This window comes from Hyphobacterium sp. CCMP332, assembly GCA_014323545.1.
Classification (GTDB): Bacteria; Bacteroidota; Bacteroidia; order Cytophagales; family CCMP332; genus CCMP332.
Genome location: CP058647.1, coordinates 288,358 through 346,028, shown reverse-complemented (window position 1 = coordinate 346,028; position 57,671 = coordinate 288,358). Strand labels below are relative to the sequence as shown.

Sequence of the window (57,671 nt, the reverse complement as noted above, 5' to 3'; positions counted from 1 at the left end):
TTCTTAAACTTTATAGAAATAAATTCAGAGAGCTGGTTCAGCTTGATTTTACCTTGGGAATTGAACAAAACAGCGGAAAAAAGTACGATTTATTTCAAAGAAAAATTTCAACGATAAATTCATTCTCAAATCTTTCGACTTCATTCGATGACAGAGTAGCAAAAACATCTAAGAAAGCAGGAATTTGGGTTTTATCCATTACTTCTCTGGCAATATTACTTTCATTGATATTGAGTATTCTATTGGCCAATCGATTTTCAAAACCCGTAAAAAATCTATCAGAAAATATAAAAAGTTTCCTTTACAAGGATTGGAAGGCCGACCTTTTGTTGGATGAAAATATTGACATACTCGAACTCAAATCGCTAACCCAATCCTACAAAAAATTGGTTAGTCAGTTAAAAGATCAATTTGAAGAGACAATGGCTAAATCTGAAGAGCTTGATTTGCAAAATAGTAAACTCCTCAAACTGGGAGAGGAAATGGATCAGTTTGTAAGTTCCTCATCAAGTAAATTGAGAGCTCCACTTAATTCTCTACAAGGACTTACAGAGTTGATTAAACTTAAAAAACTAGACACTAATGATCCACAAACCATTGCAATGATGGAACAGGCTCTCGGTCAAATTGAAAACTATTTAGCAGAGATCAATGAGTATGTTGAATTGCGCAAAGATGAGATTCAAACCGAGCGTTTTGATTTAAAAAAATCAATTAAAAAGATAATTAGTGATAAAAGAATTAAGTCATCATTACCTGTCAATATCAGAATGGAAATCGAACCAAACCTGATGATAGACAATGATCCAAAACGTTTTTCTTTGATCATGAATCATATCATAGACAATGCATTTCAATATTATGATCGCGATTTGAATAAATTGAATTTGTTTATTTCAGCAAGGGTAGAAGGGAAGCAAGTCAGCATAGAAATACACGATGATGGACTCGGCATTGAACCTGATCAAATGGACAAGGTTTTCAAAATGTATTACAGGGCCTCACATTATTCAAAAGGATCAGGTTTGGGCCTTTATATAGCTAAAGCGAGTCTTAAAACTATGGGTGGTAAAATCGATCTTCAATCTAACATAGGAGAGGGTACAAAGGTATTTATTGTCCTGCCTCTGGAAGTCAGTTAATACTTGAGTCATATCATATCTTCTGTTGACTTTTCTTATTCTTTAAGTATTAATATTAAAATACCTTGTTTTCATTATAATGATGATAAAAAACGAAAGCAATGCCCGAGGAATCTAATATATCGAAATTGGGAAGCAGAGGTAAATCAGTTAAGCAAAAGATTCAGGAATTCTTTACTGAAGAATTGGAGAATAAGAGAAGGAAAATTATTAGAGAAAGTGAATTGATTTCTCCTAAATCAATCCTTCAAAGTAGGTCTTAACAAATGCTGATAAAACTCTCTAATGCAGGCATCACCTCCATTTTTGGATAGCTGATAATGGCTAATGTCAGCTATGGCTTCGTCTGCATCTGCCGGGCACACAGCAAGTCCACAATTTTTCATAATCGTCAGATCATTGATATCATCACCGATAAAACAGACGTTTTCTTCTTTTAAACCAAGATCTTCCAACCAACGTTGCAAAACAACTTCTTTGGGTTCTTCTCCCACATAACAAAACTCAATTCCCAGCATATTAGCCCTGGTCATGACCATTCCTGAGCTTTTGCTATGACTAATTATACCAACTTTTAAACCATCTTTTATCATTTGCTGAATAGCAATGCCATCGCGGGCATTAAACTTTTTCATTTGACTTCCATCTTCCCCTATATAAACACCACCGTCAGTCATAGTTCCATCTACATCCAGGATGATCATCTTTATTTTTTCAAGTTTTTCTCGCATTAGATTAGGTTTCTTCCTACAGCTTTTCCAATAGGATCCAAAGTCTTGTAAAGGGCCTCAAACTCATCAAAATTCAGTTGTTGAGCCGCGTCTGACTTAGCCACTTTTGGATTTGGATGGCTTTCAATAAGAAGTCCGTCTACTCCCATAGCCATACAAGCTCTTGTAAGATCGGGCACACCATAGCTATAACCCATCGCGTGACTTGTATCCAGTATTACCGGTAAATTGACATTTTCTTTAAGATAAGAAACACCGCAAAGATCCAGTGTAAATCGCGTTTTCGTTTCAAAGGTTCGTATTCCTCTTTCACAGAGCATGACGTTTTCATTTCCTCCGGAAAGTATGAATTCAGCTGCTTGTACAAATTCCTGTATTGTAGAGCCAAAACCTCTTTTAAGTAACACGGGTTTATTTGCGGTTCCACATCGTTTTAATATACCCTGATCGTACATGGCTTTTGCACCAATCTGAATTATATCCGCATATTCAATTACCTCCTCAATGTGAGAGGCATCTCTTACTTCAGTAATGATATTGAATCCGTATTCTTCTCTGATTTTAGCCAACATTTTTAAACCTTCCAGTCCCAATCCCTGAAATGAATAAGGAGAAGTCCTTGGTTTATAACAACCCGCTCTGAGCGTGGTGATATTATGTTTTTTTAATAATTCTGCACTTTGCTTTATTTGTTCCCAGCTTTCAATTGAGCAAGGTCCTGTAATCATCAGTGTATTATTGGTTTTTCCACCAATTATTACACCGTTAATATCTACTTCTCTCAGTTCATTCTGATAGTCCCTGCTTGCCAGTTGTATATCGGACTCCAAAACGAAGAATTTATCCGCTGCTTCCTCCAATATAGGAGGAATCACCTTGGTTTTGGATGAACTTACAAGTACAAAACTTTTATGATTCTTAAATATTATTGACGATGTCTGTTGCGCCAATTTATTGGCAATTTTTTCGTCGATCCCTGGTTTGAGATGAATTATCATGATTCGCTACGAATTAAATTTATAAATGTAACTGCTCCTTTTAATTTATTATCGGAGTCTACTACAGGTAAAAAAGAAATGAGAAAATTGTTTTGATTAATCAAATTTAATAATTCAGAAGTAGAGGAATCTTCATTTATTGTTACGGGTGCAAAATTAACAATATCTTCTGCTTGAAGTGCATTAAAATTATCAATATGTTTTAAGAGTCCGCGTCTGACATCTGCATTACTGGATAATCCAATCAGCTTTTCCTCGTTATTTTCAATAATTGTAAAGCCAAGTTTGTGCTGATCAATACTTTGAATGATATCCCGCACCTTCATTCTGTTTTCATTAAGCACTGGTGCATCTTCCCGATCTATCATAAAATCTTTCAATTTATAATCAGAATGTACGATAGATGATTTCAAATGAAGCAAAGCCGTTCCTATGGACTTATGATTGACAAGATAAGAGCCGGAAACTACCGAATGAACACCTAAAATTCTTAAAATGAAGGCCACTTCGTGATTTACGCCGCCGTCGACATGTATTTCTTTCCCGGGAAATGTATTTCTGAATTTCCTTATTTTCTTAAAATTATCTTTTCTGAACTTCCCACCGCTTTGACCGGGAGTGGTGGTCATGATTAAGATAAAATCACATTCATCTTTATAATCATCAAAAACTTCTACCGGCGTATCCGAAATAATGGCAAGGCCATATCTGGTTTTATTAGTTTTGGGAAAGGTTAATTTTTTAGAAAGGTTTTCAAATTGAAAGGTGACGTATTCCAATTCCAGTGATTCAAGTTCGCCGTAATACTTTTCGGGTTGGTCAGAAATAATGTGAATATCAATGGGCGTATTGCTGAATTTTCGTATTTCCCTTATATCATCAAAAACTTTGGGGTCATCATTGCAATCGATATGAAGCAAATCAATGTGACATTCATCAAGCTCCTGTACAAGGGCCTTTATTGATCTTTCTTTACTGGAATATACTGAGGCTGAGATTTTCATTTCGAGCCGCAAAGATAAAATAAAAAGAAAGAGAGTACTCTATGAATTGCAGAAAGACCTATATGAGAAAATATTGTTAAATGTCCTAATTAATAGTGATTTGGATCATTGTTTTAAAAAGTGACTATTTAAACATTTGCATTGTAGTTTTCATCCAACAGAATGAAAGTTTCGTAGTATAGTATTAGCATTTGGTTTACAGAAGGCCTGGTTTTTAATCAGGCCTTCTTTTTTAGTTTAATTCTGTAGCCGAAAGTCAGTCGCGCATATCCAAAATTGTAATTCAAGCTTTGCCCCAATCTGTTATTATCGGCAATTAAGGATAAGGAACTGAAGAAAATGTCATTGGAATAGCCCAAAGCAGCGCGCAGGTGAAATTTTCCATTAATATTTTGCTGATCCTCATTGTTATACAACTCATTATCTGTGGTGATATTGGACCCCTGGATTGCTACACCTAAAGCTCCGGTAAGAGAAATGAAGAAATAATCCTCAATGATAAAAGTATGTGAGTAACCAATAAATGCACCTAAATTGGCATAATTGGCTTCCCGAATATCGAGGGCATATTCTGCGGCTGTATCCGGCGCAAAGGGGATAAATGAAGTATCTGTGCTCAGTGAAAAAATATTAAAATAGGAACCGAGTATGGCTGAACCCGCACTTTCCAATTGTCTTTCATTTAAAATAAAATTAGATCTAAGAGAGTATTTATCAGCATCATAGACATAAAGAAAATTGGCCCCAAGACTCTCAAAATTAAGTCCTGAATTATGGGGATAAATTTGTTCCGGTGTCCAGCCCGGATTCCAGGTCTCGGGACTTTCCAAATAAAAACCTCTGGTGCTTTGTAGAAATAAATCCAGGCCTATTTTTTTAGTGTATATATTCCCAATCAAATTAAAACTTGTTGTATTCCCATATATTTCATCGTCGTTATTTAATGCCGGTATGTTGAATAAGAGGTTTAATCCAAACCATTTATAATTGCCGCCAATTCCAATGTTATTGTTATCATTGGTTTTCCAATGAATCCTTCCCGGAAGAATTTCATTATCAATTATGAAATCATTGTACTTAGTATTTAAAATGAATTTCAAATTCAGGTCATCGTGATAAGTGACAATATTTGATGCTGTATCTTCTTCCTGAATAATAATTGAATAGGACTTCTCCAGGTTTATTAAAAGTAATAAGAACACAATGACAATTGAATTAATATTCATATTGCGGAGTTAATCCCAAAATACTTTCAGCAAATTTATAAGTTTCCTTTTCAATTGATTTTAAGTCTTTGGATTGATGCCTGGATGCAATGACATGATGTCCTGCCAAAGGAAATGGAATTTTTACTTTGTTTTCTTTAGCAGATCCCAGCTCATCAAACATCCTGAGTGCGGCATCCACGCTCACCACATTATCCTGTTCTTTTTGGGATTTATAATAATAGCCCATAAATACAGGTTGCTTTACTTGTTTAAAAACCTCTGATGTCATTGTATTTTCAAGAAGGTGTTGCATAGTGACCAAGGCTTTTACCGGGTAGGTGGTACTCCAATAAGCTTGAATGCTATCATTGCCCTTCCAGTGATAAGTGTCGCTCCCCAAAATCATTTTTGCAATTTGTTCTCCCCAGGGATTATTTAATAAAAATGCACTGGGATCATTGACTCTGATATTAGGAGAGTAGCAGATCAAACCTTTAATTTCCGGATTATGTGCTGCCAGATAAAGGGCAAGGCTGCTTCCTGTAGAAGTTGACATAATAATGACTGAATCGCCAAGCGCTCTGGCAATATTGACCGCTTTTTTTGCTGATTCAATATAGTTTTCTACCGTCAATCCTTTTAAAGCATGTTCTGCTTTTAATCCATGTCTATGTAGTCTTGCTAAAAACAGGTTAGCACCATATCTCCTTGCAAACTTTCTGTGAATGGGGTCTCCTTCCTGCTGACTTGCAGAAAAGCCGTGCAAATAAAGAATTGAATATTTTGTTTTTCGACCTGCTTCTTTTGCCCATATTATTTTGGCCTCATTGCCTGCCTTCATATGATTATTTTCTGCTTCGTGTTTATTAACGTAAGATTCGATGTCTTTGATAGGAACCTGAAGTTCTTTGAGTTTGGGATCGAGCTTGGGGCTTTCAGGTTTCGGGCCTGCAAAATAAAACAGGACAAAAAAAAGGAGGAAAGCACCTCCGAATTTAAAAATCTTATTCATTGGACTTGCTTTCCTCCAAAAATGCTTAAAAAAATGATTTATGGCATCACAAAATTAATTGTTATGTTATTTACGGTTAAAGTTGCATTCGGATCGCAGTTTCCATTGCCAAAATCAAATACCCTTACAGCCAGTCCATCGGGTCTTAATTCAAAAGTACCGGCCGTAATCCATCTGCACAATAAATTAATCTCAAGGGCTTTGGTTATTTCCACTTCGTAATCTCTCCCGGTGGAGCTTGTTCCGCTTGCAGTTCCCGTAATTTCGTATTCATCATCAATCCAACCTAAAAGTGGACCTTGAGTTGATTCGCCCGCAGTCCAGGTTCTAACCCTGTTAGAAACATACTCCACTTCACCGCCATTGGGTTTAATAACTTTACCTTCTACATCAATGGTAAAAAATGTCTGATTATTTTCATTTTTTCCACCATTGGTAACAGTTCTATTTCCCAATAATTGGTGATCATCGACATAGTAGTCTTCAAAAGTGGTTAGGATCACTGTTCCCGAATCGCGGTATTGACCGGACCATTCTACAAAAACTTTACCTTTTCGAACCCTTCCATCTCTTCCTGTACAACCGGATTTATCAAAGTCTATTGTTAACTTATTACTTCCTGAACCAAGCGCTGAATCCAGAGTAATGGTCACACAAGTTCCCAGATAGGAGCCGGACTTACCACCTTCCAGATATTCTTCATTTTCTTGTTCTGCCTGATCTGCAACGTCGGATACATTTTCAAATAAATTATCGGCCAGGCTATAATCTTCAGAAGCCGATGTATCTTCTTGTTGGTTTGGAACATCTTCATCTTCGCTGCATGCTATTGTAATTGTTATGAAGGAGATAAGAATTAGAAGTGTTTTAAAATTTTTCATGGTATGGATTTGTTTTAAAATTTAAAATACGGAAAAATTGAGATTCCGTTTCTTTATAATACAAGCATTTCTATTTTTGCCCTCCCCGAAAGTTGAATTCCTTTCAGGATCACACTTCCGGGAAGGCCAAAAGAAATCGGGATGTAGCTTCCCTAAGTAGAATCGCTTAGCGCTTCACTTCGGGACAAGCACTTCGCTACATCCGGTTAAAGAGTGAAAGAAGTGCAATTTGTACTGCGGGATGTAGCTTCCCTAAGTAGAATCGCTTAGCGCTTCACTTCGGGACAAGCACTTCGCTACATCCAGTTAAAGAGTGAAAGAAGTGCAATTTGTACTGCGGGATGTAGCTTCCCTAAGTAGAATCGCTTAGCGCTTCACTTCGGGACAAGCACTTCGCTACATCCGGTTAAAGAGTGAAAGAAGTGCATTTTGTACTGCGGGATGTAGCTTCCCTAAGTAGAATCGCTTAGCGCTTCACTTCGGGACAAGCACTTCGCTACATCCGGTTAAAGAGTGAAAGAAGTGCATTTTGTACTGCGGGATGTAGCTTCCTAAGTAGAATCGCTTAGCGCTTCACTTCGGGACAAGCACTTCGCTACATCCGGTTAAAGAGTGAAAGAAGTGCATTTTGTACTGCGGGATGTAGCTCAGTCCGGTTAGAGTACACGTCTGGGGGGCGTGGGGCCCCGGGTTCAAATCCCGGCATCCCGACTACGCCCGCCGAAGCTCGAAGAGCGAAGGCGGGCATATTTTTTAAATTAACTGTTAAAAGAATTAATTTTCACTTAGCTGCGAGCTCCGTCGGGCAAGCCTGACTTAGTTTCAATCAAATCATTTTCAAAATATAATTGAGTTCAGGCTTGGCTTTCGGAATTTTCAAGAGCCTCGGGATCGAAGTAAGTCCATCACGGCACCCTGTCAAGAGAACCAAGCATTTGACCAAACATCAAAGGCTTATTTATTTACTGGTAAATTCAGATAAAAATGATTTTAGATTACTTTGTTTTTCTGTAAAAAACAGACATTACAAAAACATGCGGTAAAGTAATCAGTGCTACTAAAACGAAAAACAAAGTAATTGTTGGTATTTTTAAATCTATGTAAAGAGAAAATACGATTATCAAGACAATACCAAGAATACTAATGAGAGAGTATGGGGAAGCTAGTTTCAACCATTCTTTAAAGTTGAAATTAATTGCATATTTCCGAATTTTTGTGATTTGATCATAAGTGGCATCACGACTATGCCAAAAGGCAAAAAACAGGGCAAAAGCCAATATCAGGGAAGTGAAATTAGCAATTAGGTAAAGTATTATTAGCTCTGTTAATTGCACCAAAAGGGTTTTTATACCTTCACTTATTAGAAAAACAAAACTTCCAATAAGAAATCCGTAAAGCAAATAATAATAATTTGAAATAACCCAATTCATGCTCCCGACATCAAGTAGGTGCGGGGAAATTATGGTTTGAACTTCTGATAAGTGAGGTTCAAAAATGAGAAGCAACAGACTTGAGCCCCAGAAAATATAATTTAAGATTTTAATCCAATTATTACTCTCTAACCGGTGCAGTTGGGTCTCTCCAAAGTGAAAAGCTGATATTACAATAAAGACAAATAGCGAGAAGCCGGGAAAAAAATACCATAAAACGGCATATGATAATATTATCCCCAAATAGTACATTAGAAATGTGGGTTTGGGTTTAGGGTTCATCTTATTTTCGTCGATCAGATTATGCAAAATATGATCTGTGGCTCCATGTGGTATGCCAAAAATGAATATGAGGGCAAAGGCAAGGTATAAGTCGAATTCAGGGAAAATGCGGTAGATAATGATTCCCAGAAAAAGTACAATAATTTTATATAGAAATCGCATTATTTTTATTAAATAATAGAGCCTTTATAAATGGATGCCAGGGTAATTTCCTGAATATCAGCCCTTCCTCAAGCAAATTGGTGTCTTCATCAAGAAATTTCAGGATTCGATTCATTGGTTGGTCTTTAAAAAGTGAAGACATAATTTCCTTGACTTTTTCCGGTTCCTCACTGATAATTTTTAATAATAATTTATCATAAAATTTGTGTCTTAAATTGTCCCTTCTAAATGAACCCAGACCTGATAATTCCTTTAATATTCCCTTGACGTGCTCTTGCACAAAGTTAAAGGTGTAGCCGGTTGAACCTTTGGTGTCTCCTCCAGAAGTTCCCAACCTGTATATTCTCGAATCAGGTTTGGGGTCAAATGGAAAATCTGACATGGGAATACTGCCAATTTCTTCCTGTTCAATTTTATAATTCTTAATTGCTAATACAATGCTGATGTAATTCTGCAATTCGTTTCTGAATTTTTTTTCTGAATAATTTTTATGAGGACTAAACTGTGTGTATTCAACCAGGGCTTTTGTTTTTGAAAAAGGCAATAAGTAAATAAAACCGGCGGCACCTTCTTGCTTAACTCTGAAATCCATTAAAATTGGTTTTGAAGGGTCGAATGCTTCGGTTTCACTTTCGATAAACCAACCTGTAAAATGTTGAAAGTTTAAAAAGTATTTACTTTTTGGAATTTGAGGTCTGCTAATGCTATCTATAAGGTATTCTGAGTAATAGGTTTCATTTTCGGTTTTTACAATACATTGATCAACTTCTCGATCGACCATGCAAATTGTTTCGCGTTTAAATTCTATTCCGGGATTTTGACTGATTTCAGAAAAGACTTCATTATAAAAATCAAGGCCTTTAATACTGTAATATCGGTAAGGCTCAATTGTATCAAAACGTATATAATCATCAGTGGCAAAACCGAGTTGATGCCATGATTTTTCACCGACACTATGATATTCGGGCTTATTTGTCGACCAGAAACTCCAGGTTCTGTCGTTTTGTCTTTTTAAGTCAGAATCAAGAATGAGAATTTTACCATTGAAATTGCTGGTTCTCAGCAAATGATGGATAAAACTCAAACCACCCAAGCCGGCTCCCGCTATGATAAACTGATATTTATTTTGATTTATTTTCACTTAATAATAGAAAAACATATATATGATTAACTTGTTTTCAGTGACAAAAAATTAATTGGTATATAACCCAATCATCAAATAGTTTCTATTATTTAACCTGGAAAATGCAAGGAGGGATTATTTAAAAAGATAAAGAAAAGAAGCGATTAGCAAAGTCCATTTAAGTAGATGGAAAAAGCTTTGTTTTACAATTGCCCTTACTCCTGAACCCTTATAAATTTTACGTTCAATTTCATTGTTCAAATGAGGATAAAACCAGTGATGCCCTTCGAAGACATTGCTCATTCCATTGTAAAAAATCATCCAGCTAAGAAAAAGAAATACATTGAAAGCGATGATTATATCATAAGTCCGGTTCAATGCCATAATTGAGAAAAGAATCAGATTGAAAGCAATCAAAATAACCAGCCTAAGAACGATTTTAAATCGCTTAGCAAGCCCAATACTGATTCTTTCGGCTCTGAAATAGGCATCAATTGTGATTAAAATGAAAAGGGAGAAAAAAACAAGAACAGGCCAGTACATAGCTTCTTATTCCTGTTTTTTGTCTTCCGTATTGTCTTTTATTGGTTTGTTTGTGTAATCAGGTGGAATTGTGATCGCATTTCCATCCCTTGCAGCCCGATAATGCGGTGACAATATTTCAATTCCCGCTTCCTTGAAACCATCCTGAATATGACTGTGCAATTCAGAGTAAATTTTGGCGCTTGCACCGGGATAATGTGTATAAGAGTTTATTTGATAGCTCACATAGAAATCATCAAGGCTAGTTTGAAAAACAAAGGGAATAGGTTCTTTTTCTATGCCTGTTGTTTTTAATGCAGCATTAATGAGTAATTCATGCACCTGACGCCATGGCACATCATAGCCTATGGTCACTCCGGTATTTAGAATTAGTCCCATTCGCTCAGCACTTGTACTGAAATTAATTGTGCTTCCATTGAGAATAGCCGAATTGGGAATGGTCACTTCTTCATTTTTAATGGTTCTCAACCTTGTGACCAGCATGGATTTTTCAATGACGTCACCGGTTGTTTCGCCAATTTTCACACGGTCGCCTATTTTGAAAGCACGCATATAGGTAATTACAAGACCTGCGATAATATTGCCTATTGCAGAAGAAGAGCCTAAGGAGAAAAGCACACCAAGAAATACACTAACACCTTGGAATACCGGTGAATCACTTCCCGGCAGATATGGGAATATAACAATAAATGCAAAGGCATAAATTATTATCCTAAGAATATTGAATGTGGATTTGGCCCAATCGGCATAAAAACCAGGAATGATAAGTTTACCGCTTTCAATTTCAGACGCAAGAAAATGCAACAGTCTAACAAGATTGTGAAATACAAAAGATATTACAGCTATGGTTATTAATTCGGGTATGTATTCCACCAATGCAATCACAATTTCCTTTAGCGGATTGATTACATATCCGATAAGAGTAACAGCTATTCCTTTTGTTGTAGGAAATATTGAAAAAAGAATTGGCAGGGCAAGGTAAATAAGAAAGACGATAACAATCCATTTTATCACATTGAGGATAAATATGGCTACCTGCTTCTGTCGGTCCTGGGAAAGGAGTTCATAGTTTCTGATCTTGATGCCGTTGAGATAAGTATCGCTTTTTCTCAGAATCCAAATATTCAACCAATTAAAACCCTTATTCAAATAGCGGATTCCGAGCACAAAACCTATGATTACTAGAATCAGTAGTCCAATTCGCTTGAGTATTTGTAATAGGCTTGTTCTTTTTTTATAGGCTTCAATGGATTCCTTTATTTCTAATACGTGCAGTTCTGCAGCAGAATTTCTACTCATATTGAGCCAGAAAGCATCTCTGTCCGTTACAGAAAGTAGGATCATTTCATCGTGAAATACATCGTTGCTTTCTTCTCCTTTAAATACTCTTATTTTATCAGGATCATAGATTTGTTCATCGACCAAAAATTCAATTTTCTGCTGAATACTTGCTGCCCTGTCACTTGGTTTAAAAGGACCCAGTTTGGAAAAAATATAAAATACGGTATCGTTGAAAATTATAACAGGAATGCCAGGTGTATTGGATTTTAAAGAATCTACTTGTTCCTTAATTCTTTCTTCTCTAGCTGATTGCTCAATTTTTAATGAATCAAGTTTTGCCTGTAACTCGGCCTTTTTTTTAAGATCTCTTTGACGTACCTGACTAAGAGCTTCTAGTAAAGCCGCTTGTTCAATACTGTCATTTATTCGCAATGAATCTGCAGAACTCAATAATAAATTAGTTTTGGCCTGTCTTTCAAACAACAGACTATCACTCTGTCGATTATTAATGCTATCCACCTGGGCTAAGACCAAATTTGGAAAGAGTAACAACCAGAAAAATGCGAATTGAATTAGAATCGTTTTCATATTAAATTTCAGAGTAAAGATCATATAAAATCAGCACATTTATATGAATTAGAAACAAGGCTAAAAAAATATTATTAAATTCCATAGCAAATTGAACAATGTTTATGCGTCATCTTAATTTTTAGTCAATCTCAATAGTATTAAAATTGAATCTATTTTTTAATTTCCTTATAACAATCGTTATAAGTCTTCTAATTGCCTGCACTGATAATCCTAAAAATGGAACCATTGAGGAGGAAAAGCCATCCTTTAAGATTGTTTACAATGTCCATGCTCCTGATTCTATCAATGATGATAATTATGAAATAATTTCGATGGAAATAGACGGTAGTGATAAAATGAACATTACAAATTTACCAGGGGTAGAATGGACCTATATGTGTTGTGCATCAAAGGTTTATTTCATCAGCGATAAAGACACAAGCCACAGAACCTATTTTTTATATAGCATGAATGCTGATGGCTCTGATAAAAAGCAAATAAGCGCTATTTCCTTAAGAGACAGTTGGATGTCAGCAAGAAATAACTGTTCCGAAATAATTGTTTCGCCAAGATGGAGCATTGATACGGCTTTCTATATTATAAACTCCGAAGGAGAACTGATCCGAAAAATTAAACCTGATTTTCCTTATTTCAGCGACCCGGCTTTTTCTCCGGATGGTTCACAGATTGCATTCAGGGCCGGAAAAACAACATCAAAGAAAATTCCGGGTTTTGACGAGGCCATTTATACTCTTGATGATAATGGAAATAATTTAAAAAGATTGACCTCTTACCCCGAATCAGACACAACTGCCCCCTGGTATGCATACAAGACGGGCCCACCAAAATGGCATCCAAATGGAGAATTTATATCCTTTCAATCTTTTCAAAATGGAAAATATCGACTATTTTCTGTGTCTGTCGAGGGCGGTGAACCAAAGGAGCTAATTACAAGTGATAAGTCAATTGGATGGCACGACTGGAGTCCTGATGGCAAATATTTGGCCATAGAAATGTTTGATAATGAGGGTACTCAATTTAACATTGGATTGATGGACTGGGAGACAAAAGAATTGCAATTATTATCCGACAATGAATACAAATACCAACAAGCTCCGGTATTTGTGATGATAAATTAAATATTATGCAAGCAGGTAAAAGATATTCCTTATGGCAAACGCTGCTTTGGCAGATCGACAGCATAATCATTTTTATAATCTGGGCATGCGTTCCTGTATCGCTTTATTATTTCTTCGATTTTACCTGGCTGGCCATTCCATGGCAACCGGTATCATTGATAGGCATTGCGGTTGCATTTTACCTGGGATTTAAAAACAACTCTTCTTATGACCGCTTATGGGAAGCGAGAAAAATATGGGGGAGTATGGTAAACACTTCAAGGTCATTTACAGTTATGATCCGCGATTTCATCACCAACGAATTTACCGCCCACCCTTTTCCGGAAAATGAATTAATCGACATCCGTAAAAGAATGGTTAAAAGACACATTGCATGGCTTTATGCCTTAACATCCCAGCTTCGTGAAGTAAAAGACTGGGAGCATAAGAGTAAAAAAGACCAGGGTTTTCGGGAATCCATCGGTTTGCATGATACCAAAAAAGTGATGGAGGAAGCAGAAGCCTATTTGAATGAAGAAGACTTGAAAAAATTAAAAGATAAAAAGAACAAAGCATCACACATATTGAGTCTTCAGTCGACTGAATTGAAAAATTTAAGAGAAAATGGCCTGATTGATGATTTTCGACATATGGAAATGCAAAACTTAATTACTCAGATGTATACGGAGCAAGGACAATCCGAAAGAATCAAGAACTTCCCTTTCCCAAGACAATACACCACAGCAAATTTTTTCTTTGTAATGATATTTATAACCCTTTTGCCATTTAGCCTTTTGAAAATTTTTGCAGAAATGGGCTCCGTTGAAATGGTTTGGTTGACAGTGGTTTTTTCAACACTTGCTTCCTGGGTATTTTGGGTGATGGAAGTAATAGGCGATTACAGCGAAAATCCATTTGAAGGTTCCTATAATGATGTTCCGATTACATCCATGGCAAGAGGAATAGAAATTGACATTTTACAAATGATTGATGAAAAGGATCTCCCTGAACCAATCGTACCCTTATCGAAGTTTAAGATTTTAGTTTAGAAATGAAAATTGAGTCCTGTTTTGACGGCCAAAACAAACTGGTGATAACCCGTGCCGAAGGCAAAGTAGAATCAGCCACGAATTTGGCTGCATCGAAAAAAGCGATAGAGATTGCCAGAAAAAACAATTGCCATCGATTTATATTCGATATAAGAAATAATCCAGAAGGTCAAACTTTGTTACAGGCATTTTCAGATATGGAGAGCATGAAAGAAACTTTAGGTTTTCAATTTGATGATATTATTGCGATCATTTACAACCCCTCGATATATTCAAAGGAAAGGGCAGAATTTGTTGAAACTATTGTTAAAAACAGGGCAAATCCAAGGTTTAAAATGTTTACGAATATGGACAGTGCATTGAATTGGTTAAATAACCAATGATAATTTAAAAATCGTTTTGAGCCAACATCATTCACACGATCACGACAATAAAAATCTCAAAGTAGCTTTTTCCTGAATTTAGCTTTTTACCATTTTGGAATTGGTCGGTGGATTTTATGTGAACAGTGTTTCTATTCTTTCTGATGCTCTTCATGACCTTGGCGATAGTTTTTCATTGGGTATTTCCTGGTATTTACAAAAGAAATCTAAAAGTGAAGCGGATCGATTTTTTACATTTGGCTATTCCCGTTTTTCCCTGCTTGGTGCGCTAATCAATAGTGTGATACTTATTGCGGGCTCAATTTTTATAATCAATGAAGCAATAGCCCGTTTTTTTGAACCACAAGAAGCGAATGCTCAGGGAATGGTCATTCTGGCTATAATCGGTGTAGCGGTAAATGGCTATGCAGCATGGAAGTTAAGTCATGGCAAGTCGCTTAATGAGAAGGTGGTTAGCTGGCATTTAATTGAAGATGTTTTGGGCTGGACCGCCGTCTTGATCGTCGCCATAGTGTTGAATTTTAAATACATTCCCTATCTCGATCCGGCTCTTTCCATTTTAATCACGCTTTTTGTTTTGATTAATGTGGTAAAACGTCTACGCCAAACGTTTCTCATATTTCTCCAGGGAACACCAAAGGAAATTAATGCGGATGAGATCATACATAAAATAACATCCTTGGAAAAAGTCAAGTCCCTTCATCATACACACATCTGGTCATTGGAAGGAGAGAGTCATGTTATCACCACTCATGTTATGCTTAAGGACATTCATGAATTCAATGAAATGGCTGAAGTGAAAAAGAAGATAAGAGAAATCTTGAAACCCTATAATTTCTCACATTTTACAATTGAATTAGAATTGAGCGATGAGGACTGTAGTTTGAATTATAAATAATCTGCATTCACATAAGCTCCTTGGGATAAACCAACAACCATCATTAATTTACAATCAACTAAATACAATTTGCATTAATTATTTCCCAACAATGCATGCATATTTTTTATTCACTGCGCAAAGAGTCGACAGGATTGCTTAGAGCTGCTCTTACAACTGTATAACTGATACTCAAGGCAGTAACAAGCACGACCGATACCAATGTGATAAGAAACATGTACCATTCCATATCGATGCGGTAAGCGAAGTCGCTGAGCCACCGACTTAGTAGGAGAAATCCAAGCGGAAATGCAATCATGGCTGCAATCAGAATTTCGATCAGTGTTTCTTTACTCAGAATCATGAATAATTGACCGAGCGTAGCACCTAATACTTTCCTGATTCCGATTTCCTTTACTTTCTTTTCCGCCGTAAAGGAGACCTGACTTAATAGTCCAATAACAGCCAGTACGACAGCTATTAGCGTCATCCACTGGAACACCTGAAGAATTTTCTCCTCTGCTTCATACTGCATCCTTAACCCTTCTTCCATCAATACAATTTCCAATGGCCATTCATCGCCGTATTTCATCCATTCTTCCCTAATGAAATCAAGTGTCTTACTCAATTCATCCGGTCCAACTTTTACGGCAAAATTGAAATAGTCATCAGTCAATCGAATCGACATAGGCTTGATTGGTGTATGTAATGATTCAAAGTGAAAATCTTTAACCACGCCAATAACTTTGGTTTTTCTGTTCCCCAGGTAATTGATTTCCTTCCCAATTGCATCACCTTCCCAACCGAATTGCCTGACCAGGGTTTCATTAACCAGAACCGATGTGCTGTCTGATTGTCTCAGATCATCCAGATTTCTTCCTTCAACCAACTCAAGCCCGACCGTAGCCATGTATTTGGAATCACCGTGCATTGCACCGATACCCATCATTTCATCCTTTGGCTGACCTTCGTAATTGATTTTCATGTGATTATAGCCGGTATAAACACCACCGGGAAGCCCCCAACATTTTGAAACGGACTCAATATTTGGGTGCGATTCCAGGTTAGCTATAAAAGCTTTGACACCGGTTTCATTCTCGAACATTTTATCGCTGTAGCGGAATGAGGCAACACGTGTTTTATCATAGCCTAATTCCTTGTCGAGTACAAAATTTATCTGCCGGTTGATTGTAAAAATGCTGAGAAGGAACAGAGCCACAATAGCAAACTGGAAGGTAACCATGATGCGCCGCACCCAGGTATTCTTGATCTGTCCGTGAAATTCTCCCTTAATAATGGAAACTATAGGGAATGAGGATAAGAGGACAGCAGGATAAATCCCTGAAAAAAGAGTCACAAATAAAGTAAAGGCCATCAATTCCAGAACCGGCATAAAATTTTCAAGTGGCCGGAATTGCAGGTCGATATAAGCAAAGCTATTAATTCCCTGCACGTAGAAATAGATCAGAACAATGGATATGATCATTGCCGCAATGGCAATCAACAAAGCTTCAAAAAGGAATTGATAGATAATATCGAGTCTTCTGGCGCCGACCACTTTGCGCATGCCTATTTCCTTAAGTCGATTCAAAGCTCTTGCTGAAGTCAGATTCATGTAATTAACAGCAGCGAGGATGAGTATCAGCATGCCAATTCCGAAAATACCATAGAGATATTCATAACTAGAATTACTGCTTAATTCGATGTAATCGTGGGATTCGAGGTGAATGCTTGTAAGCGGTACTACCGGCAACCAGGCGCCTTTTCCTATATCAGGTGGGAAAAACTTAGCAACAAAAGATTCAAGACGATTGTCAATGAATTCCTGTGCCGATTCCTTGTTTGGAATAGTGACATAGGTCCAGACGACAGGGTTATTCCATTCATTTTCAAAATTGGAAATAAATTCGGCCAGTTTCATATTTCCCAAAATGCCAAACTTCATATGGGAATAAGATGGATATTCCTTAATGATTCCCCTAACTACGACGGGTGCATTATCCACCGCATCGATTCGAATGATCTTGCCAATTGGGTCTTCATTACCAAAAAAACGTTCCGCGAGTTTGTCTGTAATCAGGACATCATTGACCTCTTTAAGTGCTGATCGGTTCTCAGGCCCGACCCATTCCACATCGAATATATCAAGGAAGGTGGAGTCCGCGATCAAAAACTGTTCTATGAATTGGCCCTCACCAACGCGAAGTCGGATTTCTCCGGTCATAAAGCGCACCTGATTGGTGATTTGCGAATACTCATCTACCAATGTTGGCCCAATGGGATAAGAGCAGCGCGCTGTAGTGCCGCCATCATTAAATTTTTGATGTATGCGATAAATCTGATCTGATTTTTCGTGGAATCGGTCATAAGAGAGTTCATGGCGTAAATAAAGAAAAGAGACAAATCCAACACTCAAACCAATCGAGAGTCCTAAAATATTTAAAATAGCGTAAACTCTTTCCTTGATAAAATACCGAAGGGCAATTTTGAAGTAATTCCTAAGCATGCGCGTAATTACAAAATGAACTGAATTAATAACAGTCAATCAATTTGTAAACAGAATATTTATATGTGAAATTCATTTTTTGCATTGCGAAATGCAGGTATAAAAAATTATTTTTAATAATGGATTTAAAATTAAATGATAAGATCATTGTAGTAAGCGGGGCGAGCAAGGGCATTGGCAAAGCATGTACAGAATTATTTTTGGAGGAAGGCGCCAAAGTAATAGCCATTGCCAGAGATACCTCGGCGATTCAGCAAACAGATCGATTAATTCCTTTTTGTATAGATGTTTCCCAAAAAGAAGAAATAGAGAAGTTCAAGTCATTAATCAGCACTAGATTTCCCATAATAGATGTTTTGATCAATAATGTCGGCAGCAATATTCGAAAAGAAACTCTGGCTTATGATGATGAGGATTTTAATCGCCTTATGAATGTAAATATTAAAAGCGCCTATAATTTATCAAGGGTATTGTTTCCAATGATAAAGAATAGTGGGGGTGGAAGTGTTATCAACGTGAGTTCGGTGGCAAGCAAAAGAAGTTTTAAAACTTCTACCTTGGTTTATGCCATGACTAAAGCAGCGATGAATCAAATGACTGAATTTCTTGCCATGGAATGGGGCCAATACAATATCAGGGTCAATGCAATTTTGCCCTGGTATATCAATACAGCTTTGGTTAAATCGGTTTTAGAGGATCCCAAAAAACTCAAAAGCATTGAAGAAAAAACGCCCTTGGGTAGGGTAGGTGAACCGCAAGAAGTAGCTAATGTAATTGCCTTTCTAGCTTCAGAAAAATCATCTTATGTCAGTGGGGCTTTGATTCCGGTGGATGGAGGATTCTTAACTAATTAAAAATTAAAAATGAGCAATTAAAAATGAGCAATTATAAATGATTTACGAATTGAAATTGTGCCATGGTGTTCAAAAATTATGCGCTTATTTATTTCTGAACTTGAATTCTCAATACACCACTTATTTTAACCTTAAAAATATATGAAAAGGCAAAATATAGTCAAGGATAAAAGTTTAGATTTTGCAATACAAATTGTGAATTTGGTAAAATCAATTCGAAAAAAGGAACAGGAATTTGATCTGACTAGGCAATTGGTTAGATCCGGCACTGCTATTGGTGCATTGATTTATGAATCAGAATTTGCTGAAAGTAAAAGGGACTTCAGTCATAAATTATGATTTCATTAAAAGAAGCTCATGAAACAAGATATTGGCTTGAGCTCTTACACAGAACTGATTACATCACTTTGGAGGACTACGGTAGACAAAATCTAAATGTTAGTGAATTGATTAAATTTCTTGTAGCAATTACCAAAACATTAAAAGTAAGGCATGAGTAAAAAACAAAATTGCTCATTTCTCATTTTTACTTGCTAATTATTTAAACTTTCTTCCCTTATTGCCTTAAACTCACTTCCTTCTTTCCACTCGGGATAAATGTCTTCTTGTGCTAGTTTTTTGGTCATCATAAAAAATAGTTGTGCATCTTGCACCATTCCACGCAGATCAATACTGGAGGTATCCACTTCATCCTGTGGCTTATGATATTGATTGGTTAAATAGTCCATTCTTGCTTCCTCAGCATATTCTGCTCCTTTTTCCATATGGTCATAACCTCCTTTGGCATAAAAGGCAGGCACACCAATTTTGGCAAAATTAAAATGGTCTGAACGAAAAAAGTATCCTTTACCCGGTTCGTGATCCGGAGCCATGTATCTTCCCTGCGCTTCCACAAAAGGCAAGGCCAAATCTTCCAACTCGGATTGACCCGAGCCCACTACTGTTAAATCGCTCATGGGGCCATTAGGATTAAGCGCATCCATATTAATATTGGCAATGGTTTTATTTGGTTCTATTACCGGATTGGCTGAATACCAGGCCGATCCCAATAATCCCTGTTCTTCCGCCGTCACTGCCAAAAATGTCACTGAGCGCCTGGTTTCAATTTTTCCTACGCTAAATGCTTTTGCTATTTCCAGCAAACAGGCAGTGCCCGAAGCATTATCTACAGCGCCGTTATAAATGGAATCACCGCTTACAACTTTGCCAATTCCAAGATGATCCCAATGTGCGGTCAAAATAATATGTTCATCTGCTTTTTCAGTACCTGGATAGGTGGCTATAACATTTTTTGAACCTCGATCTTTAATGCTGTTTTTAAATCCCAGACTTGCATTTACGCCCAATGGGATTGCCTTAAATCCTGGTTTTTTTGCTTCGTCAAGCATAGATAATTCTTTGCCTGATAATTCTACTATCTTCTTAAAGCTATCAAAGGAAATCCAGCCTTCTACCGGACAGCGGTCCATATTGCCCTCTTCATTTTCAAGATTTAACTGAGGCCCTGACCAGCCCCCTTCAACTACACCCCAGGGATATCCTGCAGGAATGGTTTGATGAATTACAATAACACCGGCTGCACCTTTTCTGGCGGCTTCTTCATATTTATATGTCCAACGCCCGTAATAGGTCATTGTATTGCCTTTAAAAAACAGACTGTCTTCTGTTCCAAAACCCGGATCATTTACTCTGACGATTACAATTTTACCTTCGACATCCAAGCTTTCATAATCATTCCAATCGTATTCGGGCGCATCAATGCCATACCCCGCAAAGATCAATTCCGCTTCATTGAGTTCAATTTGCTCTTTGACCTGACGGCTCAGTGCGACGTATTCACTTCCGGGACTTAAGGCAATTTCTCCATTTTCCCCTTTGATGACCATTTCGCCATTGAGAGTGGCATTTAATTCCACCATCGGGACTTCCTGAAAATAAGAATCTCCATTTCCGGGTTTTAAGCCCATATTTAGAAATTGGGTTTCAAGATAGTTGAGTGTTTTGGTTTCGCCTTCAGTAAAAGGCATACGTCCCAGAAAATCATCCGAAGCAAGCATTGTGATATGTTCAAGAATGCCTTCGGAATTTATCAAATTGACAGGATCTTGTTTTTCTTCTGCTTTTTGACAGGATGTTAAGAAAATTATTGAAACAAGGACTAATAGAAGATATTTTTGCATAATGAATTATTTGAATTCAAATAAACTAAAAATACCCCTATAAAAACAAAACCCCCGGGTATTTACCAGGGGGCTGATTAGTTTACACGTTAAAAATCATTTGAGCACGACTGTCCTTTCGAGTTTGTTGTCGCCCTTTCTAACCTGAAAAGAATAAACACCTTTGTCCAATTCCGATAGATCGTATCGTTTTGCGAAAACACCGTTTCCGCTTATGGCTTCAGTGTGGATATTTTTACCATTGGCATTGATAAGACTTAATTCAACATCTTCACCACTATTTTCAAAACTTACGACCATCTGATCGATGTTTTGCGGAAGAAAAGCCACTTTCAAAGAGCTTTCCTCTTTTTTCATTTCTTCTACTTTATTACTTGCAAATGTTGAAGAGATTCCCAGACTTAGGATAAAAATTGACGCGATAAATAATTTTAAAGTTTTCATTGTATTAAGTTTTAATTGACCTTGCCTCAATATATGAGAAATGTGTGCCAATAAACGTAACACTTTGATATACAATAAAATATGAATATAAATTAAAAACTTTACTGTCCGATAATGTACATTAATGAACAGTTTTAATCCTATCTGGACACTTTGATATCACCATCTTCGGTATTGAGGTAGACCAAGGCCGATTTATCGCCGAATTCAATTTGTCTTTGTCCTTCCTTGTTTATTAGTTCATTGAAATCTCCTTCAACGCTGATGTTGCCATCCTCACAATTCAAATTCAGTTTTGCACCGCTACCTGAAATATAAAATTTGATATCACCGTCTTCGGTTTCCAATTTATATTCTGAATCTTTGGCCAGGCTGCTCTCAATATTTACATCTCCATCCTCGGTGTCGAGATCAATTTTGCTAAATGAACAGTTATTTGCTTCGATGTCGCCATCTTCTGATTGGAGGGAAAGAAAACCGGATATCTTGTTCATTTCAACATCTCCATCTTCGATATCTATATTTAATTTTCTCGCCGATATATTATTCAGTTCAAGATCGCCGTCTTCGCAATTGATATCCAGATCACCTGAAATATTACTTATGCTCAAATCGCCATCATCTTCAGAAATGACCATTTTTACTGTAGATGGAACTTCGAGTTTAATTCTATAGTCGATGTTTCTATAACCTATCCAATAATTAATTTCTGATTTTCTCAATTCCCTGATGAAGAGGTTGCCATTTCTTTCTTCAATCTTAATTTCAAATTCCTCATCGCTTCCGGCACCAACGGTTTCAACTTTTCTATATATTTCAATATGAACATTTTCACGTTCCGAACCTGTAATGCTAATGTTCGCATCATTGGTATTCAATGTAATCAATCCATTCTTGTTAATGGAATACTCTTCATTCAGCTCATAGGTATTTTGAGCTATTAATTGAATAGTGCTTGATAATACCGCTATTGTTATAAGTTTTAATTTGACCATGATTTTATTTTTTTTTTTGTTGACCCGGCAACTATATTAATAAATTTCTGTCTTTGTTTAAAATTGGAGGTCATTATGAAATACAAAACACTATTCGCATTTTTATTATTATCCACTTTTGCTTCTGCTCGTGATTTAGAAAAAAGAGCTCTGAGTTATTTCGATGAAATAAAAATCAGCGGAAATCTCAGAGTTGAACTCGTTCATTCAGACACCCTTGGTATTGAAATTTATGATATCTGTTGTTCCATGTCTGAAATAAAGATTGATCAGACGGGCAGTTTATTGAAAATCAACAATGACAAGGGTTTGATCAATGACAATGATTTTGATATTGTGATTTACTATACCACGCTTGACAACATTATAGTTCAAAGAGGTGCACAATTGCAATGTCGTGAAGATATCAATGGTAATTCTCTAAATATCGCGGCCTATTCAGGATCAAATATAAATTTGGGAGTATCGCTGGACTATCTCGACATAATGGTTAGCGCAGGAAGTTCGGCTCATATTAACGGTAATGTGGATTACCTCAAAGCCAATGTCAATACGGGTGCTTCTCTTGAAATGGAAAGGACAAATTCCAGAAAGGCCGAGGTCAAGGCGCTCACAGGAGGCATGATGACCTGCAGTGTGAAAGATGAAATAAAAGCAATTGCGGGAACAGGAGGCAGCATTGAGTTTATTGGGAATCCGCGTATTACGGATCTCGATACCCATTTAGGCGGATCGATTTCTTGCAATAAACGATCAGTAAAGTAAATGTATTAAAGAGCGGTTGCGCCAGCCGGCTTGATTTTCATAATCCACAAAATAGATTTTCAGGTCGGCCTGGTTTTCATAATCTACAAAGTAAATGGTCTTATCCGCCTGGTTTTCATAATCTGTAAAAAACCAAAGCCCATGTTCATCGGCCTGATTGGAGTACTTAACCTTGTAGACCTTTAAATCAGCCTGATTTTCATATTTAACCACATAAACCTTAAGATCAGCTTGATTGGAATATTGAACTGAGTAAACTTTTTGGGCGAATAAAGACTGACTAATTAGCAAAAAGATCGAAATGATAAGTATTAAGTTCTTCATGTTATTCAATCTTCAAATATCTTGCCATTAGGAGCTTGGGTGAATTTCAAATTATTGTTTGATGGGATTTTGGCTTTCAGACACTTTATAAAGACATTTTTAAATTTGGAAAATGAATTCTACTGATCTCGATTGGCATTTGGAGACTCCAAGATCTTCTGCTTCGCATTTGTCTTGGAGTGACGCTCTTTTTATTCGTCATTCCAAGATACCGGTTTGGAATTCTTGGAATCTCTATTCTCAGTTTGAGATTCCAAGGACAAGCCTTGGAATGACGACTTCTTTTTGGCATCATAATAAACTTTGCTGTCCATTCCACGATTCCGGTTTGGAATTCTTGGAATCTCGATATTTACATGGGCATTTAAATAGTTCTATTTATTATAGAAGTGTTTTTTGCTATTGGTTTTAATTATTCATATAATTCTGAAAAAGGTCAAATGTTCATTAAATTATCACATGTAATTTTTATTCTTCTCAGTTTGACAAGCACATATCTTTCAGCTCAAATTGCTGATTTTGATGAAGATCAGATAGAGCAGGATTTTTACACAAATATCAATCTGTATTCCGAAAAATATGTCGAGCCGGTGGTATCGGGCTATGGCATTTCATTGGGAACGGGATGGCAATCGCGCTCTAGTATTTTAAAACCTTTTGAATTTTCGGTAGGACTGCATGCTGTATCCACCTTCACGCCAGATAATGAACTAGATTTTGATTTTAATGAGGTGCCTTTTACACCAAATTTTAAACTGGAAAATCCTGAGAACTCCATCATCCCTACAGTTCTTGGCGGGGAAACTGAGAAATACATCATATATGAAACTGAGGGGCAAACATTACTCGGACCTGTTAAATACGAAAACAGATTGCCCGTGCTCTCCGGTATAACTTCCCCTTTTAATGCTACTCCTAATGCTTCAATTAATGCCGATATGGGATTGCCGGCTAAATTTGAATTAAATCTCAGATTATTTCCACCATTTAAAATACTAAACGTCAACCATTATCAATGCGGAATCGGATTGAGACATGAGTTTTCACAGTATTTTTTAGAAGAAGAGCATCCCTTAAAATTATTGGTCTCCGGAAACTATAACTTCTCAAAATTCTCTTATGTGCCCGAAGAGTTTTTTGAAGGTAAAAATAGAAACATCATATTCAAGGCAAATGCGATTAATTTAAATCTACAGACTGCATATACCTATAAATCGTTTTCTGTATTTCTTGTACCTTCTTATTCTATAAATAAATCAAATTTTAAGATTGATGGCACCTATGAATACAAGGTTGAAGAAAACTTACTCGTACAGGAAGCTTTTTCGGTAACCGACCCCGTGGATATTGTAAATCGAGATAATCTTGTTAATCTGACTGTTGGAACGTCAATAGCAATTGCCGATAGAATTGAAATCGCTTTGGCCTATCAATTTTCAGAATATAATTCGCTCTCTCTTAATCTCGGTTATTTGATAAACTCAAGTTCTGAATAGGGAATTTTTTTGGAATTATTATTTGTGTAGAGCTCGTTGTGATCTAGTACTTCAAAAATTTCTTCATTCCAAGATTCTTTTAAGAATTCTTGGAATCTCGATTGGCATATGGAGACTCCAAGAACTACTGCTACGCATTCGTCTTGGAGAGACGCTCTTTTTTTTCGTCATTCCAAGATTACGGTACGGAATTTTTGGAATCTCGATTCTAAGTTGGAGATTCCAAGGACAAGCCTTGGAATGACGATTACTTTTGAAGATGTTTAAAAAATGTTTCGATTTCAGAGCGAAGCGCGGAATCTCAATAATAATCTTGGAGACTCCAAGAACTACTGCTACGCATTCGTCTTGGAGAGACGCTCTTTTTTTTCGTCATTCCAAGATTACGGTACGGAATTCTTGGAATCTCGATTACCCATTGGAGACTCCAAGATCATTTGCTACACATCCTTCTTGGAGTGACGACTCGCAATCGGTCTATCGTGTTTCCATCGCTTATGCGACCAGAGATATAGTTCAGGAGATAATTCTATGTCTTTTTCCAATTGTCTGACAAAAGCTTCTATAACTTCTCCTTCTTTCATATTTCCTGCATTATCGGTAATTTCCCGTACATGCATTTTATAAAAACCTCTTTTTACCCTCTCCACTTTTGCATAGATCACAGGGTATCCCATTTTACGGGCAATTTTTTCAGGCCCCATAAAAAAACCGGCATCCCTGTGCATAAAAGTGGTCCAATAGGCGTATTCAGGCGGCGGCCGCTGATCCATTGGAAATGCCGTACAGGTGATTCTGTTTTTATCCATCAGCATGCTTCTGGGAGCACTTTTCATTTCCAAAAGCTCGGGCCCCAAACGGGAGCGTAACCTAAGGACCAATTTGTCAAAATATGGATTTAAAAGACGTTTATAAATGGCTTGAAATACAAATGGCAAATCAAGTCCGGCGCCCGGCCCTGCCCATTCCCAATTGCCTAAATGGCCTAGCACAAGAATCACCGACTTGCCCTTTTTATAATGTTCTTCCAAAATGCTTTTATCTTCAAAACTGATGTGCTTTTTAAGTTTCTTTGCAGAGATGGAATAGAGTTTAATGATCTCCAATATAAAATCGCTGAAATAGGAGTAAAATTTATCACTTATGACTTTGATTTCCTTTTCTGTTTTTTTTGGAAATGCCATTTTCAGATTTTCAATGACCGTGGATTTCCGATAGGAGATGATATCTTTAATAATAAAACAGAGCAAATCCGAAAGCAGGTATAAAAACCGGAATGGCAAATACGAAATAGTGATCAGCAATGGCAGAAGTAGATAGAAAAGAATTTTTTGCCGCATAGATTTATAGAATCATCCCAAAATAAAGCAATTGTTCTCTTTGACATGCATTTTATATATACTTATAACTTTCAAATTATAATTTTGAATCGAGATCAGTAAAAGATTGAAACTATTTAGACTAAACCGGCCACTAAGTGAATACAGCGATGCAGAGCTGCTTGATAAATTTGCTGAAGATGAGAATATTGAATATTCCGCTGAGTTGTTTCTTCGATACAAGGATCTTATTTACGGTGTAGGTCTCAAATACCTTAAAAATGCCAATGATTCCAGAGACATGAGTATGGAAGTTTTTGAAGAACTTCATAAAAAACTAGCGAATCACAAGGTTCAAAATTTCAAATCCTGGCTTTATGTATTGGTTCGAAACCACTGTCTGATGCAATTGAGATCGAGTCAAAAACATGTAGAAACCAAACTTTCTAAAAAAAATGAAGGAATTCATGTGGAAAAACCATTGGAATTGCATCCTATAGAAGAAAGGGAAATTAAGTACCAGCAATTGGAATCGGCCATTGATGAATTGGAAGATAAACAAGCGCAATGTTTAAAGATGTTCTACTATGAAGAAATGAGCTATCAGGACATTGCAGACAAAACAGGATATGAAATAAAAAAGGTGAAAAGTTATATACAAAACGGAAAAAGAAATTTGAAAGGAAAACTGGAGTGAACAAGTCCAAAAACCATAGTGATAAATTGTTTTCGTGGAAATCGATTTTGGCCTATCTGAAATACGATCGGAAGGGTAAGGATGCGCATAAATTGGAAAAGGCTGCTTCGGAGGATCCTTTTTTATCCGATGCAATGGAAGGCTATGAGGCTTTTAAACATGATCCGATTCATACTTCTAGATTAAAAGAAATTGAAAACTATATCCAATACAGAAAGTCACAGGAAAAAGCAGGAACGGGAAATACAAGAAGAATTTTAGCCATCGCAGCCTCAATTACCGTATTAATATCCGCTTCGCTTTGGGTATGGATCAGTTTAATTAATCCGGTACAAAATCAGAATGTCGTGGATGTTCCCAAAAATATTCCCGGAAAAGAAAAAACAATAGAGCCGGAAAAAATTCAGAACAAGGCCGAGGAAATGCCAAAACCCATTGCTTCCGAGAATTTTGAAGATGCCGTCGAAGAAGAAGAGAATTTGTCAGAAATTGAAGCAGAAACAAAAGAAGAAGGGGAGAGCGATCAAAAGGAAAAACAAGATGATGAGCTTTTCGGAGCAAAATTGCTTCAGGCGGAAGAAGACGCATTTATAGAAGAAGACCTCGCAGTGGAAAGCAGCAAAGAATTTAATTCAGAAGATTTGATAAACAGGATTCTGTCAATTGAAATAGATTTTTGGAAGGACTTTGAAAAAAATCAATTGGCAGTAAATGACATGGAGCAGAGCATAATGGCGGAAGAAGCTGCACCTGCAAGTCCGGAAGCAATTCGTTCGGCCAGAAAAGAATCCAAATCCAAAAAGAAGAAATCAAAGGAAAATACGATAGCCGGTACTGCAGCCACAGAACCAATGACATCGAATGACTTAGAAATAGATGAAGCGCCACTTAGCATCCCTGATATAGTGGAAAACTTAATGCAGAAAAAAGAAGTAAAAAAGCTGGATTCATTGCCATATTCAAATGATATTGAACTTTTAAAAGCCTTGAATTATCTCTACAAAAAAGACACCTCAAAAGCTTTGATTCAATTAAAAAAGGCCAGTCCAAGAAACATTGATCAGAGGATTTTAATTGATTCATTGGTCGGTCACTTAAATCAATAATCGCTAGCAAAAGTATTTTTATAATTTTGCCACAAAACACAGGGAATGTACAAGGGAAAAAAAGTAGTAGTGGTCATGCCGGCCTACAATGCTGCTAAAACGCTTCAAAAAACTTTAGAAGAAGTTGAAAAACAGCTGGTTGACGAAGTGGTCTTGGTAGATGATCACAGCAAAGACAACACAGCTGAACTCGCCAAGGAATTAGGTATAGAACATGTGATCAGACATGACGATAATAAAGGCTATGGCGGGAACCAAAAAACATGTTATAACCGTGCTTTGGAAATAGGAGGGGACATTATCATCATGGTACACCCCGATTATCAATACACACCCTTGTTGATTCCTGCCATGACCTCCATAATTGGAAATGATTTATTTCCTGTCGTTTTCGGTTCAAGAATCCTTGGAAAAGGGGCCTTGAGAGGAGGGATGCCTATTTATAAATACATCGCGAATCGAATTCTCACCTTTTTTCAAAATTTAATGATGAACGAAAAATTGGGGGAATACCATACAGGATACAGGGCCTACTCCCGAGAAGTGCTGGAGTCGATCGATTACAATAAACTCTCCGACGACTTTATTTTTGACAATCAGATCATTGCCCAGATTTTTAATAAAAAATATCAGATTGGCGAGATTACCTGTCCCACTAAATATTTTCCCGAGGCCAGTTCTATAAATATTAAAAGAAGTTCAATTTACGGTTTAGGGGTCATTGGTGTATCTATACGGTATTTTCTTCACAAATCGGGATTGCTTAAATGGACTTTGCTCAAATAGAACATTATACTGATAAACAGCAATATTCTAAATACATTTGAAAAAATTTAGAGAATTGAATTTCAAATATCCATTTTTGATCGCCCTTTTGGCCGCAATTCTATTTATCCCATTTCTGGGATATGTGCACCTTTTCGATTGGGATGAAATTAATTTTGCAGAAGCTGCAAGAGAAATGCTAATTCTGGAAGATTATACCAGGGTTCACATTCGCTTTTTACCATTTTGGGAGAAACCACCCTTGTTTTTCTGGCTTCAGGCGCTTTCAATGAAGATTTTTGGTGTCAATGAATTTGCAGCGCGATTTCCTAACGCGCTCTGTGGTATGATCATGCTGCCTGCACTTTATTTTATTGGTAAAAAACTTTACAATGCTAAGTTCGGTTTGATTTGGGCGATTGTCTACATGGGTTCATTATTTCCGTCTTTTTATTTCCAATCGGGCATTATCGACCCTTGGTTTAACTTTTTTATTTTTCTAAGTCTTTACTTCTTCATCTTATCCTATTGGAAACGAAGTGGTTTTAAGGACATAGAATTAAAATATTCACATTGGGTCTATTTGCTTATGGCTGCTGTTTTTTGCGGTTTGGCCGTACTGACCAAAGGCCCCGTGGCATTTCTCATTCTCTGTCTATGTTTTTTTGTGTTCTGGGTTTTTAAAAGATTCAGAATGTATGTAAGCGTTCCGCAGTTTCTGGTTTTTATACTGACCATGATCGCGGTAACCTTTATATGGTACGGTGTGGAAACCGTTAAAAACGGCCCCTGGTTTATCATAGAATTTATCGAATACAATTACCGCCTTTTCAAACAACCCGATGCAGGGCATGGAGGCTTTTTTGGTTACCATTTTGTTGTGGTGTTTTTTGGTTGCTTCCCTGCTTCAATTTTTTTAATCAGAGGATTGTTTCCTCAATGGCATGATTTTGAACATCAGAAAAACTTTAAATTCTGGATGTTGATCCTTTTTTGGGTGGTCCTGATATTGTTCAGCATTGTCAAATCCAAGATCGTTCATTACTCTTCCTTGTCCTATTTTCCATTGACCTTTATGGCAACATTGGTTTTGTATCAGATAACCAAAAAGAGAATTGCCTTTCGTCACACCATGCGATGGGGAATACGTGTTATTGCTGCCGTGATAGGTCTGGCTTTGTTCGTTCTGCCATTCATAGGCATGCACATTGAGTTTATTCAGGAATTGGTCAAAGATCCCTTTGCAAGAGCCAATATGGACGCCAACCCGGGCTGGACCGGTTTGGAGTCAATCACAGGGTTATTATTGATTTTGACGGCCTATATCGGCTCTGCTATGCTGGGCAGAAAAAAGAAAATGACAGGTATACTTGTCTTATTCATTGGAACGGCCATTGTACTTAAGCTTTCCGTTCTTTTCACCATCAAGAAAATTGAAGCCTATTCTCAATTGGCAGCCATAGAGTATTATAAAGCGCATGCGGATGAAGATGTTTACATTCAGCCCATTGACCATAAAACCTATGCCAACCTTTTCTATGGAAAACTGCGACCTGAATTCGCACCCGAAGTGGAGGATTACTCCGATTATGAACAGAGAACAGCCTGGGAAAACAAATTATTAAAAGGGGACATTGACAAACCCGTTTATTTTATATCTAAAAACAAATCGGACAGACGTTTGCGTGAAGCCGCTGAATTCGGTGTGAAAAAAATTGGTGAAAAAAACGGTTTTGTCTTTTATAAACGAGAGCCTTAATTCAGTCTAGTTCATAACAAAGCGGTATTAGCATTAATCTGAAGCATAATTGGCAAAATTATCGAGAATAGCCTGCCACCCCTGTTTTTGTAGTTCTATGGAATTGCTGCTTTCCGCTTCAAACTCTTCAATTACCATAACTTCATTGCCTTGTTTTTCAAAACTCACCTTCATTAACCTGCCGTCATCCAGTTCGGACTCAATTAGTTGAAATGGAACAATTCGAAGGTGTCTGCCTGTAAAATTGAATCCAAAACTTCCATCTTTGGCTTGCATGCGATAGTCAAATACACCTTTTTCTTTCAGATCGTTTTCCGCTTGCGGACATTCCCAATCCTGACTGGCAAAATTCCAATGCACAACATGTTCACCTTTGGTCCATTTATTCCAAACGGCTTTGATATCTGCTTTGACTTTTGCTTCAACTCTTATTATTGCCATTTTAAATTGCGCGTTCTATTTTATTTGAGATAGGCGGCAAAGATTGCAAATAATCATAAATGGCCGCCACTTCCTTATCACTTAACTGGGTATATGGAACCATAGGGTATTGCAGAGGTTTTTGGCCTTTTTTTCTTCCATATTTAACGGCTTCAATAAATTCAGCTTTGCTCCAGTAGCCTATACCTGTTTCCTTATCTGGTGTTAGGTTTGAACTAATTTTGGTTTTCCCTTCTAAGTCCAACAATTCATTTCCACCACCAAAATAGCCCTCGCTCAAAGGCGGGTCTAAATAGTTATTGGTTTTGAAATCTGCAGAATGACATGCAAAGCAATCGAGATTATGAGCCAAATACTTACCTAATTCTATTGAATTACTTGTATCGGGCATTTCTATTGCCTCTTCTGGCATAGGAAATGGTTTGAATGCCACACGGCTGAGAAATTTTGTCAAAAAAGATGGTCTGGGAGGTATGTCAACACTCGGATCGGCCTGTACCATGTGATTATCCGACCGGAGAAATGCGATGATTGCATTGATATCCTCATCCGCCATTGTTGGCAGTTTGGGCATATAGGGAGGGCTGTACTGCCCATCTTTTTTTATTCCTGTTCTCAATAAAAACAAAAGTTCGGCATCTGTCCAATTGCCAATTCCATTTATTTTATCCTGAGTTATGTTTTGTGAAAATATCTCTCCGAACTCAGGTGGCATATCCGGCATACGCTTTCCCGTCAGTTTCATTGTTTCACGATTCATATGGCAATTGGCGCAAAGCATTAGACTAAGTTTTTCTCCACGGGCTATTATTTCAGGAGAACTTTTAGCGGTGAATTCAATCCTTTTCACTTCGTAATGGGGAATATCACTACTTGCAACATAGATCAAAAAACCTGCGATTACTACCAATAAAAAGAGAACGCCCAAACCAATAATTTTAACTATTTTTTTCATAATCCAACAACTAAAAAATGCTCATCAAAATACTAACTCAGAAGATGAACAACTCAATAAATCGTTATATACTACTTTATATCAAGCGTTTATATATATAACTTATTAAATCTTTTATAAATATAGAAAATATTTAATATATGTATTCAGAATATTCTTGGCTGATTTCTAAGGCATGTTTAGGATTACGTTCCCCACTTTCTGCCCGCTAATAACATAGGCATAGGCCTCTTTAATCTGATCCAGAGTATAAACCCTGTCTATAAGTGGATTGAACTTTCCTTCGCTCAAGATTTGAGACACAAAGCTCAGACTTTTATTAACGTCAAAAGGAAGAGGGAATTTCACCTTTTTTTTGCTGAATAGTGCAGTAGTCAGAGGCAAATAAAGATTTTCATTGCCCGGCCCCAATTCGCTTGAAGCATATACGCCATGGGGTTTTAAAATTTTATTACAAGCACCAAATGAACTTTTACCGACGGCGTCAAACACAAAATCGTATTGGCTGTCTTGTTGGGTAAAATCTTCTTTTTCGTAATTAATTATTTGGTCAGCTCCGAGGGATTTGACCCTTTCTTTATGCTCCGGCCTACAAGTGGCACAGACAAAAGCACCACGATATTTTACCATTTGCAAAAGGGCTGAACCTATGGCGCCCGTTCCTCCGTGTATCATGATACGGCAATCTTGCCAGTTCTTAATTTTATTGTAAAAATAATAGGCATAATGCGCTGCCTCGGCACTAGCAACAGCTGTTTGAAAATCGATGTTTTCGGGAATTTTGAGCACATTTTTTTTGGGATTGATACAGAAATATTCTGCCTGAGAAGACAATATGCCATCTTTGAAACCCCACACCCGATCGCCTGGAATAAAACCATGTACATTTTTACCGCTCTCTTCAATAACTCCGGCAAAATCTGTTCCCGGTATTTTTTTTCGCGGTTCAAACATTCCAACCGTCAGATGCATGACCCAGGGTTTACCGCTTAAATTATGGTCATCGGTGCGATTCACGGTACAGGCTTTGACCTTTACCAGTATTTCATCATCAACAGGTTTTGGTTTTTCCACCTCCCGAACTTCCAATACATCAGGACCGCCATATTTTGTGTAATAAGCTGCTTTCATTCAATTAGCTATTAACAATTGGTAATTTTATAATCAACGAAGTTTTAACGATTTGATTTAACTCTTAACTCTTAACTCTTAACTTTTGACTTTCAATAATATCTCCCGGATTCAAAATCTTTTTTCCAAATCCATTCAAAGTCACATTAATCATTGATTGCCCTATTTGAGTCGTATTGACCACCGTTTTAGGAGCGATAAATTTGACCAGTTTGACCAACCACATAAAATAATCGTACATGAACTGATACAATTTGGTTTTTGACTTAATGCCTTTTAATGGAATGATCATTCCGGGACGATACATGTAGGCCTGCTTAAAACCCATATTTAAAAGATCGTTTTCGGTTTTACCTTTTACCCTCGCCCACATAATTCGTCCTTTTTCCGAAGAATCCGTACCCTGACCGGAAACATAGGTGCAGGTCATTTCAGGATTTGATTCCAGCAATGTTTTGGCAAGACTGATGGTATATTCATAGGTGATTTCCCGGTATTCCGCTTCGCTCAGGCCAGCTGCACTAATACCCATGCACAGATAAGCCGCATCAATGTTTTGTAATTTATCTTTAATGCTGCTGTAATCCTTAAAATCTTTATGGATAATCTCTTCGAGCTTAGAATGCTGCATACCCAATGCCGAACGTCCTATAGTGATTACCTTATCTATTTGAGGATGATCCAGGCATTCAAGCAAAACACCTTTCCCAATCATTCCCGTTGCGCCAGTTATTAATACCTTCATTTCAATCAATTATCAATTTTTTAATCAACAAAATCCTCTAACCTCTTTATGGGAATTACGAATTACGAATTAAAAATTATCAATCTTAAATTTTTTTAATCAACGAAGTTTTAACGCCGTGCTGAGCACGCTGTCGCTGTAGCCCTGACTGCCTTTAGGCAGGTTTAGCGTAAGCGACCATAGCGGCTTCCAAATATCGCCAAAGGCTTAAATTGGCTCAGCGCGAAGGCAAGTAGTTGATCAACTTCTAACTTTTAACTTTTAATTTTTACCCTTTTTACTTAAAGAATATTCATTTTTTGTTGAGTTTAATTTTCCAAATCACGATAGTCAAACCAAATGTAGGAATGGCTAGAATACCTAAAAACCAAATGTCAGCATCTAGAATTCTGATTTTTGAGATTATCAATAAAATCATCAAAATAATCGGACCTAAACCCCATAATCTTCTCTGTAAATTTGTCTTTCTTTTTTCTGCAAATTCTAGAATAAGTCCATTCAGGAATCCGAGGATTATAATTGGAATTAAGAACAGAACTAAATAAAGTCCGATCGAATTAATATCCCCTTGCTCAAGCCAAATAACATATATTAGAAATGTGGAGAATAAAAGTGAAATACTCAAAAAGTATGTATTCAGAGTTTTCATTTTTTATTTGTGATCAACGTTTGGCTATACGTTGTGCTAACAAATTCGCTGAGAGCGTTGACTTGCAGTGATTTTGCCATGGGTAAACCTCGCTGGCATGGACGAATAGCTATTGTTATCTACAGTTTTTTTCCTTTTAAGCGATTATTAATAACCTCTATAACCAAATTGATATTTATTTATTATAAGTAACGTGTGAATTAAATCCTTTAAATATCAACCAAAATCCTAAAAATAGTTCATTTAATCCCATGGGGATCATAAGAACCATTCTTAAAGTGTCTCCAAAAGTTAGCAAAATCATTTGGGTAAATAGAAGTAAAACAGCTATTAGTCCCCAAATAGAGATAAAACGAGGGACAAGTTTTGTTTTAAAAAATAAATAATAAAGCATAAAAGCACCCAAACAAAAGGAGATGATAGTCATATTTTGTGTCCAATCTCTTTGTTGTCGAATTGTTTTTCCTAAAATTTCCAAATAGGAAGATTGTGGGGTAGTTGCTTGCACAAATTCATGGCTAACTGAAATTAAGGAAAGAAGAAGGATTCCTTGTATAATGATAGTTCCAAATTCAATCACTCTTAATCCGACATACCAAATCGCAATTCGTTCACTATATTTTTTAAATATTGGATATAAAATTACTGCTATTCCTAATACAGATGCTCCACAAAATAAGTCTAAAAACATTGCTGTTTTAGCCGAGGATTGATTAACTGAAATATCGGCAAGAAAATTCCCCCCCCATAAAATAGGATCTAATATTACACTATAGCTTATACTTGCAGTTAGCAATTGAACTATCCATAAAATCCCCGCAATTATTGCAGTTTTTCTGATTGACATCATTTTTTGGATTTTATTGATTTAATAGTAAAATGATGTAATTGAATCTTTAAAGTTACTTTGAGAACAGGACTTTCCATTTTTTATTATAGATAACATATGTATAAAGTTATTAACTTAATTTCCCTTATTTCAATACCCACTAATAAATACTACTTAGACAGATTAGAACATTAGTATGTAAAGAGACATGCAGTTAATTCCATTATAATTACGCATGTTAATTTAAATAAAAATTAACAATTAATAAATAATAAAGTCTTGGGAACAAAAGAGATAGGTTTCTTTTATAATTAGCAATGAGCAATGAGCAATGAGCAATTAACAAAACCGGTCAACTCTAAACAGGCATGGTCAATGCATCACAGAATCGCAATAAAAAAACCGCATTCCAAAATAAATCAGAACACGGCTCTATAAAATTTTGATGCTTTAGATCTTAGTCCATATCCTCATCAAGATCATCATCCTCAATTTCATATTCCACTTCGGATTCTTCCTCGGCTTCTTCATTTACGATTTCACCTTTGGCATCAAACATAACTTCGTATTTACTGCCGCCACGGTCAAATTCTACTTCATACCACTTGCCATCGCTGTTTTCCACAAGCTCGGCTACGGTAATCTTGTGTTTTGGGTAGTTTTTGTTTAGCGAAGCCAATACCATTTGAGGGATCTCTTTTTGACTTATGACGGTTTCGGTTTCAATCCATTGACCATCTTCAGTAAAACTGGCGGATTGCCTTTTTCCGGCCATCTTAAAACTGGCTTCCCAGTTATCGTCTTCATCCAATTCCCATCCTGCCATTTCAGCTTTTGGGAACATCTTTTTAAACGCCTTTTCAACAGTTAGGGGAGCGCTGTCCATATCCTCATCCTGAGCGATAAGAGCGCTAAAAGTGAAAAGGAAAATAATTAAGAAGAAAGAATATTTTTTCATGTGTTAATTAATTGTGTTCAACAAAATTCGATAGCTTTTTTGAATAATTTTTAATTTCATCAATAATTATTTTCACAATAAATTATCGATATACAGACATGAATAAAGGCTTAATTCATGTCTTCTGATTCAGCTGCCTCCGATCCACTTTTTTCATTTATATGGCCCTGGTTATTTACTATCAAATCCGTCAAATTTCCATCGCGATCAATGGTAATATCATAGTAGGTCCCATCTTTTATTGTGACATGATCAACTTCAGTGATAGTATAATTCTTGTACTTTCTGTCCAATACAATATTTACATTCAAAGGAAGTTCAGAGGCTTCAATGCTATTTCTTGTTTCCTCCCAATTTCCACTTTTGGAATAGGTACTAAGGTATTGTTTATCCGAACTTTTATAAGAGGCTAGCCATTGCCCGTTCTGTGTATTTTCCCAACTGAGCATTTTGGCCTGAGGGTAATTTCTATTAAATGACTTTTTAATAACTTTTGGCACATCTGCTGAAGCCTTCATTTGACCTAATACAGGTGTTAAAATGAATAGAGACAGAAATATTAAATAATATGAATTTTTCATGGTCTTCCTTATTTAGAGGTTCTATAAAGGTCGACATCTTTAATGGATAATTTTTATAAAAACAATTATTAATTATTTGAATTTCAATTATTTATAATTTTCCAATGCTAAGCATAAATAGCCATGTTTTGAACTATGATACTAAATTTTAAATGTCTAAGTATTTGATTTATCCATTCCTGATTAAAACCACAACCGGGTTTTTACTTGTTGTCGAAATTAATTAGCAAGATATTTTATTGATATCTCAAATAGCTATAAAAAAACCGCCCACTTATGCCTAGGGTGCGATCATATCTTAAAACATTCCTAAATGTCAATTTTAAAACAGATTAATGCTGTAAACTATTTATTTGGAAATCTTAAATGCAGATTGCCAGGAATCATAGGCTTTGCGTTCATTGCCTTCCTCATCCAGAAGCCCTGTATCACGCCAGATCTGGCCGAGGTCTTTTACATCGGGTAAAAAAGTTTCCCATAGCTCATCGAAATCGCGATGCGCCCACCAGATTACAAATTCATAATTATGTTGCTGCGCATTGTGAAGAAGCACTTGTAAATAAATATCCTGCTCCTCGGGATTTCCGGAAATATTTAAACTTAATCCGGGTACAATTAGGTTTTCCGCAATATTCGTCGTTTCGGCAAAAACAATGGGCTTATTAATTTTGCTATGCAAATAGTCAAAAACAGTTTGAAAACCGACAGAGTCGGAGAGGCCCTTGAAAAAGGGGTAAAAACTTATGCCCACAAAATCCAATTGATTGGCATAAGTTGCGACTTCATCGATATAGTCTTCGGGATTGGCTACATCGGGCTGAAACAAATTATGGAGGGTGAAGGACTCGGTTATTTTTAGATTAGGAAAACGGTTTTTTATTTCAGTTCTAACCGCCGGCATCAGCGTTTTATAATCATCCCACTTATCGGGAGAATGAATTAGCAATTCGTTTCCTTCAATGGACATTACCAAATACGTAGGTTCAAATTCAGTAATCAGATAATCCAGATGTTTGGTATAGGCACCAATAATGGCTGAGTCACATAATTTGGAATAATTTGGTGTATTGCCATCAAAATCATTTGCAAGATCGCTCCGGTCTAGATTTAAAATGCTCACTGAAAGCAAAAAATCCAATCCGGCAATCTTATTTGATTTTTTGAAAGCAATATCATTGACAAATGAAGCAGGTAGAGTAGAATCATTGATCCATGAGGACCAAGGAATATTACTATCGATATGTTCGCAATATATATCGGCATTTTGAGAAATAAAGCTATAGGTTGAGCTTACATCTTCAAGATCGGGACCATATGGCCATGAAGTAAAGCCCATTGAAAAATTTCTTTGATTGTATTCGGAGAAAAAACCGGTATTGGGACTGGCGGGTGAAGTGGAATTATCGTCTGAAGAACATGCAAATGCAAGAACTGCAATTAACAGGATAAGAAAGAATTTTATGTTTAAAGCGCTGAGCAATTTATAAGGCCTATTTATCCACGAATGATCCATCATTGAATAGAATTATACTTTTATTCCACTATTTCAACTTCAATAAGGGCAAGATTTTTTATAAAAACAAAATCGGCACAAAAAAAAACCGCTATGAATATTGTTTCATAACGGCTTTGTAAAGTTTAGTCGTTATCGCCCAGGCTTTCCGCGCTGAATCAGCGCTATTGCTTCGGCGAATGTAATGAAGTAGAGCCCCTTGGGCACACTTCATTACATCATCCCCGGCATTCCACCACCACCTGGCATAGGAGGTGCAGCTTCATCTTCAGGGATTTCCGATACCACACATTCGGTAGTAAGGATCAAGGCTGCAATACTTGCTGCATTCTCAATCGCCAAACGCGTTACTTTGGTCGGATCGATAATACCGGCATCAAACATGCTCTCGAATTTATCATCCCTTGCATTGTAACCGTAGTCGCCTTTGCCTTCCAATACTTTCTGAACGATCACGGCGCCTTCTTTTCCGGCATTATCAACGATGGTTTTCAATGGAGAAACCAAGGCTGTTTTTACAATCTCTACACCGGTAGCCTGATCTTCATTTTCAGTTTTAAGCTTATCAAGAGCTGCAATTGCTCTTACTAAGGCTACGCCACCACCTGCAACGATACCTTCTTCTACGGCTGCTCTTGTAGCAGAAAGGGCATCATCCACACGGTCTTTCTTCTCTTTCATTTCAACTTCCGTAGCAGCACCGATATAAAGAATAGCTACACCACCGGCTAATTTCGCCAGTCTTTCCTGTAGTTTTTCCTTATCGTAATCTGAAGTAGTGGATTCGATCTGCGCTTTGATTTGGTTGATTCGAGCGTCGATTTCTTTTTTGTCTCCTGCACCATTAACGATGGTTGTATTGTCTTTGTCGATATTGATTTTCTCAGCAGTTCCAAGATCATCAATAGTCGCATTTTCCAATTTGAAACCTCTTTCTTCAGAGATAACATTTCCACCTGTTAAAGCTGCGATATCCTCAAGCATTGCTTTTCTTCTATCGCCAAATCCGGGAGCTTTTACAGCAGCAATTTTCAGAGAACCTCTGATTTTGTTAACCACAAGTGTAGCCAAAGCTTCGCCTTCCACATCTTCGGAAATGATCAACAATGGTTTTCCTGTTTGAGCTGTAGCTTCGAGGATAGGAAGCAATTCCTTCATGTTGGAGATCTTCTTATCGTAAATAAGAATGTATGGATTCTCCAATTCGGCTTCCATTTTATCGGTATTGGTTACAAAATAAGGCGATAAATAACCTCTGTCGAATTGCATACCTTCCACAGTTTTTACTTCTGTTTCAGTACCTTTTGCTTCTTCAACAGTAATTACACCGTCCTTACCCACTTTTTCCATGGCTTCAGCGATCATGTTTCCAATTTCGCTGTCAGAGTTTGCAGAGATGGTTGCAACCTGAGAGATTTCCTTATTGTCATTGATGATTTTAGATTGACTCTTAAGGTTTTTTACAACCTCAATAACTGCTTTGTCAATTCCTCTTTTAAGATCCATTGGATTGGCACCTGCCGCTACGTTTTTAATTCCGGCCTGGAATATAGCCTGTGTTAAAACAGTTGCTGTAGTAGTACCATCACCTGCGTCATCTGCAGTTTTGGATGCAACTTCTTTTACGAGCTGAGCGCCCATGTTTTCAATTGGGTCTTCCAGTTCGATTTCTTTGGCTACAGAAACACCGTCTTTGGTGACTGTAGGTGCGCCAAATTTTTTATCGAGAATTACATTTCTACCCTTAGGGCCCAATGTTACTTTTACCGCATTCGCCAATTTGTCAACTCCTTTTTTGAGTTGTTCTCTGGCTTCACTGCTAAATTGAATATCTTTTGCCATTGTTATTTTCGTTTTAAATGTTGTTAAAAATTATTTTGCAAAACTTCCGTAGATGTCAGTCGCACTCATTAAAAGATACTCCCTGCCATCTATTTGAATTTCTGTACCAGCGTATTTGCCGTAAAGCACAGTTTCACCTACTTTAAATGGAATAGGTTCATCTTTTTTCTCAGTTCCTACAGCGATGACGTTCCCTTTTTGAGGTTTTTCTTTTGCTGTATCGGGAATGATAATACCACCTGAGGTTTTTTCTTCTGCCGGAGCCGGTTCTACCAGAACCCTGCCCACTGATGGTTTAAATTTTAAATCTGACATATGAATTAGATGTTTTAGTTAATTTTCAAAGAGGCATTGCACTTTATGTGCCAATTTAATTCTATGTCATAAATCATACTTTTTGGCAATTTCAGTCTGACATTTTTTCATAAAACTGACATGAATGACAAAATTGAACCCAAATAATATTGACACTATTTTTATTTCTTATTAGCTTTAATAAAACCTATCGTGCTATGACTGATCAAAAATACATTAGTCTTTCCGATGATTGGCTGACCGAAGGACTTGTCGATTTGGAATTCAAGCAGTATAAATTACTGGCTTATCTGCAATCGGTGGATGAGAAATTCAAAAGCAAACGACTGTATCCGCCCTTTGCCGATATTATTTTTCACTATAAAAATCTTTTGAAGTTTAAAGAAAACAACGAAACACTCATTCGGAATTTTCCGAAAAACATTTCCGCGCTTGATCTTAAACGTCTGGCTTTGCAGTACGAGAGCAAATTCGAGGATCCTGAATTCATGGAAGAGCTTAAAAAAATTGTGGAGTTTGCTGAGCCAAAACTGGGCAATAAGATTAGGGAAGGGAAGGAGCTCTACGATGAAATCGAAAGTCAGATTCTTATAGAGCCCATTGGTCTTTGTCCGATCAATCAAAATGAAGGCTATTTTTTAGTCAATATCGCAAACGATCCAAATGTGCATGTCTTTGAATATCAGATTAGCATTTTTGACAGCGCCGATTCAAAATTCAGGGGTATCCATACCAATTATCTACAAAGGATTAAAAAAAGCATCAGCAATACCTTTGAGTCGATTAAAATGGGTTTGATAAGGGAATATAAAAAATTGCCAAATCCGGCTACATTTATAATAGACTCCAAGGCCTATGCACCTTTGGATGAGACATTACTGCCCATCTCAAAGCGTTTATTGGTTCAGAAAATATCTGTCTGATTAAAGACCGAGATCGTCTTCGTCGGAGCTTTGTTCTTCCTGACTGCCATTGCCCTCATCTTCGGCAGGCAATAAGTTATCATCGGATGAACCATCGCCACCGGATGGCGCTGGGCTCAAAGAAGGAAGAATAGATTCATTGGCTCTTTCCACATTCGGACTAGAGGTTTCTACCTGATCTGATGGATCATTCACCATGAAATTGGTAGCTAGTGTTAAAAGCAAAAGTGCTATGGCCAAACCCCAGGTTAGTTTTTCAAGAATATCGGATGTCTTTTTCACACCCATCATTTGACTTGCACCTGCTCCTATAAAGTTGGCAGAGATACCACCTTTGGAGCTTTGAGATAAAACTACAAGAACAAGAAGGACAGATACAAATATCGCCAGGCCAACTATGATCGCCATAATACTATTTTTCTAGGGTTTCTAATTTTTGCGCAAAATAACTCTTTTTCTCAGGATATTTCAAAATCAATTGCTTATAGATTGCTATCGCCTTTGAAATTTTTCCCTGCTTCTCAAATATATTAGCAAGGTTTTCTGAGATTAAATTGCTTGGGAGCTCGGTGCTCGCCTTAGATAAGTCCTCATTTGCGGTATTGGACGTGCTTTCTTTGGGTGGCTTGATCCTTGGGCTTTTATTGATGAAAGACTCAATTATTTTTTTGTCGCTTTTAGGCTTGCTTTCTTTTTCTTCTTTTTTTGGCTCAGATTCAGTTTTTTTTTTTGCCGTTTTTGATTTGCTTTTGTTATCTGTGGCCTTGCTTTTGGCTTTGGCATCTTTTTTTAACTTGCTGCTATTTGGTTTTTGAATCTCCTGTGAAGGTGTTTCCTCTTTATTCTTTTTTTGAGCCTTTTTGTCTTTAGTTTTTGTAATGATAGATGAAGCCTTTTTTCTTTCTTTTTCTTTTTCCTCGAGGGCTTCCATTCTTTTCAAGCGCTCAGCCCTGTCTTTTTTCATTTGCTCCAGGTTCTCCATTACTTCATCGGCCAAACTTCTTTTGGCAGTAGGAGTATTTTCTTTTTTGATTTCTTTTGGGACTGGAATCTCCTCTTTTTTTAAGGCTTTGGCCGGAGCTGCATCTTCTTTCTTATCTTCTTTGGCAGGAAGTGATTCTTCCTTTTTTATTTCTTTGATCTGTGCTTCTTCCTTTAACGGTTCGACTTTACTGGACTTTGGATCTTCTTTTTTTTCGCTTTCGCTTTTTTTCGTAGGATTTCCTGCTGATTTTTCTACCGGAGTTTCTATATCATTGGTAGAGAAACTTTCCAATACCGTGCTTTTGACACCTTGGCCAATGATGGTAATCTCATCGAGGATTTCATCGGTGAAATCGTTTTTCTCAATTTTATTTTCTCCAAGTCCTACTTGACCTTTATTGACAAGTGGGATTTCGCTTTCCACAGGCTTTTCTATTTTCAGTATTTCATCATAAATACTTTTCTTATCGTGAATAAAGAGAGATGAATTGCGGATTTCCTGATGAACTTTTGGATCTTTTTTTCTTATTAGATCCAAAATCTTTATTAGACGAGCGCTGGCAAAATAGGGATTTTCCTGAATAATTTTATCCAATGCCTCAATTTGCTTTTCGCTGATCGATTGAGGTTTTTCAATGAGTTTATATAATTCTTTGCTGTCCAATTCCTTATTAATCTGCTAAGTTACATTTTTTTTAATTTGCTACCAGCTTGCGACAGTTTCCGTAAAAATATCGAGAAATATTTGTTCTGATATATTTTCTATCAATTCATCTTCAACACTTTGCAAAGTGGTTTGCTGATCAAAATCTTCGAAAAAAGTGAACTGCTTATTCTCAAAACTTTGGCTATCGTCTTTAGTATTAATATAATTGATACGCACTTTTATTCTCAAACGGTTCAGAGCTGCCAACTCATCGCCGGTTGGAGCTACATTTTCCACTGCATAATAGGAAATCCGGCCCTCAATCTGAAGATCGCCATTTGAATTGACCAGCTCCAGATTGGTATTGCTCTGATAGAAATCACGCAATCCCTCTGAAAAGGTTTGGGAAATACTGGCGGGGCCATTACCGGATTCGTTATAAAATGTCGCTACTGAAATGGTTTTCACATCCGGTGAAATATTTGTTCCAGTAAATGAATAAACGCCACAACCATTTAAAGTAAGCAAAAGAAAACCAACATTTAATGTGTATGTGAATTTAGTTTTCAAGTTCATACTGTTTGATTTTCCGGTATAAAGTGCGTTCGGAGATTCCCAGATCCTGTGCGGCGTATTTTCGTTTGTTATTATTTTTTTGAAGCGCCTTAATGATCATTTCTTTTTCTTTTTCTTCCAGTGAAAGCGATTCAGGTTCCTGCTCGGGTTCAATGTCTTCTATTTTGCTGATGTCTATAGTTTTACCACTACCAGATCCCGACTCCTTTTGTTCGAGATAATAATTGGACGAAGGGCGATCATCTTCTACCTGGGTAACGATGTTATCAAAGAGTTCATTGTGATCGTTGAGAATGGCGGATTTGCTTTGATCTTCTTTGAGCAATTTTAAAACCAGCTTTTTTAATTCATTCATGTCCTTTTTCATATCAAAAAGCACATTGTAGAGTATTTCCCTTTCCTTAAAACTCTGATTGGAGTCGCTGCCCTGTGCTTTGTATAAGTCTGGTAACATGGATTTCTCTGAACTGGGAAGGTATTTCATCAATATTTCAGGGGGCACATCACGACTGACTTCCAGCACGGATATCTGCTCCACGATATTTTTGAGTTGTCGGATATTTCCCGGAAAGCGATATTTTAATAGGGCCTCTCTGGCCAGCGAGGTTAATTGAATTGGTTTTACTTTGTACTTATCAGCAAAGTCCGTGGCAAATTTCCTGAACAGCAAAGCAATGTCATCTCCGCGATTTCTAAGCGAGGGCACGGTAATGGGTACTGTGTTTAAACGATAATAAAGATCTTCACGAAATTTTCCTTTGTTGACGGCTTCAAAAAGATCCACATTGGTGGCGGCTACCACTCTTACATCGGCTTTTTGAACCTTCGACGATCCTACGCGAATAAATTCTCCGTTTTCCAAGACCCTCAAAAGTCTGGCTTGCGTACCTACAGGCAGTTCACCCACTTCATCGAGAAAAATGGTTCCTCCACTTGTAACTTCAAAATATCCTTTTCTGGCATCATGTGCTCCTGTAAATGAGCCTTTTTCATGTCCAAACAATTCTGAATCAATGGTTCCTTCGGGAATAGCTCCACAATTTATGGCAATAAATTGTCCGTGTTTTCTATGGCTTAAATGGTGAATAATTTTAGAAAATGATTCTTTTCCGCTACCACTTTCTCCTGTGATGAGCACGGTCATATCGGTAGGGGCCACCTGGGCAGCAATTCGCAATGCATTGTTGAGCTGAGGTGAATTGCCTATGATCCCAAATCTCTGTTTCAGCGATTGTAATTCTGATTCTTCCATTTTTATACTGCTTCTACTGCCTTCCCTAAAAGTGTCGCAGAACTGCAATCATTTACCATTACATTAACATATTGGCCGATTTTATAATTCTCTTTGGGGAATACTACCACTTTATTTGCTGAATTTCTTCCATACAAATCCCTATCGGATTTTTTGGATAAGCCTTCTACAAGCACCTTGTGTACCTTACCGAGATCTTTTTTATTTCTTTCCAGACTGAGCTGGCTTTGCAATGCGATGATCTCAGCTAAGCGTCTTTTTTTATCCTCCAGAGAGATATTATCGCTGTATTTTTTGGCGGCCAAAGTGCCCGGACGCTCGGAATAGAAAAACATATAGGAGAAATCGTATTTAACTTCTTTCATAAGTGAAAGCGTATCCTGATGTTCCTCTTCTGTTTCTGAACAAAATCCGGTGATCATATCGGAGCTTATTCCGCACTCATCACCGATAATATTTCTGATGGCTCTAACTCTTTCCAGGTACCATTCGCGGCTATAAGTCCTGTTCATGAGCTTCAGAATTCTGTCGTTTCCACTTTGGGCAGGCAGGTGTATATAATTACAAATATTTTCGTATCTGGCCATGGTGTGAAGCACTTCATCCGTAATGTCTTTGGGATGAGATGTGGAAAATCTTATTCTCAATTCAGGGTTTAGCAAAGCCACTTTTTCGAGCAATTGAGCGAAATTGACGATCTTGCTGTTTTCCTCATTTTTCCATTTATAGGAATCCACATTCTGACCTAGCAATGTGACTTCCCTGTAGCCATTTGCAATAAGTTCCTGAGCTTCTTTCAAAATTGACTCCGGATTGCGGCTTCTCTCACGTCCGCGTGTAAATGGTACTACACAGAAAGAGCACATATTATCACAACCTCTCATTATAGAGACAAAAGCCGTCACTCCATTAGAATTTAAACGAACCGGGCTTATATCGGCATAGGTTTCTTCTCTTGATAGAAAAACATTAACCGCTTTATCGCCTTCGTCCACCTGTTTTACCAGATTGGGGAGGTCGCGGTAGGCATCCGGGCCGGCTACTATATCAACAATTTTTTCTTCTTCAAGAAGATTTTTCTTCAAACGCTCCGCCATGCAGCCCAAAACACCGATTTGAGTTTGGGGTTTGGTGCGTTTTATTGCGTTGAATTGTTTTAGGCGTTTTCTTACGGTTTGTTCTGCTTTGTCGCGAATTGAACAGGTATTTAATAATATCAGGTCGGCCTCCTCATATTTAGAGGTGGTATCAAAGCCTTCATTTTTGAGAATGGATGTGACGATCTCACTGTCAGAGAAATTCATTTGACAACCATAACTTTCGATATACAGCTTTCTCGAATTTCCTCTATCTTCTTCTATACTGGTTTTTACGGTTTCACAAGCCTTGTTTTCTTGCTCCAGAATACCGATATCTCCAATAACTTCACTCATATTGACCTAATTTGACCGCAAATTAATGAAAAAACAAACAATGACACTTTGTCAGTCCGCTATTATTTTTGAAATATTTCGCGAATGGCCTTTGCTTTTAATTGGCATTCCTCATACTCCTGTTCAGGATCGGAGTCATAAGTAATGGCACTCCCAACATTATAGCTGAGTAACTTAGTTCCGGAATTGTAAAACAAACTTCTTATGATCACATTGAAATCGAAATTTCCCGATGGGTCGATATAGCCTATACTTCCCGAAAAAATACCTCTTTTGCTCTTCTCGTATTCTTCGATCAGTTCCATTACCTTGATTTTTGGTGCACCGGTCATGCTTCCCATGGGAAAGGCATTTTTGATGATGTCTACAGGCTCTGCGGAATCTTTTGCCTCGGAAACTACCGTCGATATCATATGAAAGAGATGGCGGAATTCGTATATCCCAAAGAGTTCTTCTACTTTTACCGAGCCAGGTTTTGAACTTTTGGCCAGATCATTTCTGACAAGGTCGACAATCATCATATTTTCGGCTCTTTCTTTTTCGCTATTGAACAGTCGTTCTTTGTTTACTTTTCTTTCCAATTTGCCTTTACCGGTATGGATAGTTCCTTTGATGGGTTGAGAAATAATTTCACCCTTAATTTTTTTAATAAAGCGTTCGGGCGAAGCACAAATCAGGGAGAATTGTCGGGCTTTTAAGAATGCGGCAAAAGGAGTAGGAGATTGCTCGCAAAGTCTTAACCAGTACTTATAAGAATTGATATTATCCGAATGGGCTAGGTATTCTATGCAATAATTGATCTCGTAAACATCACCTTCATAGATGTGTCTTCTTAGTTTATTGATCACCTCAAGGTATTCCTCCCTTGACGTTTCTGTTTTGAATTCAATATTTTCATTTTCTGAAGCTTCTTCAACAAGTTTGTATTTTAGAATTTCCTCAAAAAGCTTTTCGGGATCTCCCAAGGTATGTATCATAACTTCATCTTCGCGGAACTCCAAAATATTTTGCGGACAAAAAAATAGCAATTCGGGAAAGGATTTATGATCAGCATTCCGGCTGCAGAGTTTTTCCGTATCATTTTTTAGGTCGTAGGAGAAATAGCCAAAAACCCAATCATGTGTTTTTTGAATGAATTCCTTTAATTGATTAAAAGCGCCGGAGCTTTCAGAAAGTGAAATAGAGGAAGAGGATCCAAAGGCGATCATTTTTGGAAAAGCTCCATGGGGGTATGAAATTTTGTGATTCTCCAAACGCACAAAGAATTCATTATTATTGGCCAGATCACAGGCATTTTGAACAAATTGACTGATATTTGAAAGTGCAAAACGTTTTGATTTACGATTCATTTCAGGATGGGTGGCAGGCTTTTTGTGAGCAAATGATCAGTATATTATCTTTGATAAAATTTCTATTATGAAGAAGGTTTCAATTTTACTAATTTCTATATTCTTTTTGTTCTCTTCCTGTGATGAAAATGGAAATATTGCACTTCCAACCGGATTATCCAACGAAGAGGTGATAATGGGCTTAAAAGAAGCTCTGAGAGTGGGTACAGATACGTCCGTTTCCAGATTGACGGCAACCGATGGCTATTTTGCGGACCAGGCGGTTAAAATATTATTGCCGGATGAGGTCAGTACACAAATCAATTCCCTGGAATCGGGTATAAACAGCGCCGGGCCATTCTTAAAACCAACCTTACAAACCCTTTATGACAATACATTAAAACCGGTGATCAATGATATGGTATTGTCTCTGAATCGCTCTGCGGAGGATGCAGCAAAACGCGCGACGCCCATATTTGTAGATGCGATTACCGGGATCACCATTGCTGATGGTTTTAACATTTTAAATGGTCCCGATACAGCGGCCACCAATTATTTAAGAGAAAATACTTTTTCCGAGTTATTTGGTGAATTTCAACCCGATATTGATAATTCGCTTTCAAAAGATCTAGTTGCGGGCAAAAGTGCCAATGATATTTTTAGTACTTATGTTTCTTCTTATAATAGTATATCAACAGCTTCTTTAGGACTTATAGATCCGGTTTCTGATGTGCCCTTATCGGAGTATGTGACAAACAAAGGCTTGAACGGACTGTTTCTTAAAGTTGGTGAAGAAGAAAAAAACATTAGAAATAATCCGTTGAATCGCGTGACCGATATATTAGAGCGTGTATTTGGAGGCGGATGATCAATAAAACACAGAATAGATTTGATAAAAGCGATTATCTAATAACATTTGTAGATTAAAATCCCTAGAAGACGAATATGGCGGAAATTTTTAAAATGCCACTGATGAGTGATACCATGGAAGAAGGTGTCGTGGCTAATTGGTTAAAGAAAGTTGGTGACGAAGTGAGCGCCGGAGATATTCTGGCAGAGATAGAAACCGATAAAGCGACGATGGAATTGGAGAGTTATGCCGATGGTGTGCTTTTACATGTAGCAGTTGATGCCGGAGAAAGCGTTGCAGTTGATGCACCATTGTATGTCGTTGGAGAAAAAGGAGAAGATATCAGCGATCTTAAAAAGGAATTTGAAGCCGGAGGTGCTGCTTCTGCAGACACAAAAGAAGATAAGGCAAAAGAAGAGTCAAAAGAGAAGGAATCAGATTCATCTGAAAAAGTGGATACTTCCAATATTCCTGCTACGGTAGTTAAAATGCCATTGATGAGCGATACCATGACAGAAGGTACCATTGCTGCCTGGCATAAAAAGGTCGGTGAGAGTGTCAGTTCCGGTGACCTTTTGGCTGAAATTGAGACCGATAAGGCAACCATGGAACTGGAAAGCTATGAAGATGGCACACTGCTTTACAGGGCAGTAGATGAAGGAGGTTCTGTTGAAGTGGAAGGTTTGTTAGCCGTAATTGGAGAAAAAGGTGCTGATTTTCAGGCCTTGGTAGATAATTTCCAAAAAGGAGGCAGCACTGACAATGGAAATGAAGAAATTAATAAAGAAGAAAAAGCAGAGTCAAAGCCCGAAAAGAAAACTGAAGAAAAAAGCAAAACATCTGCTAAACAAAGCACAGATGATACGGATGACAGCCGTGTAAAAGCTTCTCCACTGGCGAGAAGCCTTGCAAAAGAAAAAGGCTATAATCTCAACAATATCAATGGTACAGGTCCCAATGGAAGAATCATTAAAAAGGATGTAGAAGACCATAATCCTTCGCAAAGCTCAAAAGCAGCCGCATCAAAATCAGTAAGCAGTGGTGTACAGATTCAATTGCCGAGAGTTGTTGGTGAAGAATCCTATGAGGAAAGCAATGTATCGCAAATGCGAAAGACCATTGCCAAACGCTTATCCGAGTCAAAATTCTCAGCGCCACATTTTTATCTCACCATGCAGATAAATATGGATAAGGCGATTGAGGCAAGGAAAAGCATGAATGAAATTGCGCCGGTCAAAATATCTTTTAACGATTTGGTGATCAAAGCCGCGGCGATTGCATTGAGACAACACCCCAATGTCAATTCGAGTTGGCTGGGTGATAAAATCAGAATTAACCACCATGTTCATATTGGAGTGGCAGTAGCAGTTGATGAAGGATTACTGGTTCCAGTAGTACGATTTGCCGACAGTAAAACGCTTTCACATATTTCAACCGAGGTAAAAGATTTGGCGGGTAAAGCCAAGGATAAAAAATTACAACCCAGCGATTGGGAAGGAAATACATTTACCATCTCAAATTTGGGAATGTTCGGTATAGAAGAATTTACCGCAATAATCAATCCGCCGGATTCATGTATACTGGCAGTGGGGGGAATCATAGAACAACCAGTTGTAAAAGAGGGAGAAATAAAGGTGGGTAATATCATGAAAGTGACCATGTCTTGTGATCACCGTGTTGTTGATGGCGCTACCGGATCTGCATTTTTACAGACCTTTAAGGCCTTACTGGAAGATCCTGTGAGACTGTTAATTTAAAATAAAAGAATGACGAATATTAAAGCAACGACCGTTGTAGCCGTAAAGCACAATGGGCAAATTGCAATGGGCGCCGATGGCCAGGCTACTTTCGGCAATACTGTAGCAAAAAGCAATGTGCGCAAAATAAGAAAGCTCTTTGACGGTAAAATTATGGTAGGCTTTGCCGGCTCCACCGCCGATGCTTTCACTCTGATGGAGCGTTTTGAAGAAAAACTCAATTCTTATGGTGGCAACATGAAACGCGCCGCTATAGAATTGGCCAAGGACTGGAGAATGGATCGCTATTTGAGGAGGTTGGAAGCAATGATGATCACCGCCGATGAAAATGAAATTTTAACAATTTCCGGAAATGGAGATGTAATCGAACCCGACGATGAAGTTACATCGATAGGAAGCGGTTCGATGTATGCTCTGGCAGCTGCAAGAGCATTAAAAAAGCACAGTCCCAAACTAAGTGCGGAGGAGATGGTTACCGAAAGTCTTCATATCGCTGCTGATATATGTATTTATACTAATCACAACATTATAATTGAAAAATTAGGTAAATGATTATTTATCACAATCCAAGATGTCGGAAAAGCAGAGAGACGCTTGAAATTATTAAAAGTGCCGGCTACAATCCGGAAGTGTATGAATATTTGAAAAATCCCCTAAGCAAAAATCAGTTGCAGGATTTGCTAAAAAAACTCAATAAATCTGCAGAAGAAATTGTCCGCAAAAATGAGGCTGAATTTAAGGAAAATTACAAGGGCAAAGATTTAAAGGAAAGCGATTATCTCAACATGATTGTAAAATTTCCAAAACTTCTGGAAAGACCCATTGTTGTAGATGAAAACAGGGCAATTATTGGTCGACCACCGGAAAATGTTTTATCATTGTTAAAATGATAGCTTATATTGGAGAGCTTTATTGTTAAAGAGTTGCGCAACGTTTAGGAATCCTTAATTTTATGGCGAAATGAAGTCCTATTCTGAATTAGAAGTTTATAAAAAAGCCTACCATCTGGCAGTAGTAATTCATGATCTTACAGGATTGTACGATGATGAAGAAGAATTTGAATCACTGGTAAACGAATTAAGAGCAGTAAGCAGAGCTGTGGTAGCTAGAATTTCAGATGCCTGGACCCATAGAAAGTTTATGTCTAATATTGAGATTCATCTTGCAAAAGCCGTGACTGAAATCAATCTGACAATTGATCTATTAAAGAAAGCGCATGACTCTGATATAATTTCTGAAAAAAGGTTTCAGCAAAAAGTTACAGAGTACCTGGCTATTCAACACGATCTTCATGAAATCATGGAGAAGGGATCTTTTTAGTGCAATCAAACAATTTCTCATTTTACTTATTATGTAATCAGCTAATCTGATTAAATGGATTCTCCGTGTATAAAAATTTGCAGCATTAACGAGAAAGGTTATTGCGCAGGTTGCAAAAGAAATATTGAAGAAATAGCCAACTGGATGTTTTACAGCAGGGAGGAACGTCAGAAAATTTCGGATTCACTAGAAAGACGAAAGATTTAAGTATCGTTTTCCATATCCTGCAATTCCAGATTCAGGGCATTGGTACTGATTTGGGTTTCATAGAGTGAAAAACCAAGAGAAATCACAAGTAAGACCAATGAAATACCGAAAAAATAATTGGCTTCCATTCCGCGGCTTGTGAATATCAATATCATTGTGATCACACAGAACAAAAAGCTTAAGATTCCGAATATCTGCATGTATTTAATGAGATAAAGTCGTCTTCTCAGATTAACAATTTGTTTTTCGATTCTAAAACGATTTGAATCTTTTTTGTGTCTTTCTCGTAGGCTTCTTATTAATGTGGCTATGGCAAGAAAACGATTGGTGTATGCTAGAAACAACAAGGTGATCGCCGGGAATAAAAGTGCCGGTATGGAATAATCTATAACCAAATTTTTTATTTTAGCTTTATATTCGCATTCAAAATTAATTAAACATTCAAGGCTTCCAATATGAAATCTGTAATTAAAAGTATTTCGGTTTTAATTCTTGCACTAATTGTTTTCTTTTCGAAAGGAATTGCCCAGGAGGTATACAATGAAAATGCACTCCTTTGGGAAATATCAGGCAAAGATCTTGAAAATCCATCTTATGTTTTTGCCATTCTAAAATTTATCCCTGCTGAAGATTTTGTTTTTCACAGTAATGCTGCCAAAGCATTTGACGCATGCGGAATTTTGGCTACAGAAACGCATTTAGACCATCATGCCAAACACGAATTGAACAAGGCTGCGCATCTTGAACATGGAAAAACGCTAAAGGACTACCTGAGTGAAGAATACTATGAAAAACTTGAAAAGTTATTTACTGAGAAACTTGGTGTTTCTAAAATGAAATTCGATTTGGTTTACAGAAAGTTTAAGCCCATCATGCTTTCTACAACCATCACGCGATTGGCACTTAACCACCCTATGAAATATTATGAACCCGAATTGTTGATAAAAGCACATGAAAAAAACATGGTTTCCATGGGGCTTGAAACAGTTGAAAGGGAAGTAGAGGCATTGGAGAGTTTTAAACTCGAAGATCAAATTATTGCTCTTAAACATACCCTTGATAATTTGGATCAGCAAAAACAAGACTATAACGCGGTAGTAAAGTCATTTCAGGAAGGTAATCTGCACAAGGTATTGGAGTTTACCATGCACCCTGTAGAAAACAATAAAGAATTTCGCCAAAATTTTATTATTGACAGAAATAAAGAATGGATTCCGAAAATGGTAGAGTACATGCACATGGCCCCAACCTTTTTCGCCGTAGGAGCAACTCATGTCGCTGACGAATCGGGTATTCTTCATTTGCTGGAAGAAGAAGGATATATCGTTAAGCCTATTAAGGACTAATTTCGCAAAACTTCTTTAATACAATTTCTGATTATTTCACCTCCTTTTTTCATTTCTTTGGAAGAAATATTTAAAGGTGGTGAAAGTCTGAAGGCATTTGGACAGGATAAAAACCAAAAGCTAAGAAGACCTCTGTCACGGCATTTTAGCACTATTTTATTGACCGTTTCCTTGTCTTTAAATTCAACAGCAAAAAATAACCCAATTCTACGTACTTCCACAATTTCCGGATGGTAAAGAAAGGATTCCAGTTGTTTTCCTTTTTCTTCAACTGAATCGAGGATTTTTTCATCCATTAGGCATTCGAGAAATGCCAGTGATGCAGCACAGCTAAGTGGATTCCCACCGAAAGTCGTGATATGACCCAGTGCAGGATCCTTAGTTAATGATGACATGATATTTTTGGATGCAGCAAAGGCACCAAGTGGCAATCCTGCGCCTAATGCTTTTCCCATAACTATGATATCAGGAATTATTCCGTAATGTTCAAAAGCAAATAGTTTTCCTGTTCTTCCCATTCCCACTTGAATTTCATCGAGAATGAGTAAAGCACCGCATTCGCTGCATTTTTCTCTAAGTGCCTGTATAAAACACAAATTAGGAATTCGCAATCCTGCATCGCCCTGAACGGTTTCCATGATCACACAGGCTGTTTGATTATCGATTAAATCGAGCTCGTCTATTTTATTAAACTCTATTTGGTATACCTCAGGAAGAAGTGGCCTGAATGCGAATTTTTTGTATTCATTGCCGGATACCGACAAAGAACCATGTGTGCTTCCATGGTAGGATTTTTTAAATGAAATGATTTTATGTCTTCCGGTGTATCTTTTAGCCAGCTTGAGTGCTCCTTCTACTGCTTCTGTGCCGGTAGAGGTAAAATAGACATTATCGATAGGGTCGGGTAGCAGTTGGCATAACTTTACCGCCAAATTTGCCTGACTTTTAATCGAAAATTCACCATAGACCATGACGAAAAGGTGTTTCTCAATTTGCTCTTTGAGGGCCTCTATTATTTTCGGATGTCGATGGCCAAGATTATTAACCGCTATCCCTGAGATAAAATCCAAATATTTTTTACCCTCGCTGTCCCAGATATAGCTTCCCTCGGCACGGTCAACCGAAATTTCAAAGGGCAGAGGACTTGTTTGTGCGACAAACTCGTGAAAATACTTTGAAACTAAGTTTTTATCAGTAGCCATTGGCATAATCGTCTCTTCTCGGATCAGCTCCGCATTCCCAAAATCCATCTGAATTTAACAATATAGCATCAACTCTGCCAATGGGGATTCTCTGTCTTAGGTTTTGGCCGGTTTTGACCAATTCAAGGCTGTCTGCAAAATTAAAAAAGCCCTCCTCGTAAAATAGGCTATCGGGTAGCCATTGATGATGAAAGCGCGGAAATTCTACAGATTCCTGCATGCTATAACCAAAGTCTATAACATTTAAAATATTTTGAAATACAGAGGTAATTATGGTAGAACCACCGGGAGTGCCTATGATCAAAAAGGGTTTATTGTTTTTTGTAAGAATTGTTGGTGTCATAGAGCTCAACATTCTCTTTTCGGGTATTATGGCGTTGGCTTCACCACCAATCAGCCCATAATTGTTTGGAAAGCCCGGTTTTATAGAAAAGTCATTCATTTCATTATTGAGCAAAAATCCACATCCATTGACCAAAAGTTTGCTACCGTAAGGACTGTTTAGCGTGGTGGTAATCGAAACAGCATTGCCATCTTTGTCTACAATTGAAAAATGAGTTGTTTCCTCGTTTTCATAAACCAATTCCAAACCGGGACTAATATTTGTCGAAGTTGTAGCTTTGTCTGTTTCAATATCTGCCGATCTCATTTCCAGATATTCATCGCTTAATAATTCATTAAGAGGTACAGGATGAAAATCCGCATCACCAAGGTATTTCGAACGGTCTGCATAAACACGCTTTTCTATTTCACAAATGGTATTGATCGTTCTGAAATCCCATCGTCCCCATTCTTTAAAGGGATATTTTTCTGCCATTTTGAGCAAACTTATGAGCGCCCATCCACCACTGCTCGGAGGGGGCATAGAATAAACCTCATAACCTTTGTATTCGCCCTTTATGGCTTCCCGCCATTTCGGTTGGTATTTTTGCAGATCCTCTTTCGAAATGATCCCCCTATAGTCATTCATTGTGGCAATTATGGAGTCGGCGATTTCTCCTTCGTAAAAGACCTTTTCACCTTTATTGGCAATTAGTTGCAATGTGGCAGCTAGTTTTTCATTGCGTAAAGAATCTCCTTCTTTCCAGTTTTCTTTCTTAGTTAAATAATTGATTCTTTTATTGGTTTTGACAATATCAGCCATGTATTTATTCATGTAGAATGTGGCATGGTAGCTAAGTATCCAACCATTTTGCGCCAATTTTATAGAAGGCTTTATAAGCTCGCTCCAGTCTTTTTTCCCGTATTTATTATGCAATTCCCAAATACCTTTCACCGAACCGGGCACTCCAACTGCTAAGGCACCCCTTGTGCTTAAATCCGGAATTACATTTCCCAACGAATCAAGATACATATTGCGATCTGCTTTTAATGGGGCCTTTTCTCTAAAATCCAATGTACCTGCATTTCCGCTGCTGTCGATAAAAACGGCAAAACCACCTCCACCTAAATTGCCGGCATATGGGAAAACAACGGCAAGAGCAAAATGTACGGCTACCGCGGCATCAAAGGCATTGCCTCCCGATTTTAGAACCTCAATTCCGATATTGCTGGCCAAAGGATGGGCACTTACAATTGCGGCATTCTTAAAAACTTTTGATGTGCTTTTAGCTTGATTTGGTGCTTCCTGCGTACAGGAAAAAAACAGAAATATTACACTGATAACCGATAAAAATCGATTTGCCATAAATCAAAGCAATTCATTGGCGAGATTCGCTAATTCGGATCTTTCACCTTTTTCAAGAGTAATGTGTGCATAAAGATCCTGATCTTTCATCCTGTCTATCAAATACGAAAGGCCATTGGACTGGGCATCCAGATAAGGGGTATCAATTTGTCTGATATCTCCTGTAAAAATGATCTTTGTATTTTCCCCGGCCCGCGTAATGATGGTTTTGATTTCATGCGGCGTCAGGTTTTGAGCTTCGTCGATTATAAATCCAATATTGGAAATACTCCTGCCCCGGATATAAGCTAAAGCATTGACCACCAGCTTTTCCGTATTCAGCATTTCATTGATGGCGATAAATTCTTTTTCTTTTTCTTTAAAATGACTCTGGATAAACTTGAGATTATCCCAAAGCGGCTCCATATAGGGGTTTATCTTACTTTTAATATCTCCGGGCAAAAAGCCTATGTCCTTATTGCTAAGGGGAACAATTGGCCTTGACAAATAGATCTGATTGAAATTTTTTCTTTGTTCCAATACTGATGCCAATGCCACCAATGTTTTTCCAGTACCCGCAACACCTGTCAGGGAAACCAATCGAATGTCTTGTTGGAGAATGGCGTGAATGGCAAAAGTCTGTTCTGCATTTTTGGCCTGAATTCCGTAAACGGTTTTTTTACCGATCTTATGAATGTTTTGATCCTGCCCATTGTAATAAGCCAATATTGAATTATTATCGCTCTTGATAATAAAGTATTGATTTTTTATTGGCTCTTCGTCAAAAAATTCGCGCCAATCTATCCTGGAGTTTCTGTATAGCTTATTGATCAGCTTTTGATCCATTCCTTCAACTACCTTTTTTCCAGTGTAGAGATCTGAAACTTCTTTAATTTTTCCGGTTTCGTAATCCTCAGCTGGAAGATCCAGCGATTTGGCTTTCACGCGCAGGTTAATATCCTTGGTCACCAGTATTACTCTGCAATCAGGTTGTTCTTCCTGAAGACCAAGTGCTGCACTCAGAATTTTGTGATCCGCTTTGTTCTCCGTGAAAATATTGCGTGTCCTGTCTTTGGAGTCACCCTTCATCAGGACCTTTAATCTTCCTTTTGTAGGCCCATTGAGCGAAATCCAGTCGCTTAGGTGATGGTTGGCAGCCAGCTCATCAATCCTTCTGATGAATTCCCTTGCTGAATAATTCTTTGTGTCACTGCCTTT

Annotated in this window: 56 protein-coding genes, 1 tRNA gene and 2 pseudogenes (2 of these 59 only partly in view); 22 read left to right on the top strand and 37 right to left on the bottom strand. The window is 37.4% G+C overall.

The genetic code is table 11. The features are described from left to right. Window positions 1–1,142, top strand: partial view of a HAMP domain-containing histidine kinase gene (locus tag HZR84_01515; protein ID QNL20678.1) — the 3' portion only. 520 nt of this gene lie to the left of the window's left edge; only the last 1,142 of its 1,662 coding nucleotides appear in the window; its start codon lies off the left edge, out of view; the stop codon is at window positions 1,140–1,142. Between the two features lie 239 nt (window positions 1,143–1,381). Here HZR84_01515 and HZR84_01510 read toward each other — a convergent pair whose 3' ends face one another. The 6 genes from HZR84_01510 to HZR84_01485 all read right to left on the bottom strand — a co-directional run bounded on the left by HZR84_01510 (window position 1,382) and on the right by HZR84_01485 (window position 6,976). Further along, entirely contained in the window at window positions 1,382–1,873 is a 492-nt protein-coding gene (locus HZR84_01510) for an HAD-IIIA family hydrolase (protein ID QNL20677.1), read from the bottom strand. After that, a complete protein-coding gene (locus HZR84_01505; GenBank protein QNL20676.1) occupies window positions 1,873–2,871 on the bottom strand; it encodes a bifunctional 3-deoxy-7-phosphoheptulonate synthase/chorismate mutase in 999 nt (332 codons plus the stop codon). Before HZR84_01505 ends, HZR84_01510 begins: the two co-directional genes overlap by 1 nt. Beyond that, the gene (locus HZR84_01500) at window positions 2,868–3,875 is read right to left on the bottom strand and encodes a CBS domain-containing protein (GenBank protein QNL20675.1); all 1,008 of its coding nucleotides are present in this window, start codon (window positions 3,873–3,875) and stop codon (window positions 2,868–2,870) included. Before HZR84_01500 ends, HZR84_01505 begins: the two co-directional genes overlap by 4 nt. 218 nt (window positions 3,876–4,093) lie before the next feature. Beyond that, the gene (locus HZR84_01495; protein QNL20674.1) at window positions 4,094–5,101 is read right to left on the bottom strand and encodes a DUF4421 family protein; all 1,008 of its coding nucleotides are present in this window, start codon (window positions 5,099–5,101) and stop codon (window positions 4,094–4,096) included. After that, a complete protein-coding gene (locus HZR84_01490; protein QNL20673.1) occupies window positions 5,091–6,095 on the bottom strand; it encodes an alpha/beta hydrolase in 1,005 nt (334 codons plus the stop codon). The genes HZR84_01495 and HZR84_01490 overlap by 11 nt, the downstream gene beginning before the upstream one ends. Window positions 6,096–6,133: 38 nt before the next feature. Continuing rightward, complete coding sequence (locus HZR84_01485) at window positions 6,134–6,976, bottom strand: hypothetical protein (protein ID QNL20672.1); 843 nt, start codon at window positions 6,974–6,976, stop codon at window positions 6,134–6,136. Window positions 6,977–7,612: 636 nt separating this feature from the next. Between HZR84_01485 and HZR84_01480 the strand changes: the two genes are divergently transcribed. After that, a tRNA-Pro gene (locus HZR84_01480) sits at window positions 7,613–7,687 on the top strand. Window positions 7,688–7,971: 284 nt separating this feature from the next. Here the strand turns inward: HZR84_01480 and HZR84_01475 are convergent. From HZR84_01475 to HZR84_01460, 4 genes are all read right to left on the bottom strand, one after another. Further along, complete coding sequence (locus HZR84_01475) at window positions 7,972–8,850, bottom strand: Brp/Blh family beta-carotene 15,15'-dioxygenase (GenBank protein QNL20671.1); 879 nt, start codon at window positions 8,848–8,850, stop codon at window positions 7,972–7,974. Continuing rightward, on the bottom strand, window positions 8,834–9,991 hold the full coding sequence (locus tag HZR84_01470; protein QNL20670.1) for a hypothetical protein: 1,158 nt from the start codon (window positions 9,989–9,991) through the stop codon (window positions 8,834–8,836). The genes HZR84_01475 and HZR84_01470 overlap by 17 nt, the downstream gene beginning before the upstream one ends. A gap of 117 nt (window positions 9,992–10,108) precedes the next feature. After that, window positions 10,109–10,516: a hypothetical protein gene (locus HZR84_01465; GenBank protein QNL20669.1), complete on the bottom strand. Its 408-nt coding sequence runs from the start codon at window positions 10,514–10,516 to the stop codon at window positions 10,109–10,111. Between the two features lie 6 nt (window positions 10,517–10,522). Further along, window positions 10,523–12,385 carry a mechanosensitive ion channel gene (locus HZR84_01460; GenBank protein ID QNL20668.1) on the bottom strand — a complete coding sequence of 621 codons (1,863 nt, stop codon included), beginning with the start codon at window positions 12,383–12,385 and terminating at the stop codon, window positions 10,523–10,525. A gap of 146 nt (window positions 12,386–12,531) precedes the next feature. Between HZR84_01460 and HZR84_01455 the strand changes: the two genes are divergently transcribed. The 4 genes and pseudogenes from HZR84_01455 (at window position 12,532) to HZR84_01440 (ending at window position 15,815) form a co-directional block, all read left to right on the top strand. After that, window positions 12,532–13,506: a PD40 domain-containing protein gene (locus HZR84_01455; protein QNL20667.1), complete on the top strand. Its 975-nt coding sequence runs from the start codon at window positions 12,532–12,534 to the stop codon at window positions 13,504–13,506. A gap of 5 nt (window positions 13,507–13,511) precedes the next feature. Further along, window positions 13,512–14,534, top strand: a complete 1,023-nt coding sequence (locus HZR84_01450; protein QNL20666.1) for a hypothetical protein — start codon at window positions 13,512–13,514, stop codon at window positions 14,532–14,534. Window positions 14,535–14,536: 2 nt separating this feature from the next. Beyond that, window positions 14,537–14,917, top strand: a complete 381-nt coding sequence (locus HZR84_01445) for a hypothetical protein (GenBank protein ID QNL20665.1) — start codon at window positions 14,537–14,539, stop codon at window positions 14,915–14,917. 16 nt (window positions 14,918–14,933) lie between these two features. Continuing rightward, window positions 14,934–15,815, top strand: a pseudogene (locus HZR84_01440) (cation transporter). 106 nt (window positions 15,816–15,921) lie between these two features. Here HZR84_01440 and HZR84_01435 read toward each other — a convergent pair. Beyond that, complete coding sequence (locus tag HZR84_01435; protein QNL20664.1) at window positions 15,922–18,300, bottom strand: ABC transporter permease; 2,379 nt, start codon at window positions 18,298–18,300, stop codon at window positions 15,922–15,924. Window positions 18,301–18,419: 119 nt separating this feature from the next. On the opposite strand from HZR84_01435, the gene HZR84_01430 reads away from it, so the two are divergent. Next, complete coding sequence (locus tag HZR84_01430; GenBank protein ID QNL20663.1) at window positions 18,420–19,154, top strand: SDR family oxidoreductase; 735 nt, start codon at window positions 18,420–18,422, stop codon at window positions 19,152–19,154. 141 nt (window positions 19,155–19,295) lie between these two features. Beyond that, a pseudogene (locus HZR84_01425) lies at window positions 19,296–19,654 on the top strand (four helix bundle protein). Between the two features lie 33 nt (window positions 19,655–19,687). Here the strand turns inward: HZR84_01425 and HZR84_01420 are convergent. The 3 genes from HZR84_01420 to HZR84_01410 all read right to left on the bottom strand — a co-directional run bounded on the left by HZR84_01420 (window position 19,688) and on the right by HZR84_01410 (window position 22,773). Further along, a complete protein-coding gene (locus tag HZR84_01420; protein ID QNL20662.1) occupies window positions 19,688–21,334 on the bottom strand; it encodes a M28 family peptidase in 1,647 nt (548 codons plus the stop codon). Window positions 21,335–21,430: 96 nt separating this feature from the next. After that, window positions 21,431–21,778 carry a T9SS type A sorting domain-containing protein gene (locus HZR84_01415; GenBank protein ID QNL20661.1) on the bottom strand — a complete coding sequence of 116 codons (348 nt, stop codon included), beginning with the start codon at window positions 21,776–21,778 and terminating at the stop codon, window positions 21,431–21,433. Between the two features lie 140 nt (window positions 21,779–21,918). Beyond that, the gene (locus tag HZR84_01410; protein ID QNL20660.1) at window positions 21,919–22,773 is read right to left on the bottom strand and encodes a DUF4097 family beta strand repeat protein; all 855 of its coding nucleotides are present in this window, start codon (window positions 22,771–22,773) and stop codon (window positions 21,919–21,921) included. A gap of 75 nt (window positions 22,774–22,848) precedes the next feature. Between HZR84_01410 and HZR84_01405 the strand changes: the two genes are divergently transcribed. Next, window positions 22,849–23,538 (top strand): DUF2807 domain-containing protein, encoded by a 690-nt coding sequence (locus tag HZR84_01405; GenBank protein QNL20659.1) that lies wholly within the window; start codon window positions 22,849–22,851, stop codon window positions 23,536–23,538. On the opposite strand, the gene HZR84_01400 is transcribed toward HZR84_01405, so the two are convergent. Further along, window positions 23,527–23,862 (bottom strand): hypothetical protein, encoded by a 336-nt coding sequence (locus HZR84_01400; protein QNL20658.1) that lies wholly within the window; start codon window positions 23,860–23,862, stop codon window positions 23,527–23,529. The genes HZR84_01405 and HZR84_01400 overlap by 12 nt on opposite strands. Before the next feature lie 440 nt (window positions 23,863–24,302). Here HZR84_01400 and HZR84_01395 point away from each other — a divergent pair, with 440 nt between their 5' ends. Beyond that, window positions 24,303–25,358, top strand: a complete 1,056-nt coding sequence (locus HZR84_01395; protein QNL20657.1) for a hypothetical protein — start codon at window positions 24,303–24,305, stop codon at window positions 25,356–25,358. Window positions 25,359–25,798: 440 nt separating this feature from the next. Here the strand turns inward: HZR84_01395 and HZR84_01390 are convergent, their stop codons facing one another. After that, a complete protein-coding gene (locus HZR84_01390; GenBank protein ID QNL20656.1) occupies window positions 25,799–26,698 on the bottom strand; it encodes a lysophospholipid acyltransferase family protein in 900 nt (299 codons plus the stop codon). Between the two features lie 106 nt (window positions 26,699–26,804). On the opposite strand from HZR84_01390, the gene HZR84_01385 reads away from it, so the two are divergent. From HZR84_01385 to HZR84_01370, 4 genes are read left to right on the top strand one after another with little or no spacing between them, the layout of a single operon-like run. Next, complete coding sequence (locus tag HZR84_01385) at window positions 26,805–27,374, top strand: sigma-70 family RNA polymerase sigma factor (protein QNL20655.1); 570 nt, start codon at window positions 26,805–26,807, stop codon at window positions 27,372–27,374. After that, entirely contained in the window at window positions 27,371–28,480 is a 1,110-nt protein-coding gene (locus tag HZR84_01380) for a hypothetical protein (protein ID QNL20654.1), read from the top strand. Before HZR84_01385 ends, HZR84_01380 begins: the two co-directional genes overlap by 4 nt. Window positions 28,481–28,525: 45 nt before the next feature. Continuing rightward, on the top strand, window positions 28,526–29,266 hold the full coding sequence (locus HZR84_01375) for a glycosyltransferase family 2 protein (protein ID QNL20653.1): 741 nt from the start codon (window positions 28,526–28,528) through the stop codon (window positions 29,264–29,266). A gap of 55 nt (window positions 29,267–29,321) precedes the next feature. Beyond that, window positions 29,322–31,004, top strand: coding sequence for a glycosyltransferase family 39 protein (locus HZR84_01370; protein QNL23157.1), 1,683 nt, complete (start codon window positions 29,322–29,324; stop codon window positions 31,002–31,004). Window positions 31,005–31,037: 33 nt separating this feature from the next. On the opposite strand, the gene HZR84_01365 is transcribed toward HZR84_01370, so the two are convergent. From HZR84_01365 to HZR84_01315, 11 genes are all read right to left on the bottom strand, one after another. After that, window positions 31,038–31,445 carry an SRPBCC domain-containing protein gene (locus HZR84_01365; GenBank protein QNL20652.1) on the bottom strand — a complete coding sequence of 136 codons (408 nt, stop codon included), beginning with the start codon at window positions 31,443–31,445 and terminating at the stop codon, window positions 31,038–31,040. A 1-nt stretch (window position 31,446) separates the two neighbouring features. Next, on the bottom strand, window positions 31,447–32,400 hold the full coding sequence (locus tag HZR84_01360; GenBank protein QNL20651.1) for a c-type cytochrome: 954 nt from the start codon (window positions 32,398–32,400) through the stop codon (window positions 31,447–31,449). A gap of 168 nt (window positions 32,401–32,568) precedes the next feature. Continuing rightward, window positions 32,569–33,531: an NAD(P)-dependent alcohol dehydrogenase gene (locus HZR84_01355; GenBank protein QNL20650.1), complete on the bottom strand. Its 963-nt coding sequence runs from the start codon at window positions 33,529–33,531 to the stop codon at window positions 32,569–32,571. A 64-nt stretch (window positions 33,532–33,595) separates the two neighbouring features. Then, window positions 33,596–34,276 carry an NAD-dependent epimerase/dehydratase family protein gene (locus HZR84_01350; protein ID QNL20649.1) on the bottom strand — a complete coding sequence of 227 codons (681 nt, stop codon included), beginning with the start codon at window positions 34,274–34,276 and terminating at the stop codon, window positions 33,596–33,598. A gap of 292 nt (window positions 34,277–34,568) precedes the next feature. Beyond that, the gene (locus HZR84_01345) at window positions 34,569–34,925 is read right to left on the bottom strand and encodes a hypothetical protein (protein QNL20648.1); all 357 of its coding nucleotides are present in this window, start codon (window positions 34,923–34,925) and stop codon (window positions 34,569–34,571) included. A 175-nt stretch (window positions 34,926–35,100) separates the two neighbouring features. Continuing rightward, on the bottom strand, window positions 35,101–35,775 hold the full coding sequence (locus HZR84_01340) for a DUF4386 domain-containing protein (protein QNL20647.1): 675 nt from the start codon (window positions 35,773–35,775) through the stop codon (window positions 35,101–35,103). Window positions 35,776–36,211: 436 nt separating this feature from the next. Continuing rightward, the gene (locus HZR84_01335; GenBank protein QNL20646.1) at window positions 36,212–36,712 is read right to left on the bottom strand and encodes a PepSY-like domain-containing protein; all 501 of its coding nucleotides are present in this window, start codon (window positions 36,710–36,712) and stop codon (window positions 36,212–36,214) included. 110 nt (window positions 36,713–36,822) lie between these two features. Further along, window positions 36,823–37,293 carry a PepSY-like domain-containing protein gene (locus HZR84_01330; GenBank protein QNL20645.1) on the bottom strand — a complete coding sequence of 157 codons (471 nt, stop codon included), beginning with the start codon at window positions 37,291–37,293 and terminating at the stop codon, window positions 36,823–36,825. Between the two features lie 349 nt (window positions 37,294–37,642). Continuing rightward, a complete protein-coding gene (locus HZR84_01325; protein QNL23156.1) occupies window positions 37,643–38,629 on the bottom strand; it encodes a glycosyl hydrolase 53 family protein in 987 nt (328 codons plus the stop codon). Between the two features lie 390 nt (window positions 38,630–39,019). Next, the gene (gene groL, locus HZR84_01320; GenBank protein QNL20644.1) at window positions 39,020–40,648 is read right to left on the bottom strand and encodes a chaperonin GroEL; all 1,629 of its coding nucleotides are present in this window, start codon (window positions 40,646–40,648) and stop codon (window positions 39,020–39,022) included. Window positions 40,649–40,678: 30 nt separating this feature from the next. Next, the gene (locus HZR84_01315) at window positions 40,679–40,963 is read right to left on the bottom strand and encodes a co-chaperone GroES (protein QNL20643.1); all 285 of its coding nucleotides are present in this window, start codon (window positions 40,961–40,963) and stop codon (window positions 40,679–40,681) included. A 197-nt stretch (window positions 40,964–41,160) separates the two neighbouring features. Here HZR84_01315 and HZR84_01310 point away from each other — a divergent pair, with 197 nt between their 5' ends. Further along, window positions 41,161–41,886: a hypothetical protein gene (locus tag HZR84_01310; protein QNL20642.1), complete on the top strand. Its 726-nt coding sequence runs from the start codon at window positions 41,161–41,163 to the stop codon at window positions 41,884–41,886. Here the strand turns inward: HZR84_01310 and secG are convergent, their stop codons facing one another. The 6 genes from secG to HZR84_01280 all read right to left on the bottom strand — a co-directional run bounded on the left by secG (window position 41,887) and on the right by HZR84_01280 (window position 47,985). Next, window positions 41,887–42,297, bottom strand: a complete 411-nt coding sequence (gene secG, locus HZR84_01305; GenBank protein QNL23155.1) for a preprotein translocase subunit SecG — start codon at window positions 42,295–42,297, stop codon at window positions 41,887–41,889. It lies immediately after the preceding gene. 1 nt (window position 42,298) lies between these two features. Then, window positions 42,299–43,534 (bottom strand): hypothetical protein, encoded by a 1,236-nt coding sequence (locus HZR84_01300; GenBank protein ID QNL20641.1) that lies wholly within the window; start codon window positions 43,532–43,534, stop codon window positions 42,299–42,301. Window positions 43,535–43,573: 39 nt separating this feature from the next. After that, window positions 43,574–44,092 (bottom strand): LptE family protein, encoded by a 519-nt coding sequence (locus HZR84_01295; protein ID QNL20640.1) that lies wholly within the window; start codon window positions 44,090–44,092, stop codon window positions 43,574–43,576. Continuing rightward, window positions 44,076–45,344 carry a sigma-54-dependent Fis family transcriptional regulator gene (locus HZR84_01290; GenBank protein QNL20639.1) on the bottom strand — a complete coding sequence of 423 codons (1,269 nt, stop codon included), beginning with the start codon at window positions 45,342–45,344 and terminating at the stop codon, window positions 44,076–44,078. Before HZR84_01290 ends, HZR84_01295 begins: the two co-directional genes overlap by 17 nt. 2 nt (window positions 45,345–45,346) lie before the next feature. After that, window positions 45,347–46,777 carry a tRNA (N6-isopentenyl adenosine(37)-C2)-methylthiotransferase MiaB gene (gene miaB, locus HZR84_01285; GenBank protein QNL20638.1) on the bottom strand — a complete coding sequence of 477 codons (1,431 nt, stop codon included), beginning with the start codon at window positions 46,775–46,777 and terminating at the stop codon, window positions 45,347–45,349. 62 nt (window positions 46,778–46,839) lie between these two features. Next, window positions 46,840–47,985 (bottom strand): anthranilate synthase component I family protein, encoded by a 1,146-nt coding sequence (locus HZR84_01280; GenBank protein QNL23154.1) that lies wholly within the window; start codon window positions 47,983–47,985, stop codon window positions 46,840–46,842. A 208-nt stretch (window positions 47,986–48,193) separates the two neighbouring features. On the opposite strand from HZR84_01280, the gene HZR84_01275 reads away from it, so the two are divergent. The 6 genes from HZR84_01275 (at window position 48,194) to HZR84_01250 (ending at window position 52,239) form a co-directional block, all read left to right on the top strand. Continuing rightward, complete coding sequence (locus tag HZR84_01275) at window positions 48,194–48,973, top strand: DUF4197 domain-containing protein (GenBank protein ID QNL20637.1); 780 nt, start codon at window positions 48,194–48,196, stop codon at window positions 48,971–48,973. A 77-nt stretch (window positions 48,974–49,050) separates the two neighbouring features. Next, on the top strand, window positions 49,051–50,712 hold the full coding sequence (locus tag HZR84_01270) for a pyruvate dehydrogenase complex dihydrolipoamide acetyltransferase (GenBank protein ID QNL20636.1): 1,662 nt from the start codon (window positions 49,051–49,053) through the stop codon (window positions 50,710–50,712). 9 nt (window positions 50,713–50,721) lie between these two features. Next, window positions 50,722–51,264, top strand: coding sequence for an ATP-dependent protease subunit HslV (hslV, locus tag HZR84_01265; protein QNL20635.1), 543 nt, complete (start codon window positions 50,722–50,724; stop codon window positions 51,262–51,264). Beyond that, window positions 51,261–51,602 (top strand): arsenate reductase (glutaredoxin), encoded by a 342-nt coding sequence (gene arsC / locus HZR84_01260; protein QNL20634.1) that lies wholly within the window; start codon window positions 51,261–51,263, stop codon window positions 51,600–51,602. The genes hslV and arsC overlap by 4 nt, the downstream gene beginning before the upstream one ends. Before the next feature lie 70 nt (window positions 51,603–51,672). After that, complete coding sequence (locus HZR84_01255; protein QNL20633.1) at window positions 51,673–52,032, top strand: four helix bundle protein; 360 nt, start codon at window positions 51,673–51,675, stop codon at window positions 52,030–52,032. A gap of 54 nt (window positions 52,033–52,086) precedes the next feature. After that, window positions 52,087–52,239 (top strand): DUF1289 domain-containing protein, encoded by a 153-nt coding sequence (locus HZR84_01250; GenBank protein ID QNL20632.1) that lies wholly within the window; start codon window positions 52,087–52,089, stop codon window positions 52,237–52,239. On the opposite strand, the gene HZR84_01245 is transcribed toward HZR84_01250, so the two are convergent. Then, on the bottom strand, window positions 52,236–52,628 hold the full coding sequence (locus tag HZR84_01245; GenBank protein QNL23153.1) for a DUF2721 domain-containing protein: 393 nt from the start codon (window positions 52,626–52,628) through the stop codon (window positions 52,236–52,238). The genes HZR84_01250 and HZR84_01245 overlap by 4 nt on opposite strands. A gap of 66 nt (window positions 52,629–52,694) precedes the next feature. Between HZR84_01245 and HZR84_01240 the strand changes: the two genes are divergently transcribed. Further along, window positions 52,695–53,585 (top strand): TraB/GumN family protein, encoded by an 891-nt coding sequence (locus HZR84_01240; GenBank protein ID QNL20631.1) that lies wholly within the window; start codon window positions 52,695–52,697, stop codon window positions 53,583–53,585. Here HZR84_01240 and HZR84_01235 read toward each other — a convergent pair. The 3 genes in view from HZR84_01235 to HZR84_01225 are tightly spaced (at most 3 nt apart) and all read right to left on the bottom strand, a layout consistent with a single transcriptional unit that may run on beyond the window. Next, window positions 53,582–54,787: an aspartate aminotransferase family protein gene (locus HZR84_01235; GenBank protein QNL23152.1), complete on the bottom strand. Its 1,206-nt coding sequence runs from the start codon at window positions 54,785–54,787 to the stop codon at window positions 53,582–53,584. The two genes, HZR84_01240 and HZR84_01235, sit on opposite strands and share 4 nt — an antisense overlap. Then, window positions 54,777–56,474, bottom strand: a complete 1,698-nt coding sequence (ggt, locus tag HZR84_01230) for a gamma-glutamyltransferase (protein QNL20630.1) — start codon at window positions 56,472–56,474, stop codon at window positions 54,777–54,779. Before ggt ends, HZR84_01235 begins: the two co-directional genes overlap by 11 nt. 3 nt (window positions 56,475–56,477) lie before the next feature. Next, window positions 56,478–57,671, bottom strand: partial view of a PhoH family protein gene (locus tag HZR84_01225; protein QNL20629.1) — the 3' portion only. It continues 141 nt past the right edge of the window; 1,194 of the gene's 1,335 nt are visible here — the last part of the coding sequence; the start codon falls outside the window, past its right edge; it ends in the stop codon at window positions 56,478–56,480.

What these genes read in the sequence shown, in the direction of transcription:
- HZR84_01510 (QNL20677.1), bottom strand. Translation starts at nt 1,873, where the DNA reads ATGCGAGAAAAACTTGAAAAAATAAAGATGATCATCCTGGATGTAGAT.
- HZR84_01505 (QNL20676.1), bottom strand. Translation starts at nt 2,871, where the DNA reads ATGATAATTCATCTCAAACCAGGGATCGACGAAAAAATTGCCAATAAA.
- HZR84_01500 (QNL20675.1), bottom strand. Translation starts at nt 3,875, where the DNA reads ATGAAAATCTCAGCCTCAGTATATTCCAGTAAAGAAAGATCAATAAAG.
- HZR84_01495 (QNL20674.1), bottom strand. Translation starts at nt 5,101, where the DNA reads ATGAATATTAATTCAATTGTCATTGTGTTCTTATTACTTTTAATAAAC.
- HZR84_01490 (QNL20673.1), bottom strand. Translation starts at nt 6,095, where the DNA reads ATGAATAAGATTTTTAAATTCGGAGGTGCTTTCCTCCTTTTTTTTGTC.
- HZR84_01485 (QNL20672.1), bottom strand. Translation starts at nt 6,976, where the DNA reads ATGAAAAATTTTAAAACACTTCTAATTCTTATCTCCTTCATAACAATT.
- HZR84_01475 (QNL20671.1), bottom strand. Translation starts at nt 8,850, where the DNA reads ATGCGATTTCTATATAAAATTATTGTACTTTTTCTGGGAATCATTATC.
- HZR84_01465 (QNL20669.1), bottom strand. Translation starts at nt 10,516, where the DNA reads ATGTACTGGCCTGTTCTTGTTTTTTTCTCCCTTTTCATTTTAATCACA.
- HZR84_01460 (QNL20668.1), bottom strand. Translation starts at nt 12,385, where the DNA reads ATGAAAACGATTCTAATTCAATTCGCATTTTTCTGGTTGTTACTCTTT.
- HZR84_01450 (QNL20666.1), top strand. Translation starts at nt 13,512, where the DNA reads ATGCAAGCAGGTAAAAGATATTCCTTATGGCAAACGCTGCTTTGGCAG.
- HZR84_01445 (QNL20665.1), top strand. Translation starts at nt 14,537, where the DNA reads ATGAAAATTGAGTCCTGTTTTGACGGCCAAAACAAACTGGTGATAACC.
- HZR84_01435 (QNL20664.1), bottom strand. Translation starts at nt 18,300, where the DNA reads ATGCTTAGGAATTACTTCAAAATTGCCCTTCGGTATTTTATCAAGGAA.
- HZR84_01430 (QNL20663.1), top strand. Translation starts at nt 18,420, where the DNA reads ATGGATTTAAAATTAAATGATAAGATCATTGTAGTAAGCGGGGCGAGC.
- HZR84_01420 (QNL20662.1), bottom strand. Translation starts at nt 21,334, where the DNA reads ATGCAAAAATATCTTCTATTAGTCCTTGTTTCAATAATTTTCTTAACA.
- HZR84_01415 (QNL20661.1), bottom strand. Translation starts at nt 21,778, where the DNA reads ATGAAAACTTTAAAATTATTTATCGCGTCAATTTTTATCCTAAGTCTG.
- HZR84_01410 (QNL20660.1), bottom strand. Translation starts at nt 22,773, where the DNA reads ATGGTCAAATTAAAACTTATAACAATAGCGGTATTATCAAGCACTATT.
- HZR84_01405 (QNL20659.1), top strand. Translation starts at nt 22,849, where the DNA reads ATGAAATACAAAACACTATTCGCATTTTTATTATTATCCACTTTTGCT.
- HZR84_01400 (QNL20658.1), bottom strand. Translation starts at nt 23,862, where the DNA reads ATGAAGAACTTAATACTTATCATTTCGATCTTTTTGCTAATTAGTCAG.
- HZR84_01395 (QNL20657.1), top strand. Translation starts at nt 24,303, where the DNA reads ATGTTCATTAAATTATCACATGTAATTTTTATTCTTCTCAGTTTGACA.
- HZR84_01390 (QNL20656.1), bottom strand. Translation starts at nt 26,698, where the DNA reads ATGCGGCAAAAAATTCTTTTCTATCTACTTCTGCCATTGCTGATCACT.
- HZR84_01375 (QNL20653.1), top strand. Translation starts at nt 28,526, where the DNA reads ATGTACAAGGGAAAAAAAGTAGTAGTGGTCATGCCGGCCTACAATGCT.
- HZR84_01365 (QNL20652.1), bottom strand. Translation starts at nt 31,445, where the DNA reads ATGGCAATAATAAGAGTTGAAGCAAAAGTCAAAGCAGATATCAAAGCC.
- HZR84_01360 (QNL20651.1), bottom strand. Translation starts at nt 32,400, where the DNA reads ATGAAAAAAATAGTTAAAATTATTGGTTTGGGCGTTCTCTTTTTATTG.
- HZR84_01355 (QNL20650.1), bottom strand. Translation starts at nt 33,531, where the DNA reads ATGAAAGCAGCTTATTACACAAAATATGGCGGTCCTGATGTATTGGAA.
- HZR84_01350 (QNL20649.1), bottom strand. Translation starts at nt 34,276, where the DNA reads ATGAAGGTATTAATAACTGGCGCAACGGGAATGATTGGGAAAGGTGTT.
- HZR84_01345 (QNL20648.1), bottom strand. Translation starts at nt 34,925, where the DNA reads ATGAAAACTCTGAATACATACTTTTTGAGTATTTCACTTTTATTCTCC.
- HZR84_01340 (QNL20647.1), bottom strand. Translation starts at nt 35,775, where the DNA reads ATGATGTCAATCAGAAAAACTGCAATAATTGCGGGGATTTTATGGATA.
- HZR84_01335 (QNL20646.1), bottom strand. Translation starts at nt 36,712, where the DNA reads ATGAAAAAATATTCTTTCTTCTTAATTATTTTCCTTTTCACTTTTAGC.
- HZR84_01330 (QNL20645.1), bottom strand. Translation starts at nt 37,293, where the DNA reads ATGAAAAATTCATATTATTTAATATTTCTGTCTCTATTCATTTTAACA.
- HZR84_01325 (QNL23156.1), bottom strand. Translation starts at nt 38,629, where the DNA reads ATGGGCTTTACTTCATGGCCATATGGTCCCGATCTTGAAGATGTAAGC.
- groL (QNL20644.1), bottom strand. Translation starts at nt 40,648, where the DNA reads ATGGCAAAAGATATTCAATTTAGCAGTGAAGCCAGAGAACAACTCAAA.
- HZR84_01315 (QNL20643.1), bottom strand. Translation starts at nt 40,963, where the DNA reads ATGTCAGATTTAAAATTTAAACCATCAGTGGGCAGGGTTCTGGTAGAA.
- HZR84_01310 (QNL20642.1), top strand. Translation starts at nt 41,161, where the DNA reads ATGACTGATCAAAAATACATTAGTCTTTCCGATGATTGGCTGACCGAA.
- HZR84_01295 (QNL20640.1), bottom strand. Translation starts at nt 44,092, where the DNA reads ATGAACTTGAAAACTAAATTCACATACACATTAAATGTTGGTTTTCTT.
- HZR84_01290 (QNL20639.1), bottom strand. Translation starts at nt 45,344, where the DNA reads ATGGAAGAATCAGAATTACAATCGCTGAAACAGAGATTTGGGATCATA.
- miaB (QNL20638.1), bottom strand. Translation starts at nt 46,777, where the DNA reads ATGAGTGAAGTTATTGGAGATATCGGTATTCTGGAGCAAGAAAACAAG.
- HZR84_01280 (QNL23154.1), bottom strand. Translation starts at nt 47,985, where the DNA reads ATGATCGCCTTTGGATCCTCTTCCTCTATTTCACTTTCTGAAAGCTCC.
- HZR84_01275 (QNL20637.1), top strand. Translation starts at nt 48,194, where the DNA reads ATGAAGAAGGTTTCAATTTTACTAATTTCTATATTCTTTTTGTTCTCT.
- HZR84_01270 (QNL20636.1), top strand. Translation starts at nt 49,051, where the DNA reads ATGGCGGAAATTTTTAAAATGCCACTGATGAGTGATACCATGGAAGAA.
- hslV (QNL20635.1), top strand. Translation starts at nt 50,722, where the DNA reads ATGACGAATATTAAAGCAACGACCGTTGTAGCCGTAAAGCACAATGGG.
- arsC (QNL20634.1), top strand. Translation starts at nt 51,261, where the DNA reads ATGATTATTTATCACAATCCAAGATGTCGGAAAAGCAGAGAGACGCTT.
- HZR84_01255 (QNL20633.1), top strand. Translation starts at nt 51,673, where the DNA reads ATGAAGTCCTATTCTGAATTAGAAGTTTATAAAAAAGCCTACCATCTG.
- HZR84_01250 (QNL20632.1), top strand. Translation starts at nt 52,087, where the DNA reads ATGGATTCTCCGTGTATAAAAATTTGCAGCATTAACGAGAAAGGTTAT.
- HZR84_01240 (QNL20631.1), top strand. Translation starts at nt 52,695, where the DNA reads ATGAAATCTGTAATTAAAAGTATTTCGGTTTTAATTCTTGCACTAATT.
- HZR84_01235 (QNL23152.1), bottom strand. Translation starts at nt 54,787, where the DNA reads ATGGCTACTGATAAAAACTTAGTTTCAAAGTATTTTCACGAGTTTGTC.
- ggt (QNL20630.1), bottom strand. Translation starts at nt 56,474, where the DNA reads ATGGCAAATCGATTTTTATCGGTTATCAGTGTAATATTTCTGTTTTTT.